The following is a 57447-nucleotide window of genomic DNA, read 5'->3' on the forward strand; positions in this document are numbered from 1 at the left end:
CTGCCGAAAACTGCGTAACTCTTTGTTTACCAAGGAGTTTTCCGTTTCGACTGCGCCGGAAGTGGGGCGAATTATAGACACCTGGAATCTGCCGTCAAGCATTGATTTAGGTTTTCTATCGACATGTGCAAAAACACTGCTTATATATAGACGCGCCTGCAAGGAATGCGCAGTATATTGCCCAACACAAATAGAAACGCCCTGATTCCTATATTTCGGACGATGCCACGTAATGAATGACCAGCCTCGCAGCCTAGCCTCTACCCTGTTCTCGGTTGGGCTGCTGCTCATAGCCATGGCATCGATCCAGTCCGGAGCCTCCCTGGCCAAAAGCATGTTCTCCGTTGTCGGTCCTCAGGGGACGACAACATTACGACTGATTTTTGCCAGTGTGATCATGATGCTGATACTGCGTCCATGGCGGGCAAAATTCACTGCAAAGTCCCTGCGCACTGTCATCGTCTACGGAATGGCGCTGGGCGGCATGAACTTCCTCTTCTATATGTCGTTGCAAACCGTCCCGCTGGGCATCGCGGTGGCGCTTGAATTCACCGGCCCACTGGCGGTGGCGATCTACGCCTCGCGTCGCGCGATCGACTTTTTGTGGATTGCCCTGGCTGCCGCAGGCTTACTGTTACTGATACCGACGGGAGAAACGACCACCGGCATCGATCTTGTAGGCGCCGGTTATGCCTTGGGCGCAGGGGTCTGCTGGGCGCTGTACATTTTGTTCGGTCAAAAAGCCGGGGCCGACAATGGCGTGCAAACCGCCGCGCTGGGGGTAATGATCGCTGCGCTCTTCGTAGCCCCCATCGGTATTGTCCATGCAGGCTCAGCTCTGCTGAGCCCGTCATTGATCCCTATAGCCCTTGGCGTCGCCATCCTGTCCACAGCCCTCCCCTACACCCTGGAGATGGTCGCGCTGACCCGCATGCCGGCCAGAACCTTCGGCACACTGATGAGTATCGAGCCAGCCTTCGGCGCGCTATCTGGCTTGCTGTTCCTTCATGAATACCTCTCGCTGTCACAATGGATGGCAATCATGTGCATCATTCTGGCATCCGTCGGTGCCACCATGACCATGAGCACTAGCACCAGACCAGCCGTAGCGGCGGATTGAAAGCAGATATGAAACGGCTCTGGTATTTGCCGCTCAATTAGGCCATGTTTAGCCCCGCACCCCAGTGTCATGACATGGACCATTTCAGATAGGGATATCGGTACGCGTCAAGCGAAAGTGAAAGCGGCCAAACCCGGGCACAAGATCCGGGGACGCTATAAGGACAGTAATGAAACGATTTTTGATGCTGATCGCCGTACTTGCAATTGCGGGCTGCGCAGCGACTTCGGAAACACAGATCAAGCACGGTAAGAAAGGGCTGCACATCAACTGTTCCGGACTGTCTTCGTCCTGGGACAAGTGCTACGCCAGCGCCGCCAATTCCTGCGCCCCCAAGGGATACAAGGTCATTGCCAAGTCGGGAGATGCAGTGGAAGAGCCCGGCGATTACCCGTTTGGCCTCAATCCTGCGGGCTATACCAGCCGCAGCATGATTGTCATCTGCAAATAGGCAGGGCCGTCGGGTCAGGTTCTCGGGCTTGCGATCTGACGGCCAATTTCCTCGTAGCTGGAGTTCAGCACTGTGCGCTGGATATCCGGACTAGCCAGCATGCGCGCTACGACCAGCGCGCCAATACATTGCGACAGAATCGCCCACGCCAGGCTGTCGCTTTGCAGAATACCCGCCCAACTTTCCTGAAGCCGACAAATCCAGTGCTCTGCCTGTTGACGGACAGTCAGGTCGGAACGGGCAATTTCCGCCCCCAATGCCGGCAATGCACAACCGGTTTCCGGATTCTCGACGTGAGACATACTCAGGTACTGCTTCAAGCAGCGTTCCAGCTTGTCACGGTCCTTTCCCTCCCCCAGTCGCGTCAGGCTTTGCCCCAACTCACGCTCGACAATGCTGGCGAACAACTCGTCTTTCGACGAGAAATGGCTATAGAAGGCGCCGCCACTCAAGCCAATCGCTTTCATCAGGCCGTCCACGCCCACCGTTGAAAATCCGGACTTCTTGGCCGATACCGCACTGCTTTCCAGCAGCCTTTGCCTGGTTTCCAGCTTGTGACTGGCCGAATAACGCATTGCCTTTCTCCCTAGCTTGCTCGCCTTGACGTCTGTCGAATCATAGCATAACGTTCGTTTAGTTAACGATCGTTTACCAAAAGGAATCTACCCATGAATAACAAGAAGGTCGTTCTTATCGTCGGTGCAGGTGATGCCACGGGTGGCGCCATTGCCAAGCGTTTTGCCCGGGAAGGTTTTGTCACCTGCGTTACCCGCCGCAGTGCGGACAAGCTCCAGCCATTGGTGGATGCCATAAAGGCCGATGGTGGCGAGGCCCACGGTTTCGCCTGCGACGCCCGCAAGGAAGACGACGTGGTCGCACTGGTCGAGCAGATAGAAAGCGAGATCGGCCCTATCGAGGCATTCGTGTTCAACATCGGCGCGAACGTGCCGTGCAGCATTCTCGAAGAAACCGCCCGCAAGTATTTCAAGATCTGGGAAATGGCCTGTTTTTCCGGCTTTCTCAATGCGCGTGAAGTGGCCAAACGCATGGCCAAGCGCCAGCGGGGCACGATCCTGTTCACCGGCGCCACTGCAGGCCTGCGTGGCGCAGCCGGCTTCGCCGCATTTGCCGGTGCCAAGCACGGCATTCGTGCGCTGGCGCAAAGCATGGCCCGAGAGCTCGGCCCCATGAACATTCACGTTGCCCATGTCGTCGTCGACGGCGCCATCGATACCGATTTCATCCGCGACAGCTTCCCCGAGAAATACGCAACCAAGGATCAGGACGGCATCCTTAACCCCGAACACATTGCCGAGAATTACTGGTACCTGCACAGCCAGCCCCGCGACGCCTGGACTTTCGAACTGGACCTGCGTCCCTGGAGCGAACGCTGGTAATTCCCCCCACACACAACAATAAGACGAGCGCCTTGAACATGAGCAAAACCGTGGAGTTCTACTTCGACCTCGGCAGCCCCGCCACCTATCTGGCCTACACCCAGCTACCGAAGATCTGCGCGCAAACCGACACCCGGTTGATCTACATTCCGCTCTTGTTGGGCGGAGTGTTCAAAGCCACCGGTAACGCCTCTCCGGCGACTGTCCCGGCCAAAGGCCGCTACATGTTTGAGGATCTGGACCGCTACGCCAAACGCTATGGCGTGCCTCTGAAATTCAATCCCCACTTCCCGATCAACACCTTGATGCTCATGCGCGCCGTAACAGGCATGCAGTTGCGCCACCCTGAACGCTTTGCAGCTTTCATCGATTGCCTGTTCAAGGCCATATGGGTCGAGGGTCGCAGCCTGGATGAACCGGCAACCGTCGCGGCAGTGCTCAGCGAAAACGCTTTCGATCCGCAAGAGGTGCTGGCCCTGACCGCCGATGAAGAAGTAAAAGCCCTGCTCAAGGACAACACCGAAAAAGCCGTACAGCGAGGCGTATTCGGAGCCCCAAGCATGTTTGTCGACAATCAGCTGTACTTCGGCCAGGATCGACTGGACTTCGTGCTCGAAGCCTTGAGCTGAATCTCGACCACCAAGCCGCCCCTTTGCCGCTTTATGGCTCAGGCGCTGGATAAAGCGCCTGAGCTGCACATAAACAAATAGCTACGCCGGAACCAATAAAAGCTCCCGATCAGATAGCCGCCGTGCGGGTATTGAGCCACTCCAGCGCGGCACCTTCGACCAACGGACTCAAGCGCTCGCGCACTTCGGCGTGGTAGGCGTTAAACCACTGCTTTTCCTCGTCCGACAGCAGCGAGGTTTCCAGGCAGCGCGTATCGATCGGGCACAGGGTCAGCGTTTCGAACTTGAGGAACTCGCCGAATTCGCTTTTGCCTGCCTCACGGTTCATCGCCAGGTTTTCGATACGCACACCCCAACGACCCGGACGATAGGTGCCCGGTTCAATGGAGGTGATCATGCCGGGTTGCATCGCGGTTTGCGGGGCAGGCGCGGCCTGATAAGCAATGACTTGCGGACCTTCGTGGACGTTCAGGAAGTAACCGACGCCATGACCGGTGCCGTGACCGTAGTCGACACTTTCCGCCCAGATGGGCGCACGGGCGATGGCATCGAGCAGCGGCGACAGAATGCCTTTCGGGAACTGCGCGCGGGACAAGGCAATCACACCCTTGAGCACGCGGGTGCAATCGCGTTTTTGCTCATCGGTCGGTGTGCCCACCGCAACCATGCGCGTGATGTCGGTGGTGCCGCCCAGGTACTGGCCGCCGGAGTCGATCAGCAGCAGGCCGTCCCCTTCGATCACCGCGTGTTCTTCTTCGGTGGCATGGTAGTGCGGCATCGCGCCATTGGCGTTGAACGCGGCAATGGTGTTGAAACTCAGAGACACATAATCCGGACGACGTTCACGGGCCGCGGTGAGTTTTTCGTCGATGGTCAGTTCGGTGATGCGCTCGCGCCCCAGCGCCGAATCCAGCCAGGCAAAGAATTCGCACAGTGCTGCGCCGTCCTGTTCCATGGCCTGACGGATGTGTTCGGCATCGGCCAGGCTTTTTTGCGATTTGGCCAGGGTGGTCGGGTTCAGGCCTTCGATCAGGTTCACCCCGCTGTCGAGGTTGTCCAGCAAGCCCGCCGTGACCCGCGCCGGATCGACTTGCAGGCTCGCGCCGCTCGGTACGGCACGCAGTGCAGTAGCGACTTCGCTGTAATCGCGCAAGGTCACTCCGTCCCGTTCGAGGATGGCGCGCAGTTCGGCGCTGACTTTGCTCAAGGCGACAAACAGCGTGGCCTGTTGTTGATTGATCAAGGCGAAAGAAACAAACACCGGGTTGAACGACACGTCGCCGCCACGCAGGTTGAACAGCCAGGCGATATCATCGAGGGTGGCGATAAAATGCCAGTCGGCACCCCGCGCCTGCAGGGTTTCACGCAGTTTGGCGAGTTTTTCGCCACGGCTGACGGTCGCCTGTGGTGGCAAGTGCTGATAGATCGGTTCGTTCGGCAGGCCGGGGCGGTCGCTCCAGACGCCGCTCAGCAGGTCGATGTCGGTGCGCAGGCGAGCGCCACGCTCTTCCAGTTTACCGCCCAGGGTCCGTGCCGAAGCCACGGCCATGACCGCGCCATCGACCGCGACAACGCCACCCTCGGGGGTTTGCTCGGCCAGCCATTCCAGTGGTCCGGGTTGACCCGGTTGCAGCTTGACCAGGTCAATGCCGCTGCCGTTGAGCTCCTTGGTCGCCTGCTCCCAATAACGGCTGTCGGCCCAGACGCCGGCAAAATCCGGGGTCACGATCAGGGTGCCGACCGAACCATGGAAACCCGACAACCACTGGCGCCCCTGCCAGTAACCCGGCAGGTATTCGGACAGGTGCGGGTCGGCCGACGGCACCAGCAAGGCGTGAATGCCCTCCCGGCTCATCAGTTCGCGGGTTTGCGCCAGGCGCTGGGGCACCGATCCATTGATCGAAAGCTGCGTATTCATCGTGTCTCCTGCTAACCACTTCATCATTATTGTTGAGTGCCGATCAATGTCGGCGCTTCGTCGCCCTATTGCCAGAATGCCGGAGCACTGGCGCAGGCTGCCTTGATCAGTTGAACCGCCTGGTCGATGTCCTGCTCGGTGGTGAAACGCCCGAGGCTCAAGCGGATGGTGCGACCGGCCGAGCGGGCATCGTGCCCCAGGGCCAGCAGTACATGGGATGGGGTATTGCTCGCGGAATTGCAGGCCGAGGTCGCGGAAAACGCGATCGAAGCCAGCAACGCCGCCGGGTTGAACTCCCCTTCGTCGAAGGTCAGGCTCAGGGTATGGGGAATGCGCCGGGTCGGGCTGCCGTTGAGACGCACGCCGGGAACGCTCTGCAATTGCTCGAGCAAGCGCTCACGCAAACGCATGATGGTGGCTTTCTCTTCATCGAACGCAGCCGCCGCCAGTGCAAAGGCCGCGCCCATGGCCGCGATCTGATGGGTCGCCAGTGTGCCGGAGCGCAAACCGCCCTCATGCCCGCCGCCATGGATCTGCGCCTGCAAACGCTGTTGTGCACGCGGACCGACGTACAACGCGCCGATGCCCTTGGGGCCGTAGAGCTTGTGCGCGGAAAACGACATCAGGTCCACCGGCCACAGTGCGAGGTCGATCGCCACTTTGCCCGCGCCCTGTGCGGCGTCGACATGGAACAACGCCCCGCGATCACGCACGATCTGACCGATGGCGGGAATGTTGTTGAGGGTGCCCAGTTCGTTGTTGACCAGCATCAGCGACACCAGGAAGGTGTCTTCGCGCATGGCTTCGCTGACTGCTTGCGCCGTGATCAGGCCCTCGGCGTCCGGCGCCAGATAAGTCACGGCTACACCGGCATCCTCCAGTTGCCTGGCGGTATCGAGAATGGCCTTGTGTTCGATCTGGCTGGTGATGATATGGCCCCCGCCAATGCGGCGGGCCTGGGCCACGCCTTTGAGCGCGAGGTTGTTGGATTCGGTGGCGCCGGAGGTCCAGACGATCTGCCCGGGTGTCGCGCCGACCAGTTCGGCGACCTGGCGTCGCGCCTGTTCGACTGATTGCCGGGCCTGCTGGCCGAAGACGTGGGAACTGGAAGCAGGGTTGCCGAAATTGCCGGTAAAGCCCAGACACTCGATCATCACCTTGATGACCCGCTCATCCACCGGCGTGGTGGCGGCGTAATCGAAATACAACGGACGTTTATTCATAAAAGACTCGCAGAGCGTGTTCCGGGATCAGGAAGCTCGTGACTGCAAACGGCAAAGCGCAGCCTTGTGAGCTGCGCGCGGTTTTCAGAACGTTACCAATACCTGATCGGATGCCGTTAAAGAAGAATTACTTCATTTAAAAGTGCGTAGGAACGCTCCTGAAAAGTCAGCTTAACAGGCATCGGGCAACCGGTTGAAGCAATGCATCAGCTAAAGCTTTCGAGTATCAGCGGATACAGCGAACCCACAAGCAGCGCGGCCATGCCCCAATTGAACAGGCGCAGCCAGCGGCGATCCTTCAGAACATTGCGCAACAGCGTGCCGCAAGCGGCCCAGACACCCACGCTCGGCAGGTTGATGATCGCAAAGACGGCCGCGATCACGATCACATTCGTGAAGTACCCCTGCATCGGCGTGTAAGTGCTGATAGCGCCGATGGCCATGATCCAGGCCTTGGGATTGACCCACTGGAACGCGGCGGCCCCCAGATAGCTGATCGGTTTCGCCTCGCCCTGCTGGCTTTCCGACATTGGCCCGGAATGGGCGATTTTCCACGCCAGATACAGCAAATACGCCGCCCCCACATAACGCAGCACGGTGTAGAGCAAAGGGTAGGTCTGGAACACCGCGCCAAGGCCAAAGCCGACCGCCACCACCAGTACGAAGAAGCCACAAGTGATGCCGAGCATGTGCGGAATCGTGCGGTTGAAGCCGAAGTTCACCCCGGAGGCCAGCAACATGGTGTTGTTCGGGCCGGGCGTGATCGAGGTGACGAGGGCAAACAGGGCGAAGCCCAGCAGCAGGTCGAGTGAGAGCGTCATGGGTGGCAGTCCGTCAGGGTCGGTCAGGTGTTGACCCTATCGCACACCTTCGGCGAAACCCATGGACAGTTACGCGAAACTTGGAGCAGTACAGTTTCGCCTCAGCTCGGACGACCGTGAAGCTGTACAGATCGCCCGACGTTCATTTCACCCTGGTTGTCGAAACCGAACGACTTTTGCGGCTGACCGAGCAGCTCGGCTTTTTTCGCGTGGTACTCGTCGAAGGACAGTCCGCGGCGGTTCAGCGCTTCCAGCGCCAGTTCCTTGCTTTCTTCCGCCGTGTAAGGCCGAAGCTCAGGGGAAACATGGCTGGCACATCCGGCGAGTACGGAGACGGCGAGCATCAGCAAAGTGGCGATCATCGGTTTCATTTCTGGCGTCCTGGCAACTGGGTTCGAGGCAATGAACACAGGCTACCCGCGCCTCCCGGGCAGCAGAAATCAACGCTTTCAATAGTGGCTATCAAGAAATGGCGATCATTGCCCTTGTCAGCGCCAGCCCACCAGGCTGCAGTGCAATGCATTGTCGTGGCTGCGCTCCAGGCTGTGCAGGACCTGGAACGAGCCGAAGGTCACGGCCTTCGCCTGATGGGCGCGGATCAACTGCCAGAAATCCTCTTCGCCGTTTTCAAAGGACCGGAACGCAGCCTCCCCAGCTTCGCGGGTTTGCCATTGCAGATAATTGAGTACCCGCCGGCCATCATCGCTGGCCTGGATGCTGGCACTGAGAAAGCCGCGGTGCTGCCGGGCCAGATGTTCGGTCTGTGCCGACAATGCCAATACCAGCGCGGGTTGTTGATGCGGTTCGATCTGGAACTCGATCAGTTGGGTAAAGCTGCGATTCTTCTCTGAGGCTTGCATGAAATGTCCCCCACTCACATGTAAGGCGAATCTTGCGATCCGAAGGTGTGCAGGGTAAAACCTCAGGTTAACTAGAGGTCAAGAGGCAATTTTTAAATGATCACCCCGGAAAACCTGCACAAGGAACTTACCGTCGGCCAAGTCGCGGCGCGCAGCGGTGTGGCGGTCACGGCGCTGCACTTCTATGAGTCCAGGGGGCTGATCAAGAGCAACCGCAATCAGGGCAACCAGCGCCGCTATCCCAGGGAAGTGCTGCGACGGGTGGCCTTGATCAAGGTTGCCCAGCGCCTGGGAATTCCTTTGGCGGAGATCGGCGAAGCCCTCAAGTCGCTGCCCGACAACCGGGCGCCGACGGCGGCGGACTGGAAAATGCTGTCGGCGCAATGGAGCCGGGAACTGGATGAGCGCATCAACCAACTGACCCTGCTGCGCGATCGCCTCAACGGCTGCATTGGTTGTGGTTGCCTGTCGATGGAGGCTTGTCCATTGCGCAACGCAGGCGATGTGCTGGGAGCGCGCGGGCCGGGAGCGCACTGGTTGGAGCCAACTTGATGGCACTTGAATGGCGCTGCTGCTCGTCGGGCACTCGGTGAGGCAAAAGAGGCTGGCCTATATTTATTCGGTCGTACAACGGCACAGGTACTTTCCATTCACAAAACAACAACAGGGAGATCCATCATGAGCGTCAAACCCATTCCAGAGGGGTATCACAGCGTCACCCCCTATCTGGGCATCAACAAAGCCGCCGAAGCCATCGCTTTCTACAAAAAAGCCTTCGGCGCCATTGAAATCATGCGCCTGGACATGCCCGATGGCGGTGTCGGCCACGCGGAACTACGCATTGGCGATTGCCCGATCATGCTGGGCACACCATGCGATCAAGGACCGCTGAGCAACCCGGACAATTCGCCGTCCGTGGGTCTGCATTTGTACGTGACGGATGTCGACAAGTCCTACAAACAGGCGATCGATGCCGGCGCAACCGTTGTATCGGAGGTTAAGGATCAGTTTTACGGCGACCGTTCAGGGACCTTGAAGGATCCCTACGGGCACCTGTGGTTCCTGGCCACGCACAAGGAAGACCTGACCCAGGAACAGATCGAACAACGGGCCAAGGAGATGTTTGCCCAGGGTTGATATCTTTGGTGCTGGAGCGGGCCTCTTCGCGAGCAGGCTCGCTCCCACAAGGGTCCCGTCTTCAGCAGCACCGCCGACATGCCAATCACTTGCGCAAGCAAGCCCGCCCGCGACCTGTCGACAATGAGAAACATTTTCTTTCATTTCCCCTTTCGGGATTTCCCCTGCTCATCCGTCCTACTTAGATGCAGTCCTTTCGCGTAGGCAAAAGCCACGACCGGACCTTCTGGGCGCTCATCCCTGCGAAGCCCGCAGCCGAGCTGCCCCTCATCCAGGCAAGACCTCCAACATGTCAAAGAAGTCCCGTTCAAAAATCTGGTTTCTGGTCCATAGCTGGCTGGCATTGCCGATCTGGTTTTTCGTGCTGATCGTCTGTGTAACCGGAACCCTGGCCGTCATCAGTCAGGAGATCGTCTGGCTGGCCAACCCGCCAATGCGCGCCAGCCAGCCCTCGGACGACGCCCCGCTACTCAGTTATCAGCAGGTCATCGAGGCCATCAACAAGGCCGAACCGCAGACCGTGGTGCAGAGCATCAGCCGCCCCGACGAGTCGCATTTCGCCCTGGATGTCGAAGTCAGCTACCCCGACGGGCGCTCGGTGGTGATTTATGTCAATCCGTACAGCGGCGTGATCCAGGGTGTCGCGCCGGAGTTCAACTTCCGCGCCTTCACCCGGGCGCTGCACGGCTGGTGGCTGGTGCCGTTCACCAACGGTTACAGCTGGGGCTGGTACCTGGTGTCGTTTCTCGGCTTGCCGCTACTGGCGTCGCTGGTCACGGGGCTGGTGGTCTACAAACGCTTCTGGAAAGGCTTTTTTCGGCCAACCCTGCGTATTCGCCACGGCGCGCGGATTTTCTGGGGCGACTTTCACCGCTTGAGCGGCATCTGGTCGATCTGGTTCATCGCGGTGATTTCCATCACCGGCACCTGGTTCCTGATCCAGGCATTGCTGTTCGATAACCAGATTTCCATTTCCACGGAAAAGATCATCCCGGCGATGTCCCGCGAAGCGGTGCCGCTGTCAGCCGATGGCTCGCCCCCGCCGCGTATCGACCTCGACCGCGCAATTGAAATCGCCACGCAGAAAATCTCCGGGCTGGAGGCCAGCTTTGTCAGCTTGCCGGGCAATGCCTACAGCCACCTGGATGTCGGCGGACGCGGTTGGTATCCGTTGATGTTCCAGACCGCCACGATCAACCCGTACAACGGCGAAATCGCCGCCTCGCGCCTGATCTCGGACCGTTCGACCCTGGAGTTCGTCACCGAGTCCATGCGCCCGCTGCACACCGGCGATTTCGGTGGCCTGTGGATCAAGCTGATCTGGGCGTTCTTCGGCCTGTTGCTGAGCATGATGGTGCTCAGCGGTCTGCTGATCTGGACCAAACGCACGGCACTGGCCACGGCCAATGCCTTCAAGCGCAGCAACAAAAAACAGCGTAGCAGCGCGGCGCAACCGGTCACGAACAACGAACCGTCGGAGGCCCACCTGTGAGCAAAGTCACTGCGGTCTCGCAACCCTCGCGCCTGCACGTGTTCTGGCACAAATGGCGCTTTCACCTGAACGTCCTGTTACTGCTGATTCCCCTGGGTTTCATGCCCAAGTACTTCGCCGACGAGGCATTGATGCGCGGCGACAGTGGCCTTGGCGAACGGGAGGTCGGCGAAGTCCGGGTCGGTCCCTGGAGCCTGCGCCTGGCGGAATTGCGCAACGCCGCGCCCATGCTCGACGGCCCGGCCGGTTACATGAAAGGTTTCAACGCCGCGTTGTGCGAGGCCTGTATCGGCCAGGTCAAGGCCACTTACCTGCGTATCGGCAAGCCCCGCAGCCTGCGCGCCGCCGGGGTGATTTTCTTCGGCACCCCGTACCGCATGGGCGCCTCGCTGCCCGTCCCGGAAAAGACCACGGCCGACGCCGAACTGTGGATCACCATGGAAGGCTGGGACGGCGCCATGCATCAGGCATCCATTCCTTTGAGCCAGGCCTCCCCCGCCACTATCGCCTGGCTGAACAAACAAGGAGGCAAACCATGATCACCCCTCTTCGCCCGCTCAACGCCGTGTTGCTGGTGCTCTGCGCCGGCTTCAGCGCCGCCGCCCTGGCCCACAATCCGATGTGCGAATGCAAGGCCATCGACGCGGAGCAGATCAAGTGCACCGGCGGTTTTTCCGACGGCAGCGGCGCTCCTGGCGTGACCCTCGATGTGATCGGCTACGACGAAACCATCCTGGTGCCGGGCAAGCTCGGGCCTGATTCGACCCTGACCTTCAAGAAGCCCGGCGCCGAGTTCTATGTGCTGTTCGATGCCGGCCCCGGTCACGTCGTGGAAATCGACCAAGCGGACATCGAGGCACCATGAGCACTCCAACGACCCAAGTCGTGCGCCCGGCCGGGGCCGGTCACGAAACCCTCTATGTTCTGCTGCTGTGCCTGACGATCCTGGCGGTGGCCGGCTCGGTGGTGCTCTGGCGCGGTGAATCCCATGAGGTGAGCAGCGTCAGCAGCCATCAACTGGATGCGCGCCGTGACCTCAGTGCATCCGAGCAAGGTATCTACGCCGATTTGCGGGTGACGCTGGACGAGATCCATTTGCTGCGCCAGGAACAGCAAGCGCTGCCGACACCCGAGTTGCTGGCCGAGGAAGGGTTTGCCCCGTTTGCCCGGGACGCCAGCTCCGTCAGCCGGGGTGGCCATGCCTGGCAAATGCTCGACGCCAAGGCCTATTTCGGCCAGAGCCAGAAGCCGACGGTCGCCGGTTCGTTTCTGCTGCGCCTGAGCGCAACCGCCGACGCTGCACCGGACATCTGGCTCAACCGCACCAGCACGCTCACGGCACCGGCCGACCTCAGCGACGTCGCGCTCGAAAGCGCCGGCTGGCAGCAGGTCATCGCGCAATTCGATGCCGGTGTGACCCGCCAGCACCGGCACTGAACCCTCACCTTTTTCCGAGAGAAGACCGCTTTCCCATGCCCAATTCATCTCAATGTTCTTTTTTGCGCCTACTGCTGGTCGGCTTGCTCGCCTGCCTGCTGCCATCCCTGGCCAGCGCCGACGAAGCCAAGCGCCTGCGCATCGGCATCACCCTGCATCCCTACTACAGCTACGTGGCGAACATCGTCGGCGACAAGGCCGAGGTGGTGCCGCTGATTCCGGCCGGTTTCAACCCACATGCCTACGAGCCCCGCGCCGAAGACATCAAGCGCATCAGCGGGCTGGACGTGATTGTGCTCAACGGTGTCGGCCATGACGACTTCGCCGACCGCATGATCGCCGCCAGCGAAACCCCGAACGTGCCGGTAATCGAAGCCAACGAGAACGTACCGCTACTGGCCGCCACCGGCGTGGCCGCACGCGGTGCCGGCAAGGTGGTGAACCCGCACACCTTCCTGTCGATCAGCGCCTCGATTGCCCAGGTCAACAACATTGCCCGGGAGCTAGGCAAGCTCGATCCCGCCAATGCCAAAACCTACACCGAGAACGCCCGCGCCTACGGCAAGCGCCTGCGCAAGATGCGCGCCGACGCCCTGGCCAAACTGACCCAGGCACCGAACGCGGAACTGCGGGTGGCCACGGTACACGCGGCCTACGACTATCTGCTGCGCGAATTCGGCCTCGAAGTGACGGCCGTGGTCGAGCCCGCCCACGGTATCGAGCCAAGCCCGAGCCAGCTGAAAAAAACCATCGATCAACTGCGTGAACTGGACGTGAAGGTGATCTTCTCGGAGATGGACTTTCCTTCCACTTACGTCGACACCATCCAGCGCGAATCCGGCGTGAAGCTGTATCCGCTGTCGCATATTTCCTACGGCGAATACACCACCGACAAGTACGAAAAGGAAATGACCGGCAACCTCGACACTGTGGTGCGGGCGATTCAGGAGTCGGGCCAATGACATCGAAAGAAACTATCCTGGCCGATGCAGAATCCCCACAGGTTTCGGGGCCGACATTGGATTTTGCAGGCGTCAGCCTGACGCTCGGGCGCACGACGATCCTCGACAACGTAACCTTTCAGGTCCGCCCCGGCAGTGTGCACGCACTGGTCGGCCCCAATGGCGGCGGCAAGAGTTCGCTGATCAAGACCCTGCTCGGGCAAATGCCTCACCAGGGCCGCTTGAGCCTGCATTGGCCAGCCGAGCCGGGGACCATCGGCTATGTGCCACAGGCACTGGAGTTCGACCGGGGCCTGCCAATGACCGTCGACGATTTCATGGCCGCCATGTGCCAGCGTCGCCCGGCGTTTCTCGGTTTGAGCAAACACTACGCGGCGGCGATTGGCGAGGCGCTGGAGCGGGTCGGCATGCAGGACAAACGCAAGCGCCGCATGGGCGCGCTGTCCGGCGGCGAACGGCAACGGGTGTTGCTGGCCCAGGGGCTGATTCCGCCTCCGCAATTGCTGGTGCTCGACGAACCGATGTCGGCCCTCGATGAGGCCGGTATCCGGGTGTTCGAACGCTTGCTCGGCGACTGGCGAGCGGCGGGCATCACCGTACTGTGGATCGAGCACGACCTGGAAGCGGTCGGGCGCCTGGCCGATCACGTCACCGGGCTCAATCGCCGGGTGCTGTTCGACGCCACGCCGCAACAGGCGCTGACACCGGAGCGTCTGTTGAACCTGTTCTCGACCCACCCACGGAGCCTTGCCTGATGAGTTACGAAGCTTTTCGCCTGATGGTCCAGGGCTGGGCATCGTCGGGTTATCTGCCCGAGGCGCTGGCCTATGGATTCGTGGTCAACGCCCTGCTCGCCGGCCTGCTGATCGGCCCGGTACTGGGAGGCCTGGGCACGTTGGTGGTGGTCAAGCGCTTCGCGTTTTTCTCCGAGGCGGTCGGTCACGCCGCCCTGACCGGCGTGGCCATCGGCATCCTGCTCGGCGAACCCTACACCGGCCCCTACGGCAGCCTGTTCGGCTACTGCCTGCTGTTCGGCATCCTGCTCAATTACCTGCGCAACCGTACCGGTCTGGCGCCAGATACCTTAATCGGCGTGTTTCTCTCGGTGTCGCTCGCCTTGGGCGCGAGCCTGCTGCTGATTCTGGCGGGCAAGATCAACGTGCACATTCTGGAAAACGTGCTGTTCGGCTCGGTGCTGACGGTCAATGGCAATGACCTGCTGGTGCTGGCCATCGTCGGTTCGCTGGTCATGGCCCTGGCCTTGCCTTTGTACAACCGCATCATGCTCGCCAGTTTCAACCCGCAGTTGGCGGCGGTGCGCGGGGTGGCGGTGAAAACCCTGGATTATCTGTTCGTGATTCTGGTGACGCTGATCACCGTCGCCGCCGTGAAGGTCATCGGCGCGATTCTGGTGGGCGCCCTGCTGGTGATTCCGGCCGCCGCGGCACGCCTGCTCAGCCAATCGCTGAAGGGCTTTTTCTGGTGTTCGGTGCTGATCGCCACGGTCAGCACACTGTGCGGGATTCTTGCACCGATTGTCTTCGACCTGCCGATCCCGTCCGGCGCCGCGATCATCCTCGTGGCCGGTATCGCCTTCGCCCTGGCCGCCATCGCGCGCGGCGTCGTCCCCAGCCTGAAAGGGAACCTTGGATAAATGATTTTTTCACTGCGCCAACTGACCCTCGCCATCGCCCTGTGCGGGCTGGCGACAACGACCATGGCCGCCGACAACGGCAAACCGCTGCGTGTGCTGGCCTCCTTGCCGATTACTTATGGTCTTGGTGAGGTCTTGCTCAAGGGCACCGATGTCAGCCTCGAACGCGCGACCCCGGCCAACCTGCCCGGCAGCCGCCAGACCGCCTACTTCACCGGCCGTGGCGCCCCGGCGCTGGCCAAACTGGCAAGCGACGCCGATGCGGTGATCGGCCTGCGCTCACTGTGGCCGGATGACCCGCTGTACCCGATCGCCCGGCGCAGCAATATCCGCATCGTCGAAGTGGACGCCGCTCGCCCCGTGGACGGCGCCCTGCCCGGCATAGCTGTACAGCCCGACAACAAGGTCGACGGGCTGAACAGTCAGCCGTGGTTCTCCAGCAATAACATGGGGCGCATGGCCGATGTGATGGCGGCGGATCTAGTGCGCCTGGCCCCCAAGGCCAAGCCGAAGATCGACGCCAACCTGGCATCGCTCAAGCAGCGTTTGCTCAAGCTCAGTGCTGACAGCGAAGCGCGGTTGGCCAATGTGGACAACCTCAGTGTGATGAGTCTCAGCGATCACTTCGGCTACCTGATCGGCGGTCTCAATCTGGAATTGATCGGCCAGGATGCACGCGCCGATGCCGAGTGGACACCGGAGGCGCTGAAGCAATTGGGCGCAACGCTCAAGGACAATGGCGTGACGGTGGTGCTGCATCACCGGCAGCCGTCGGATGCGCTGAAAGCGGTGATTGCCGGGTCGGGTAGCCGATTGGTGGTGTTGAGTACCGATGCCGAGGACCCGGTCGCGGAACTGGAGGGGAATGTGGATTTGCTGATCAAGGGGTTGAGCGGCGTTTAAGGTCTGTACGACCGCGTTATCGTTCATCGCGAGCAAGCTCGCTCCCACAGGATATGTGCCATGCCGCAGATCACTGTGGGAGCGAACTTGCTCGCGATAGCGGCCTGATAGGCGACACAAGACTCCAGACCTGAAAAAGCCCGCTGACTGTCACCAGTCCAGCGGGCTTCTTTTTGCGTGACGGATCAGTGCGCCACAGCCGCCTGCTCGTCCATCTTCTGCCGCAGGCTCAATGGACGCATGTCGGTCCAGGTTTCTTCGATGTAGGCCAGGCATTCCTTTTTCAGCCCGCTTTTACCCACGGTGCGCCAGCCTTGTGGCACAGCTTTGTAGTCGGGCCAGATCGAGTATTGCTCTTCGTGGTTGACCACGACCTGAAAGAGGATGTCCTCGCGGTCGAATACTGACGTCATGCTGTCTCTCCATCGTTTTCGGGCGGGTTGCGTTGTGCACGCAACCGTTATGTAGAAGGAACGATCCGCAGGGCGGAAAATTTAAGGATGGGCCGTGGCGGCGGCCAGGGCTCGCCCGAAAATCTCGGCCACGCGATCGATTTGCGCAGCGGTAATCACCAGTGGCGGCAGGAAGCGCACCACCGCGCCGTGGCGGCCACCGAGTTCCAGGATCAAGCCACGCTTGAGGCATTCGCGCTGCACCAGTGGTGCCAGATGGGCGAAAGCCGGTGGATGGCCTTGGGCATCCAGCGCGCCCGTCGGGTCCACCAGTTCGACGCCGAGCATCAAGCCACGTCCGCGAATGTCCCCCAGTTGCGGGAAGTCCCGCTGCAGGATGCGCAGGTGCTCGGCCAGACGCTCGCCCATCGCGGCGGCATGCTCGCAGACCTTGTGTTCGACCAGATAACGCATCACCGCGCAACCGGCGGCCATGGCCATCTGGTTGCCACGGAACGTCCCGGCATGGGCGCCCGGCAGCCAGGTGTCGAGCCAGTCGCGATAGACCACCACCGCCAGCGGCAGGCTGCCACCGATGGCCTTGGACATCACCACGACATCGGGAATGATCCCGGCATGCTCGAAAGCGAACATCTTCCCGGTGCGGGCGAAGCCACTCTGGATTTCATCGACGATCAGCGCGACACCCGCCTGTTCAGTGATCCGCCGCACACCGCGCAACCAGTCCAGATCCGCCGGAATCACCCCGCCCTCGCCCTGCACCACTTCCACGATCACCGCCGCCGGCAATTGCACACCAGCCTCGGGATCATTGAGCAGGTTTTCCAGGTAACTCAGGTTGGCTTTGACCCCTTGCGCGCCGCCGAGCCCGAACGGGCAGCGGTAATCGTAGGGGTACGGCATGAACTGCACGCCGCTGCCGAGCAAGGCGCCCAAGGGCTTTTTCGGCCCCAGACTGCCCATCAGGCTCAACGCGCCCTGACTCATGCCGTGATAGCCACCCTGGAACGAGATCACGGTGCTGCGACCAGTGGCGGTACGCACCAGTTTCAGTGCCGCTTCCACGGCGTCGGTGCCGGTCGGGCCGCAAAACTGGATCTTCGCTTCAGCGGCCAGGGCAGGCGGCAGCAGCCCGAACAGATCCTGGACGAACCGGTCCTTGACCGGTGTGGTCAGGTCCAGGGTGTGCAGCGGCAGCTCATCGGCCAGCACTTGCTGGATGGCTTCGATCACCACCGGGTGGTTGTGCCCCAGGGCCAGGGTTCCGGCTCCGGCCAGGCAATCGATGAAGGTGCGGCCTTCGACATCTTCGACGTAGATGCCCTTGGCGCGCTTGAGTGCCAGGGGAATGCGTCGCGGATAGCTGCGGGCGTTGGATTCCTGCCGGCTCTGACGGGCGAGCAATGGCGATTCGTTGAATTGATAAAGCGTCTCGGCGGACGTCGCCGGCTGCTCTTCGATAAGGTTGGTAGCGACTGACATCTCTCGACCCCTCAATAAGGTTTTCCTGTTCTGGAAACGCATCAGCGCTTGAGGGATTTAGGCGGTAACACGGAAACCTTTGCAGGAGCGAGCTCTGCTCGCGATGGACTCAAGAACAGCGCGTGCATTCAGAAAGCACGCGTTATCGTTATCGACCATCGCGAGCAAGCTCGCTGCTACAGGGGAGGTGGTGTTTTTCAGACCGGTTGCAGCGGCATCGTCAGCTCAACCCGCAAGCCGTCCGGCCGGCTATCGAAATGCAGCGTGCAACCGCAACGCTGAACGATGGCCTGCACAATCGCCAGCCCCAGACCACATCCGGTGCTCTGACCGTTGCGCCAGAAGCGCTGGGTCAGGTGTTGCAGATCTTCTTCGGCAATCCCCGGCCCATGGTCGCGCACCACAAACTGCACACGATTGCCGGTGGTTTCCAGGCTCAACTCCACCGCTTTGTCGGCGGGAGTATGGCGCAGTGCGTTGTCGAGCAAGTTGCGCAGCGCGGCAATCGACAGCACGGCGGGCATTTGTACCGGCGCCGCGGAGACCTTGCCCGGCACCTGAAACCTGATGCGCTGGCGATCGCCGCTTGCCGCGTCCTGGATCGCCAGTTTCGCCACTTGTTCGGCGTTGCACTGCACACCGTCGTCGAATGACAGGCTGCCCTCGACGCGCGCCAACAACAGTAATTGTTCGAGGGTCCGGTGCATGCGGTCGGCGCCCTCTTCGGCCCGGGCCAGGGACTGGTCCCGGGCGCTGCCTTGCGTCATCCGCGCCACTTGCAGGTGGGTCTTGATCGCGGTCAGCGGGCTGCGCAGCTCGTGGGCCGCGTCTCCGGTCAGGCGACGTTCGCGCTCGATGGTCTTGCCGATGCGCTGGAGCAACTGGTTCTGGGTTTCCAGCAAGGGTTGCAGCTCGCTGGGCAGTGGCTGGATCTGCAAGGGTTCGAGGGAGTCGGCGCTGCGGCGCATCAAGGCATCGCGCATGCGGTTGAGCGGCGCCAGCCCCTGGCCGATGCCCAGCCAGAGCAAACACAGGCAACCGAGCAGCGCCACGCCCACCGGCACCGAAGCGGCCAGCAGGATCGACATGTTCAACGCCTCACGCTCGATCTGCCGGTCGGCGGTGGTGATGCGCAGATCGCCCCGGGCCAATGTGAAACTGCGCCACGGCGCGCCGTCGATCATCTGATCGTGAAACCCGAGTTTCTCGGCCTCCAGGGTCTGCTGCGGATCGGAGTGACTGCGGGCAAGGATTTCGCCGCGCAACGAGCTGACCTGGCACGCCATGCCACCCGGAATGTTCAGCTGTTCGGCACTGAAGTGGGTGCCCTCGCCCTTGCTCGGCACGGGCGGCAGTTGCTCCATCAGGCCGGCGACCATGCGTGCCGAGGCCACCAGGCGCTGGTCGAGGGAAAACATCATTTGATTGCGCAGATCGCTGAGCATCCAGGCCGCGGCCAGGGCCCAGATCAAGGCAAATGCGGCGCCGAGCGTCAGACTCAGGCGCAAACGCAAACTCATCACTTCGATTTTTCTCCGCCATCAGCCGGCCCCAGGCGATAGCCCAGGCCGCGCACGGTCTCGACAATGCCGTTGCCGAGCTTGCGCCGCAGGTGATGGATATGGACGTTAAGGGCGTTGCTTTCCAGTTCGTCGTTGAAACCGTAGACGCTGTCCTTGAGTTGCTCGGTGGACAACACACGGCCACGGTTATGCAGCAAGGCTTGCAGCAATGACTGCTCACGGCGCGACAGGTCCACCGGCTGCCCCGCGAGCGTGGTTTCGCGGCTGCTCGGGTCGTAGGTCAGGGCACCATGCTCGATCAGGTTGACGCTGCGCCCCGCCACCCGCCGCAACAGCGTGTGCAAGCGTGCAGCGAGTTCGCGCAAGTCGAACGGTTTGAGCAGATAGTCGTCGGCACCGGCTTGCAGGCCATCGACTCGATCAGTGACCGAGTCCCGGGCGGTGAGGATCAAAACCGGCAACTCCAGCCCTTGATGGCGCAACTGCTGCAGCAGCTTGAGGCCATCCTCGTCCGGCAACCCAAGGTCGAGCACCATCACGTCGAACTCCGCCACCTTGAGCATCGCCCGGGCGGCGGACGCCGTGGCGACGTGTTCCACGGTCAGGCCCTGGGCGGTCAGGCCGGCGACGATACCGCTGGCGATCAGCTCATCGTCTTCGCAAACCAGTACGTGCATGGGCGCTCCAAAAGTAAAAACCAGAGTCAAACACCTGTGGATTAAGGCGCAATTATGACAAGGGGACTGACTGACGAACAGCACGGAAAAGCTCCAGCCCATCCGTCGCGCCCGACACGCGCGTTTACAGGAACACGCAAGATTAATCACCTCAACTAGCCTGGAAACATAAAGCCGATAAAAACACCTTAAACTCATTCAAGTAAAAACGATAATCTCGCACCAACTTCGAAAACCGAAAACAGCACATCTCGAAGTACTTCAGCACTTAAACAATCTGAAAGGAATCAGATCATGCCAGAACTTAAAAATTTTGTAGCTGTCGACCACCGTAACGGACCCGATCGCATTTACTTTTTTTTCAAGGACACAAACACCTACTCTCGTTTCAACTTGGGGGACAACAAGGCCGCGGATAACCACCCCCCCTCTGTAGTCTCTCACTGGGACGACTTCGACCAACATGTGAAAGACCTGCGTTTCGGATTTAATACTTCGGGCCGCAATTGGAACCTCGAATTCGAAAGTGATATAACTTGGTTTTTCTATTACAATGGCAATACACCGATGGTATGCAAGTACGATCAACAAAACGACAAAGTAATATTCAAAAAAAACATTTCAGAAACTGACTGGTCGCCACTACAACCTTACTTTGACAGAATTATTGGTGTCATGTGGGATGAAAAAGCGGAAATCAAGCACACTTTCCACATATTGCTGAATGACGGAAACTATCTCACCTACAGTCCGTGGTTGAAAAAAGCACCGAAATTAAAACCCCTCAAAGACTCTATATGGGGCAAATTGGAGCAATATAGAGGTCGCATGATAACGGCAGCACTTAACGACTACCCACTACTCGACACATTTTTTTATATTTTCCTGACCAATAATGAATATCTGAGATTTGACGTGAATAAACGGAGTATATCGGATCCGATCGCGATCGATGAAGAGTCGTGGCCAGGACTAATTGCAAACTAAGCATCAGCACCCACATGATTCGGGCACCCTTCATCGATCAACTGCCCGAAAAGCTGGAATCAAACGACGCATTTTTAATGCCACAACGGACGGGGTTAATCATCGGTTAATCGCCACCCGCCACTGTGCACCTCATTAGCACAGGACAAAGGCTTATCCATGCGTCGTCTGTTTTTACTTTTTACTCTCTTGATCGTGGGCCTGGCCCAGGCGGGAACCAATCCGTTCGACACCAAACCTGAATTCCTCCCGGTTGATAAAGCCTTCGCGTTTACCTCTGAACGCCTGGAATCCGGTGAAACCCAGCTCTATTGGCAGATCACCGACGGCTATTACCTGTATCAGAAACGCTTGAAGTTCGATGGCTTGCCTGCCGACCAGCATCCTGTGCTACCGGAAGGCGAAGCCCACAGCGACGAGTTTTTCGGTGAACAGCAAGTCTACCGTCAGGGCCTGGAACTGAAAATTCCGGCGGGTGCCAGCGGTCAAGTCAAGGTCAGTTACCAGGGCTGCGCCGATGCCGGTTTGTGTTATCCGCCACAAACCAGAGTCGTGGACCTGGGCAATACCAATGCACTGAATGCGGCCACTGAAGCGCCGGACCAGGCGCTGGCCAGCAGCCTGCAACAACGGGCGCTGGGCTGGAGCCTTGTGCTGTTCTTCGGCCTGGGCCTGTTGCTGGCCTTCACGCCTTGTTCACTGCCAATGCTGCCGATTCTGGCTGGGTTGATCGTCGGCAGTGGCGCCACGCCCAGACGCGGATTCGCCCTGGCCAGCAGTTATGTGGTCAGCATGGCGCTGGTGTATGCGGCGATGGGTGTCCTGGCCGCCTCCCTCGGGGCGAACCTGCAAGCCTGGTTGCAGAACCCCTGGCTGCTGGGCAGTTTCGCGGCGATTTTCGTGTTGCTGGCGCTGCCGATGTTCGGTTTCTTCGAACTGCAACTGCCGGTGGCCGTGCGTGATCGCCTGGAAAACGTCTCGCGCAATCAACGCGGCGGCAGTCTGATCGGCGCCGGGGTGCTGGGGGCGCTGTCCGGTCTGCTGGTTGGTCCCTGCATGACCGCGCCACTGGCCGGCGCCCTGCTCTACATCGCGCAAAGCGGTAACGCGCTGCATGGCGGATTGATTCTGTTTGCCATGGGCATCGGCATCGGTGTGCCGCTGTTGCTGCTGGTGACCGTCGGCAATCGTTTCATGCCCAAGCCAGGCGCCTGGATGAATCTGGTCAAAGGCATTTTCGGTTTCCTGTTCCTCGCCACCGCATTGTTGATGCTGCGGCCGGTGCTCGACGAATCCCTGTGGGTCGGCTTGTGCGGTGCGCTGCTGTTGATCGCGGCCTACAGCGCCTGGAAGCAGTCGGAAGGTTTTGGCCGTATCGCTCACCTGTTTGGCGCCAGTTCGTTACTGCTCGGTTTATGGGGTGGCCTGTTGGTGATCGGTGCAGCCGGTGGCGGCGATGATCCGTTCAAGCCATTGCAGGTCTACCGCGCCTCGAACCAGGCTGTGGCCGCCGCGCCGGTTGGCCACGATGCCTTCATCACCATCAAGGATCCACAGGCACTGCAACGGGAACTCGACGCCGCACAGGCTCAGGGCCAGTGGGTGCTGCTGGACTACTACGCCGACTGGTGCGTGTCGTGCAAGGTCATGGAAAAACAGGTCTTCGGCAAAACCCGTGTCCTCGAAGCCTTAAGCGATGTGCGCTTGCTGCGACTGGACGTCACCGCCGACAATGCCGCCAGCCGTGAACTGCTCGGCCGTTACCAAGTGCCAGGGCCACCGAGCCTGCTGTGGATTGGCGTGGACGGTGAAGAGCGGCGCAGCCAGCGCATCACCGGCGAGGTCGATGCCGATACATTCCTGCAACGCTGGACCACCACCCGAGACGCCCGTTAATGCTGACTTTCACCCTCGGCACCTTTGCCATCGCGCTCAATCACCTGCTGTTGATCAGTGCGCTGGCGCTGGCCACTTTTGTCGGCTGGCGGGTCGCCAAGCGTGGTGGTGAAAACCCTGAGTCGGTGCTGTTCAGCCTGTTTCTGATGGGCATGCTGGCAGCCCGAATCAGTTTCGTGGCGGCCTATTGGGTGCACTATCGCAACGATCCGTGGCAGGTCATCGACCTGCGCGATGGCGGATTCCTCGCCTGGCCGGGGGTCGTGGTCGTTTTACTCACCACGCTGTATCGCGGCTGGCGTCGCCCGGGTCTGCGCCGTCCATTGGGCTTTGGCGTGGCCAGTGGCCTGGCGTTCTGGCTGTTGGCGACGTTCTCCCTGTCGATTTATGAACAAGGCACACGCCTGCCGGAAATCACCCTGCGCAACGCCGCCGGCGAAACCGTGCAACTGGCCGACTACAAGGGAGGCCCGTTGGTGATCAATCTCTGGGCCACCTGGTGCCCGCCGTGCCGCCGGGAAATGCCGGTGCTGGAAAACGCCCAGCAACAACGGCCGGACCTGACGTTCCTGTTCGTCAATCAGTCAGAAAGCATGCAAAGCGTCGCGATCTTTCTGGAAACCCAGGGCCTGAGCCTGTCCAACGTGCTGTTCGACGGCAGTGGGCGTCTGAGCCAGGCCGTCGGTTCCATGGCATTGCCGACTACGCTGTTCTACAACCCCGAGGGTCGCCTGCTGGGCAGCCATCTGGGCGAGTTGTCGGAAGCCAGCCTGGCCCGCGCGCTGGAAAACTTCGACACCGTACCCGCCACCTCTTCAAGGAAACTGCCATGCCCCGCCTCCGCCACCTGCTGACCCTGAGCCTTGGTGCTGCCCTGTTGCACCTGCCATCGGTGCAGGCCGAAGAGTTGCCCGATGCCATCAAGAAAATCGAGGCCAAAGGCGCGAAAATCGTCGGCCAGTTCGACGCCCCCGACGGCTTGCGTGGTTATGCCGCGCAATACCAGAACCGCGGCATGGCGCTGTACCTGACCCCGGATGGCAAACACGTGTTGCTGGGCAACCTGTATGACGCCGAGGGCAATGACCTGAGCAGCGCACCTTTGCAGAAACTGGTGTACGCACCGATGGCCAAGGAAGTCTGGGCCAAGTTCGAAACCAGCAACTGGATCGGCGACGGCAAGAAGGATGCGCCGCGCGTGGTGTACCTGTTCAGTGACCCGAACTGCCCGTACTGCAACATGTTCTGGGAGCAGGCCCGGCCATGGGTCAAGGCCGGCAAAGTGCAGTTGCGCCACATCATGGTGGGCATCATCCGCGAAGACAGCCCCGGAAAATCCGCCGCGCTGCTCGCCGCCAAAGACCCGGAAAAAGCCCTGCAGGATCACGAAGCCGGTGGCAAGGAGAGTTCGCTCAAGGCCTTGAAGGAAGTGCCGCCGGCGATTCAGGCAAAGTTCGCGGCCAACATGCAATTGATGGAAGAGCTGGAGTTGCAGGCGACGCCGGCGATTTTCTACATGGATGACAAGGGCAATCTGCAACAGCAGCAAGGCGCTCCGTCGCCGGATAAGTTGGCGAAGATTCTCGGGCCGAAGTGAGTTCAGCGCCCCCATCGCGAGCAAGCTCGCTCCCACAGGGAAGGTGATCACCTGTGGGAGCGAGCTTGCTTGCGATGGCGTCGGTAGATTCGACTAATTTCTGTCGGCCAAAAATGCCAACAAGGTTTCAGTCACAAACCCAGGGTTCTCCAGATTGGAAATATGCCCCGCCTCCGGCACCAGCACCCACGGGCAGCCAATCAGCTCAGCCATTTCACGGGCTTCACCCGGTGGCCGAGGCTTGTCCTGATCGCCGCACATCACCAGTGTGGTCGCTGCGTCCAGTTCGCCCAGACGCGATAACTGGTCATCGCGCCCAAATGTAATCCGCCCCATCGGCGCGATGCTTTCACGCAGGCGATCCGCGGGTAGAGCCGCGAGGGAAGCACGAAAATCCCGGTAGAGCGCCGATTGCGGATCAATGCCCGGCCGGAAGAAAATCGGCACCACGATATCCAGCAGCGCTGGCGTGATGACACCCGCCTCTTCGATCTGCTTCAACAGTGAAAAGTAATACTGGCGAGTCGGCTCCGGTTCGGCGCCGACGTAGGTGTCCATCAACACCAAGCCATTGAGCCGGTGCGCTGCCGACAACGCCAGGCGCGCGCCCCACATGCCGCCGACCGACAGGCCGACCAGCGTGACCCGCTCGATGTCCAGATGGTCGAGCAGGACCAATGCCTGACGCGCCAGGTCATCCAGCGACCTCGTACCGACAGGCAACGGCCCGGATTGGCCGTGCCCCCACAGCTCCAGGGCTATCACACGATACTGTTGCGAGAGCGCGGCAATCTGCGGCGCCCACATGGCCTGGTCCCACAGGTAACTACCGGCCAGCAGTACCGCCGGGCCGGTACCTTGATCGATGTAGTGGAGGGCTTGTCCGTCTATCGTTACGAAGGGCATCGACTGTCTCCGCGAGCACAAAGGGAGCCCGAAGACTGAGCGGCTGACGGATCGCAGTCAATCGCGAGAATGTATGCGTTTGTACAACCGCCATCGCGGGCAAGTCGGATCGCCGCACCGCCGCTCCCACAGGGATTCATGCTGATCACAAATGATGTGTTCACCACCACCCACTGGGGGAGCGAGCTTGCTTGCGATGGGGCCAGTACTGACGCCAGGGAATCAAAGCCCCTCCAGCTCCGCCATCAGGTCATTCAAGCGATCCACTTTCTCCTCGGTGAGCTCGCTGGCCGCCAACCCGTCGATGTACCGGGCCAACTCTTCCACCGTGCTGCATTCGAACATCGCCCGCAGCGGCACATCCCGTTGCAGGGATTTCTGCACCCGCGAGGCGATTTGCGTGGCCAGCAGCGAATGCCCGCCCAACTCGAAGAAATTGTCGCGAACGCCCACTCTCTCGACCTTCAGTACCTCGGCCCAAATGTCTGCCAGGGTCTGCTCCAGCTCATTGCGCGGCGCCTGGTAATCCTGGCTTTGCAATTGACCGATCTCCAGCGTCGGCAGGGCCTTGCGGTCCAGTTTACCGTTGGCGTTGAGCGGCAGCTTGTCCAGCCATAACCAGTGCAGCGGCACCATGTATTCCGGCAGTTCGGCGTGCAGGCGTTGCTTGATGCGCTCCAGGCGTTCCGCCGGATCGAGCGCAACATCCGCCGCGACCAGATAGCCCACCAGGTGCTTGCCGTTCGCCCCTTCCTGCACACCCACCGCCGCATCGCGGACTTGCGGTTGTTCGTGCAGGCGAGCTTCGATTTCACCGAGCTCGATGCGGTAACCGCGGATCTTCACCTGATGGTCGACCCGGCCGACATATTCCAGAACGCCGTCACTGCGACGGCGGGCCAGGTCGCCGGTGCGATACAGGCGCTCACCCGGTGCGCCAAACGGGTTCGGCACAAACACCGGTGCCGTGCGCAGCGGATCGCTGACATAGCCGCGACCGACCCCGGTCCCCGCCACGCACAGTTCACCCACCGCGCCCAGCGGCACCAGTTCCAGCGCTCCGTCGAGCAGGTACAATTTGTTATTGTCAGTCGGCGTACCAATCGGCAGGTAGCTGCCGCGAGTCGACGCCATATCGACGCGGAAGAACGCCACGTCATCCGAGCACTCCGCCGGGCCATAGGCGTTGACCAGACCGATCTGCGGATAGCGCAGCAACCATTGATGCGCCAGTTCCGGCGGCATCGCCTCCCCCGTCGGCAACATCCAGCGCAGGTCATCGAGGCTCATGCGTTCCTGGGCGAGCATGCCCTGGATCAGCGAAGGCACGCTTTCCAGCACGGTGATGCCCTGGCTCTGCACGTGGGCCAGCAAGCCCTGGGGATCGTGGGCAATTGCGTTTGGCACGATGTCCACCCGTGCGCCGAACAACGGCGCGGCGAGGAACTGCCACACGGAAATGTCGAAGCTTTGTGACGCCGTCTGGGCGATCACATCGGCATCACTCAGGTTCAGGTACGGCACCTTGCTCAACTGGTTGTTGAGCATGCCGCGCTGTTCGACCATCACGCCTTTTGGCAAACCGGTGGAGCCAGAGGTGTAGATCACATAGGCGAGGTTGTCCGGACTACTGTAGACACCAGGATTGTCCGCCGACAGCGCAAGGGCCTGGACTTCCTCCCAGACCAGCAGCCGTGGCCGGCTGGAGCAGCCGAACTCCTCGAGCAAGGCTTGCGCCTGCTCACGACAGGCTTGCGTGCACACCAGCAATGGCGTGCGGCTCAGATCGATGATCCGGCTCAGACGCTGACTCGGCAAACCCGGATCCAGCGGCAGGTAACCCGCCCCTGCCTTGAAGCTGCCGATGATCATGCCCAGCAAGTCGAGGCTGCGTTCGGCCAGCAAGGCCACCGGTTGATCGCGCCCGACACCGGCGGCGATCAATGCATGAGCGAGGCGATTACTGCGCTGATTCAGCTCCAGATAACTGTATTGCCGGTCCAGACAACTGGCGGCAATCCGCTGCGGGTGCCGGGCCACTTGCGTTTCAAACAATGCAACGTAGCTCTGCTCCAGCGGGTAATCGTGTTCGCTCTGGTTGCAGCCATGGATGAGGAAGTCCTGCTCCTCGGCCCCCAGCAACGGCAGGTCGGCCATGTCGCCATGGAAACCTTCCACCAATGCCAGCAGCAAACGCTTGAACTCAGCGAGCATGCGCTCGACCGTGGCCTCATCGAAGTAGCGTTGGTCGTAGGACAGGTGCAAGCCCAGGTCATCCCCCGGATAGCACACGGCCGTGAGCGGGAAGTTGGTATGGGTTCGGCCCGAATCCGAGGTCGCGTTGAGGCTCTGCGCACGGTTGAGCACCGAGACTTCCACCGGGGCGTTTTCGAACACGAACAGGCTGTCGAACAGCGGCTGGCCTTTGGGCAATTCGCTCTGTTCCTGAATGTTCACCAGCGGCAGGTATTCGTATTCACGCAGTTGCATGTTGTGGTCGAGCAGACCGCTGAGCCACTGGCGCACGCTGCATCGCTGGCCGTCCTCAGGCATTTTCACCCGCAGCGCGATGCTGTTGATGAACAGGCCGACGGTGCGCTGCATCTGCGGCATGTCCACCGGACGCCCGGCCACGGTGACGCCGAACAGCACGTCGCGATCACCGCTCAAGCGCCGCAGCACCAGCGCCCACGCCGCCTGGGCAAAGGTGTTGATGGTCAACTGATGGGCCTGGGCCAGTTCGCGCAATTGCGCACCGTCACGGGCATCGAGCCTTGCATAGCGGTCGCCGACGATCATGCCGCCGCTGTCGCCGGCATGTTCACGCAGCAATGGCCGGTCGCTCGGGATCGGCGTGGTCCGTTCGAACCCCTGCAGGTTGGTTTTCCACCACTGCCGTGCTTCGGCCAGGCTCTGATGCTGCAGCCAACCGATGTAGTCGCGATAACGTGGTGGTACCTCCAGCTGTGCTTCCCGGCCTTCGCCGAGGGCGCTGTAGATCTCGAAGAAATCATTCATCAGCAGCGAACGGCACCAGGCATCGATGAGGATGTGGTGGTTGCTCATCATGAACCAGTAACGCGCCGCGCCCACACGGATCAAACGCAAGTGGAACGGCGCCTGGTTGAGCAGATCAAACCCCGCCTCGCGTTCGGTCTTGAGCAAGGTTTGCAGCTTCGGCTCTTGCTCGGCTTCGGCGAGATTGCTCCAGTCGAGGTATTCGATCGGCGTGCTGCCCGGTTTGTGGATCACTTGCAGCATGTCTTCGCCGACGTTCCAGCAGAACGACGCGCGCAATGCTTCGTGGCGGGCGATCACTGCTTGCCAGGCCTGGGCGAAACGCTGCGGGTCCAGTTCGCTGTTGATGCGGTAGCGGTCCTGCATGTAGTACAGGCCGGTGCCCGGCTCCAGCAAGGTGTGCAACAGCATGCCTTCCTGCATCGGGGTCAACGGGTAGACGTCTTCGATGACGGCGGCCGGGACCGGCAGCGCATCCAGTTGAGCCTGGCTGAGATTCGCCAGCGGGAAGTCCGACGGTGTCAGGCCACCCGCGTCGTCACGCAGGCAATGCTCGATCAGGCTGTTCAACTCACCGAGGTAGGCATCGGCCAACTCGTCGATGGTTTGCCCATCGAAGCGTTCGGCGCTGAAAGTCCAGCGCAGTACCAGTTCACCGCCATACACCTGACCGTCGACGCTCAGCTCGTTGGGCAACGGGGCATTGGCATCGTGGGCCGCGCCAATGGCTTCATCCAGTGGATGGAACAGCGCGTCCGCCCCGAAGCTCTGGTCGAACTGGCCGAGGTAGTTGAAGGTGATCGGCGCCACCGGCAACTGCGCCATGCTGTGGCGGCTCAGGTCATCGGCCAGGTAACGCAGCACGCCATAGCCCAGGCCTTTGTGCGGCACGGCACGCAATTGCTCCTTGATCGCCTTGATCGACACGCCCTGCCCGGCGGCTTCTTCGATGTTCAGCGGCGTCAGGCGCAGTGGGTAGGCGCTGGTGAACCAGCCGACGGTGCGGGTCAGGTCGATCTCGTCGAACAGCGCTTCGCGGCCGTGGCCTTCCAGTTGAATCAGCGCCGATGGCTGACCGCTCCAGCGGCACAGCACGCGGGCCAATGCGGTCAGCAGCAAGTCGTTGACCTGGGTGCGATAGGCACTCGGTGCCTGTTGCAGCAACTGCCGGGTACGCTCGCTGTCGAGGCGCACGCTGACGGTTTGCGCATGACGATTCTGCCGCCCGCCAGCGGGGTGATCACAGGGCAAATCGGCAGTGGGCCCGGCCAGGTGCGCCTGCCACCAGCCCAGTTCTTCGCGCAGGGACTCACTGCCGGCGTAGGCATGCAGCCGTGCGGCCCAGTCCTTGAAGGCGCTGGTTTTCGCCGGCAGTTTCACCGACTGCTGCGCGTCCAGTTGGCGGTACACGGTTTGCAGGTCGTCCAGCAATACGCGCCATGAAACACCGTCGACGACCAAGTGGTGAATCGCGATGAACAGCCGTTGCTGGCCCTCGGGACCATCGACCAGCAATACGCGTATTAGCGGTCCCTCTTCGAGGTCGAGGCTGCGCTGGGCATCGGCGAACAGGGCGTGGCATTTATCCATCGACGAAACGCGTACCTGCCACAGCACCGGCGCCTCGGAAATCGGCTGATGCTGTGCTTGCCACTGACCGGCGACCTTGCTGAAGCGCAGACGCAAGGCGTCGTGCTGTTCGATTACCGCCAGCAGTGCTTGCTCCAGTCGATGAGGCTCCAGAGGTGCGGTCGGTTGCAGCAACAACGCCTGGTTCCAGTGCTGGCGCTGCGGGATATCGGTGTCGAAGAACCAGTGCTGGATCGGCGTCAGACGCGACTCACCCATGATCAAGCCCTGCTCGGCGCTGACCTGCTCGCTGCGGCTGGCCACGGCGGCGAGGGTCTGCACGGTCTGGTGCTGGAACAGGTCGCGAGGGCTGAAGTGAATGCCCTGCTGCCGTGCCCGGCTGACCACCTGGATCGACAGGATCGAGTCACCGCCCAACTCGAAGAAGTTGTCGTTGAGGCCGACCTGTCCGACGTTCAGCACTTCGCACCAGATCTGCGCGAGGCTGACTTCAAGCTCGTTGCTCGGCGCTACGTAGTGATGGCGATTCAGCTCCGGGTCCGGCGCCGGCAGCGCGCGGCGGTCGAGCTTGCCGTTGGCGGTCAGCGGCATGCTGCCCAGCAGGATCAGGTGCGTGGGCACCATGTAGTCTGGCAGTTGCGATTTCAGATGCGCCTTGAGGGCCTCGCGCAAGACCGATTGCTGTGCTTCGTTCTGTTCGGCGACGTCAGTCACCAGATAGCCGACCAGTTGCTTGCCACTCGGTGCATCGAGCGCCAGCACAACGGCTTCACGAATCGATTCGTGCTCCAGCAGACGGGTTTCGATCTCGCCCAGTTCGATGCGGAAACCACGAATCTTCACTTGATGGTCGATGCGTCCGAGGTATTCCACCAGGCCGTCGGCGCGCTGGCGCACCAGGTCGCCGGTGCGGTAGATACGTTCGCCGTTGGCGGCAAACGGATCGGCCACAAAGCGCTCCGCGGTCATGCCCGGACGCTGGTGATAGCCCTGGGCCAGACCCGCGCCACCGACGTACAACTCGCCCGTCGCACCTTGCGGCACCAACGCCAGGTCGGCGTCGAGAATGTAGGCCACGCGGTCGCCGATGATGCTGCCGATCGGCACGCTGCCAGCGCCCTCTTCCAGCACTTCAGGGGCGAGACTGGCCAGCGGCATGACCACGGTTTCGGTCGGGCCGTAGGCGTTGAAGAACAGACTCGGCTTGAAGGCTGCGCGAATGCGCGCCAGGTGTTCACCGGTCAGTGCTTCGCCGCCGGTAATGATCATGCGCACCGCCAGGGTTTCATTTTGCGTTGCCAGCCATTGCGCCAACTGGCTGCCATAGCTCGGCGTGAATCCGAGGACGTTGATCTGATGACGACGGATCAGGTCACAGATTTCTTCCGCGTCCCACTGCCCTTGAGCCCGCAGCACCACTTGCGCACCGCTGAGCAGCGGCACCAGCAAACGCTCGGTGGCGGCGTCGAAGTTGATCGAATAGAAGTGCAGTTCGCAATCGTCAGGGCGCATGGTGAAACGCTCGATCACCGCGCGGCAGTGCATGGCGATTTCGCCGTGGGATACCACCACGCCTTTCGGTTTGCCGGTCGAACCCGAGGTGTAGATCAGGTAGGCCTGATGCTGCGGCAGGCTGATCAACGGCAACTCGGTGGCCGGGTAATTGGCCAGTGCAGCGGCGTCTTCTTCAAGACACCAGCGGCCAACGGTCGCCGGCAACTCGCCCAGGGCCTTGAACATCGCCGCGTCGCTAAGCAGCAAACCGATGCCGCTGTCATTAATCATGTAATGCAAGCGGTCCAGCGGGTATTCCGGATCCAGCGGCACATAGGCGCCGCCAGCCTTGAGGATCGCCAGCAGGCCGACGACCATCTCCAGCGAGCGCTCCAGTGCCAGCCCCACACGAACCTGCGGTCCGACGCCACGCTCGCGCAGCATCCAGGCCAGGCGATTGGCCCGGCCGTCGAGTTCGGCATAGCTCAGGGTTTGCCCGGCGAAGGTCAGGGCCGGAGCGTCCTGGCGCATCAAGGCTTGCTCGGCGAACAGGTGATGGATGCACTGGTCCAGCCGATGCTCGCCCGGCTCGACGCCGAGGCTGTCGAGCAGATGTTGTTGTTCGCCACACGCCAGCAGCGGCAGGTCGCTCAAGCGCTGCTGCGGATCGGCAATCAGCGCCTCCAGCAGGTTGCGCCAATGCCCGGCCATGCGCGCAATGCGCGGCTCGTCGAACAGATCGGTGCTGTAGGTCAGGCAGCAACCCAGGCGATGGTCCAGGTCGGTGACTTCCAGGTTGAGGTCGAACTTGGTCGCGCGGGCATCGTTGGCCAGGTACTCGACCGTCATGCCGGCTAGGGTGCGGCTTTGCTGGAACTCCCAGCGCTGCACGTTGCACATCACCTGGAACAATGGGTTGTAGGCCGCGCTGCGGGGTGGTTGCAAGGCTTCCACCAGATGATCGAACGGCAGGTCCTGATGGGACTGGCCTTCGATCACCGTGTGGCGCACCTGCTCGAACAATTCGCCCACGGACATCTGCCCGTCGAGCTGGCAGCGCAGCACCTGTGTGTTGAGGAACGCGCCGATCAGCCCTTCGCTTTCCGGGCGAATGCGGTTGGCCACCGGCGCGCCGATGCGCAGATCGGTCTGGCCGCTGTAGCGGTACAGCAGCGTAGCCAGGGCGGCGGTCATGGTCATGAACAGGGTCAGGCCGTGTCGCGCATTGAACGCGCGGACCCGTGCCGCGAGGTCGTCGCTCAGGTCAAAGCGATACAACTCACCCTGATGGCTTTGCACCGGCGGACGCGGACGGTCGGCCGGCAACTCCAGCAACGGGTGTTCGCGGCCCAGTTGCGTGGTCCAGTAATCGAGCTGGCGCTGACGCTCGCCGGACTCCAGCCACTGACGCTGCCACACGCTGTAATCCAGGTACTGCACCGGCAACGGCGCCAGCGGTGATTCACGGTCATCGACGAACGCTTCGTACAGCGCGCTGAGCTCCCGGGCAAAAATGTCCATCGCCCAGCCTTCGGTGACGATGTGGTGCAGGGTCAGAACGAAGTAGTGTTCCTGTTCGGCGGTCTTGACCAGGCAGGCGCGCAGCAAGGGTCCGGTCTCCAGATCGAACGGCTGGTGCGCTTCGTCGTCGGCCAGTTGCTGGACCTGCCACTCGCGGACCTCGGCATCCAGCGCGGTGAAATCCTTCCACGCCATGCGCACGCCGGTTTGCGCGTGTACTTGCTGGCGGGCGACGCCGTCGATGCTCGGGAACGTGGTGCGCAGGGTTTCGTGACGCAGGATCAGGGCTTGCAGCGCGGCCTCGAAGCGCGCCACGTCAAGCACGCCACGCAGCCGCGCCATGCCGCCGACGTTGTAGGCCGGGCTGTCGGGCTCCATCTGCCAGAGGAACCACATGCGCTGCTGGGAATAGGACAGCGGCACCGGCTGCCCGCGGTCGACTTTTTCAATCGGCGGCTGTTTGTTGGTGCTGCCACTGGCCTGGATCAGGCGAACCTGTTCGGCAAACGCACCGAGTTCGCTGTGCTCGAACAGCGCCCGCAGCGGCAACTCGACGTCGCAGGCCTGGCGGGTGCGGGAGATGATTTGCGTGGCCAGCAGCGAGTGACCGCCGAGGGCAAAAAAATCATCGCGCAAACCGACTTGCGTCAAACCCAGCACTTCGCGCCAGATGCCGGCGATGCGTTGTTCCAGTTCTGTCACAGGCTCGACGTGCTCGCGAACCTGCCACTGCGGTTCCGGCAACGCGCGGCGGTCGAGCTTGCCGCTCGGGCCGAGGGGCATTTGGTCCAGGCGCATCAGTTGCGCCGGCACCATGTATTCCGGCAGTTCGGCGGCCAATGCGCTTTTCAGGCGCGCGGTTTGCTCGACCTCGTCCCCGGCATTGTCCGCAGCGGTGTAGTAACCGATCAACTGCGCCCCGGCCATGGTGTCGCGCACCAGCACCACGGCTTGCGCAACGCCGTCCTGGGCCAGCAGCCGTGCCTGGATTTCCTCCGGCTCGACCCGGAACCCGCGCAACTTGACCTGTTGATCGAGACGGCCGAGGTATTCGATCACGCCATCCGCCGTCCAGCGTGCCCGGTCACCGGTGCGATACAGGCGTGCGCCCGGCTCGCCCAACGGATCGACCACGAATCGTTCGGCGGTCAACGCCGGGCGACCGAGGTAACCACGGGCCAAGCCAACGCCGCCGATGCACAACTCACCCGGCACACCGACCGGAATGGGATGCAGGTCGCTGTCGAGCACGCGGCAGATCACATTGCCCAGCGGTCGGCCAATCGGCGAGCGTTCGCCATCGGCGCTGGAGCATTGCCAGTGGGTGACGTTGATCGCGGTTTCGGTCGGTCCGTAGCGATTGTGCAGTTGCACCGCCGGCAGCTGCGCCAGCACCCGGTTGCGCAGCTCCGCGGGCAAGGCCTCGCCCCCGGAGAACAGCCGGTGCAGGCTGGTGCATTCAGCACTGAGCGGTTCGTCGATGAACAGCGAAAGCAGCGGCGGCACGAAGTGCAACGTGGTCACGCCGTACGCTTGCACCAGCTGCGCGATGCGATGTGGATCGCGATGTTCGCCGGGACCGGCGATCAACAGACGTGCGCCTGTGATCAGCGGCCAGAAGCACTCCCACACCGACACGTCGAAACTGATCGGCGCCTTTTGCATCAGCACGTCGGTTTCGTTCAGGCGATAAGTGTCCTGCATCCATTGCAGGCGCTCGGCCAGCGCCGCGTGGGTGTTGCCGACGCCTTTGGGCTGGCCGGTGGAACCGGAGGTATAAATCACATAGGCAAGATTGTCGCCGTGCAGATGCAGCCCCGGCGCATGGCTTGGCCAACTGTCCAGGTGCAGGGTGTCCATGGCGATCGAACTGACACCCTCGCTGGCCGGCAAGCGCTCGAGCAGTCGGGTATGCGTCAGCAGCAATTGAACACCGCTGTCGCTGAGCATGTAGGCCAGGCGTTCGGCGGGGTAATCCGGGTCCAGCGGCACGTAGGCGCCACCGGCCTTGATGATCGCCAGCAGGCCGATCAGCAGTTGCGGCGAACGCTCGCAGGCGATGGCCACGCAGACGTCCGGGCCGACGCCTTTGTCGCGCAGGTAATGGGCCAGACGGTTGGCCTGGGTGTGGAGTTCGGCGAAGTCCATCTGGCCGCCCTCCCAGATCAACGCCGGGCGCCCAGGTGTCAGCCGGGCTTGTTGGTTGAGCGATTCGGGCAGCCATTGACTGGCCGCTGCGCAGGGTGCGCTGGCCCAGTCCGATTGCTGATGCTGCTCGGCGGCCGTCAACAGCGGCAGGTCACCGATGGCGATGTCCGTTTGCTCGCAGACAGCCCGCAGCAGGTTGCTGAAATGGTCGGCCAGGCGCTCGATGGTCGCGGCGTCGAACAGTTCGTTGGCGTAGTCGAAGGACAAGGTCAGGCGACCGTTGCGGTCTTCTTCGCTGTGCAGCTGCACATCGAACTTGGCTTCGCGGCTATGCCAAGGCAACTCTTCGGCCAACAGCCCCGGCAGGCGCTTCAAGGCGCCAAGGTCGCGTTGCTGATGGTTGAACATGACCTGGAACAGGCCCTGTTCACGGGCCTGCGGGAAGGCTTCGAGCAGTTGCTCGAACGGCAGGTCCTGATGCGCTTGCGCACCCAACGCCGCCTGACGGGTCTGCGCCAGCAGCTCAACGAATGGCAGGCGCGAGTCCACCTCGGAACGCAGCACCTGGGTATTGATGAAGAAGCCGATCAGACCCTGGGTTTCCAAGCGTGGACGGTTGGCATTGGGCACGCCGATGCGGATATCTCGTTGGTCGCTGTAGCGGTGCAACAAGGTCTGGAACGCAGCCAGCAACAACATGAAGACGGTCGACTCATGGGCCTGGGCGGTCTGACGAATCGCATCGCTCAGGGGAGCGCCCAGACACACGGTGTGGCGAGCGGCACTGTGCAGTTGTTGTGCTGAGCGTGGATGGTCGGTGGTCAGGCTCAGGGTTGGATGTTCATCACCCAAGCGGTCTTTCCAATAAGCCAGTTGCCGCTCGCCTTCCCCTTGCGCCAGCCATTGCCGTTGCCAACTGCCGTAGTCGGCGTACTGCGTCGGCAATGGCGCCAGCACCGCTTGCAGGCCCTGGGAGGCGGACGCATACAGGCGCGAGAACTCGTCGATCAACACATTCAGCGACCAGCCGTCAGCGATGATGTGGTGCAGGGTCACCAACAACTGATGGTCTTCGTCGTCGAGGCGCACCAGCGTCACCCACAGCAGCGGGCCTTTCTCCAGATCGAACAAGGTCCGTGCTTCGTCCTCGCGGATCTGCTGCGCCCGGGCCTCACGCTCGGCGGCCGGCAGGTCGCTGATGTCGATCAGTTGCAGGTTGAACTCACCGGCCGGATCGACCTGTTGCAGCGCCACGCCATCACGCTCGAAGAATCGCGTGCGCAGGGATTCGTGGCGCTCGATCAACTGCTGGAAACTGGCGCGCAAGGCGTGCTCATCCAGCTCGCCGCGCAGGCGCAAGCCGCCAGGAATGTTGTAGGCACTGCTATGTGGGTCGAGTTGCCAGGTGATCCACAGACGGTTTTGTGCCAGGGATTGCGGCATCGGTTGCTGGCGCGACAGTGCCGTGATCGCGCCCTGGGCCAGACCACCGTCCTGTTGCAGACGGGTCACGACATCGGCGAATGCGCCGAGGGTCGGCGCTTCGAACAGCAGGCGCAGGCTCAACTCCAGACCCAACTCTTCCCGCAGACGCGCCACCACTTGCGTCGCTGCAATGGAGTTGCCGCCAAGCAGGAAGAAATGATCGTCGGCGCCCACCTGCGCCACTTGCAACTGCTCACACCAGATACGTGCGATCAAGCTTTGCAGCGTCGATCCCGACTCGCTATTGCCCGTGCTTTCGTTGCTGGCCGACGGGAACACCGCGTAGCTGTCAAGGCTGCCGTCCGCCAGGCGATTGCGACACGCCGAACGCTGCAATTTACCGCTGGACGTTTTGGGCAGCGCGCCCGGATTGAGCAGCACCACCACGCTCGGTGCCTCCTGATACGCCTCGGCGACGGTCTGGCGAATGGCTTTGATCAAGGATTCAGGCGGCAGGATTTTCTGCACGCTGCGGCTGATTTCAGCGGCGATGCCGATGCCTTCCTGACCGTCAACCGTGACGGCGAAGGCGGCGACGCGTCCTTTGCGCACCACTTCCACTTCGCGCTCGACAGTCTGCTCGATGTCCTGCGGGTACAGGTTGTGCCCGCGCACGATCAGCATGTCCTTCAGGCGCCCGGTGATAAACAGTTCGCCGTTGCGCAGAAAACCCAGGTCACCGGTGCGCAGCCAGGTCTGCCCGGCGTGCTGGACGAAGGTCTTGGCGGACGCCTCGGGGTTGCGCCAGTAGCCTGAGGCGATGCTCGGCCCGCTGGCCCAGACTTCGCCGACGACGTTGTCGGCCTGTTCGCTGAGCGAGACAGGATCGAAGATCAACACCGCGTGCGCCGGCTGGCTGATACCGCAACTCATGATCGGGCTACCCTCGCCCGCTTCGACGCGGTTCTGCGCCAGGGCCTGATCGTCAACCCGCAGGTTGCCGATGCCCTGGCCGCGCGCTGTGCCGGCCACGAACAAGGTGGCTTCGGCCAGACCGTAGGAGGCCATGAAACTGTCCGCGGTGAAGCCGCAGGTCGCGAACTTCCCGGCGAAGCGCTCCAGGGTGTCGAGGCGAATCGGTTCGGAACCGGAATACGCCACGCGCCAGCCACTCAGGTCGAGCCGTTCCAGGGCCGACTCGCTGACCCGCTCACTGCACAAGCGATAGGCAAAATCCGGCCCGCCGCTGATGGTGCCGCCGTATTCGCTGATCGCCTCCAGCCAGCGTAACGGCCGACCGAGAAAATACGCCGGGGACATCAACACGCAAGGCACGCCGCTGAAAATCGGCTGCAGCAAGCCGCCGATCAGGCCCATATCGTGATACAGCGGCAGCCAGCTGACGATGACGTCGTCGGGGTTCAGGTCAATGCCGAAACCGTGGCGAATCAGCAATTCGTTGGCCACCAGATTGCCGTGGCTGACTTGCACGCCTTTGGGCAGCGCGGTGGAGCCAGAGGTGTATTGCAGGAAGGCGATGTGATCGTCCTGCAAGTCCACCGCGACCCAGCGCTCGGCCAGTGCACCGTCGAGGGTATCGACACACAACAGCGGCGGCGCGCCGTCGATCTGCTGCAACCCATCGCGCAGCCCGGCGCTGGTCAACAGCAAGCGAGGCTGGGCGTCGCTGATGATCGACAACAGGCGCTCCTGGTGATGACGGCGTGTCGACTCCGGCGGGTAGGCTGGTACCGCGATCACCCCGGCGTACAGGCAACCGAAGAACGCCGCAACGTAATCCGGGCCACTGGGGAACAGCAACACCGCGCGGTCGCCAACATCCGTCCGGGCCTGCAACGCGCCGGCAATCGTCCGTGCCCGCAGATCCAGTTCGCGATAGCTGAGCACCACAGCCTGGTCCGGGGTCTCGGCGAGAAAGCGCAGGGCCACCCGATCCGGCGTCAGCGCCGCGCGGCGCTGAAGGGCTTGGACCATTGTGCTGGGGAGTTCGAACGCGTCGGTCATGAGGTTTCCTGCCTGAATTCGGCTTGGTAGGAGCGAGCCTGCTCGCGAAAATCCGAAGAACGCCGCGGGGTGTCAGGCGCCCATCGTTGACGACCATCGCGAGCGAGCTCGCTCCTACAGGGTGATGAGGGTTGCGCTGTGCAATTCACCAATGAGAACGGATGACGTCTGGAAATAATTAGTCGCCAGGCTGGAACGCAAAGCGGACTGAAGTGAGTCAGCGTGTCGCAGTTCTCACTCTTTACCTTTGTAACGCATTAGTTCTTTTTCTCATTTGACAATCATTATCATTAAGCCTAATTTGTCGCTCGATGTGTAGGACGGCCCCCCCGGCTCATTCGCCGTCCCACTAACCTTTTGGCAGCAAGGTGATTTCCATGATGGAACCAGTATCCACAAGCAGGTGCGATACACCGCTACTTCAGGCATTCGTCGACAATCGATTGATTCTGGTGAAGATCGCAGCCCGAATTACCGGTTGCCGCTCCCGTGCCGAAGATGTTGTGCAGGATGCATTCTTCCGGCTGCAATCGGCCCCGCCCATCACCAGTTCGATCAAGGCTCAGCTCAGCTACCTGTTCCAGATCGTGCGCAACCTGGCGATCGACCACTACCGCAAACAGGCGCTGGAGCAGAAGTATTCCGGCCCTGAAGAGGAAGGGCTGAATGTGGTGATCCAGGGTGCGTCACCGGAAACGTCGCACATCAATTTCTCGACGCTGGAGCACATCGCCGATGCGTTGACCGAGTTGCCGAGCCGCACCCGCTACGCCTTCGAGATGTACCGCCTGCACGGCGTACCGCAAAAAGATATTGCCAAGGAACTTGGCGTCTCGCCGACCCTGGTGAACTTCATGATCCGTGATGCGCTGGTGCACTGCCGCAAGGTGTCGGGCCAGCGTGGCGATATGGCTGCTCGCCACTAAGTTCTGAAATCTGCATCGCGCCCATCGCGAGCAAGCTCGCTCCCACAGGTTCAGCGCACACAGGAAAATGTAGGAGCGAGCCTGCTCGCGATGGGGCACTCAAGAGCGCCGAAGATATTTAGCCTCAAGCCTCAGGCCAGTGCGCACCGATCAAAAAACCGCTCCCGCCCCAACACCATCAGGGCCGCGCGCTTGTGCGGAAAGTCGAACTCTTTCTCGCAGTGAAAGCGCTGCTCTTGCATGTATCCGATCATCTTCGCGTTATCGGCACGCGGCTCGGCAACCACGCGCTGCGTGCGCGGGTCATCGAGAAACAGATAATGCACCAGCGCCGATAACCAACTCGCCACCTTGTGCGGACCGCGGTGATTTTCTTCGCCCACCAGCATGTGGATGCCACGGTCGTAATCGCCGGCCTCGTAGAACGGCGCGATGCGATCTTCCCTGGCCCAGTAGGCCTCGAAATAAGCGAAGGGCTGATCGTCGAAACAACCGATCAGCGTCAGCGTGTGCGGGTCGGCTTCGAGTTTGCTCAGGTATTGGCGATGCTGTTCGAGGCTGCCCTCCTCCTGCCAGAAACTCGCGACACGCGGGCTGTTCTGCCAACGATTGAAGCGCACCAGGTCTTGCTCGATGTCCAGCGTGCGCAGGGAAACCCGAGCACCCAGCCGTGCATCGAAGCGTTGATACACTTCACCACGGGGTTTGACCGGCCGCCGTGGATGACGCTTGCCGTCGGTGATGAGCATTTGCTGCGGGTAGCTGCCGGTCAGGGAATGCCCCAGCCAAGGCTGCGGCAACTGCCAGAACAAGGTTCGCTCGCAGTGATACTGGCCGTTGACGGGAGTCGGAATCAGCAGACCGCTGAACACGGCTTCGTCCGGCACCTCCTGCAGTTGCCAGACCAGGCGCTGACAGTCGGGGTTGCGAGCGAACAGCCAGTAACAGGCCGCCCACAATGCCTGTCCTTCAGGGCGACTGAAACGCTCCTCCAGTTGCACGTGCAACTCGGGGCCACGATTCAGCCGCAGGGCAAGCAACGGTTGCCCTTCCAGACTGAGGCTCAGGCGGCAATCGGTTTCATCAGCGGCAAGACGACTGCCTGTCGGCAGACACAGGGCAGTCAGGTCATTGAGATTGGGCATGGGTCGGGCTCACGATAGTCGTCGACAGTTCAACGAAGTGACGTGAGCCAGGGCGGGAAATTTAGCCAAAGACCGTCAATTGGCAACTTGTGGCGCCGCTGCGTTGCGCCGGACCGGCACCAGGGCAATCTTGTACGGATCGAAAATCCTCAGCATCTGGCCATTGTCCCGCAAACCTTGCAGCACCTTGGCGAATGCCTCGCCGCTGATGGGAGCCGTCGGACGCAGGATGGCGTAATGGTGATAGACCTGATCGATGCGTTGGGACGCCAGCAACTCGCCGGCGACTTTTTCATTGCGCAGGAAGTAGTCGCTCAGGTACGAACGCGTGACCAGGGCGATGTCGGCCCGGCCGCGCAATACCATCAGCAGATTGCTGTCATGGGAATAGGTCAGCGTGGCGTTGTAGTTTTTCGCGAGGTACAGGGGGTCGGCATTGAAATTGGCGAACTCGTAGTGATAGCCGCTGAACAGCGCCAGGCGCTTGCCGTTCAGGTCGGCGAAATAGCTTTGCTGTCGATCGGGCAGGCGTTGCGCGACAAAAATTTCGGCGTCCTCCAGCCCCATGTCGACGGCTGTGTGGGGGATCTCTTCCCAACCCCAGGCGGGATTTTCGAAGATGGCCATGTCGACCCGGCCCTGCTTGAAATCACCGAAGCGCCGGGGAATGGAAGTGGGCACCAGGACAAACTGGTAGTCAGTTTGCGATGCGTTCAGGGCCTCGACCAGTTGCGGCAGCAACCCGGTATCGGCCCCGGATTCCGGGCGCACGGTGTAGGGCGGAAAGTGCGCGGCACCGATGCGCACCAGTTGCGCAGCCTGGGACGGCATCATCGTTGACGCCGCAAGCATCGTCAGCAAAAGCCGCGAGGCTGACCGAATTGGCGAACCCATCAAAACGTCCCCACTCCCCTAATAAAACGGTACCAATGCATTCAAGCTAGGCGGTTTTGTCCAGTTAGCCAGTTTAATGCTGGCCAACACAAGCTTATTGCCGGTCTTCCAGCACCAGAATCAACGCCTCATCGGCCAACTGATCGAGACTCATGCTGCCATCGGCGCGAAACCAGGTGGTGGTCCAGGACAATGCGCCAGTCAGGAAGCGTCGGGTGATGAACACATCGCCGCGGATAAACCCGGCGGTCTTGGCTTCGCCCAGTACTTGCAGCCAGATGTCTTCGTAGATGTCCCGCAGCGCCAGGACCTTGGCCTGGCCCTCTTCGGACAGCGAGCGCCATTCGTAGACCAGCACGGCCATGGCCTCGCCGCTACCGCCCATGATCGACTGCAATTCACACCGGATCAGCGCCAGCACCTGCTCACGCACATTGCCGGCCTCGGCGATGGCCGCACGCATCAACGCGGTGTTGTAGCGAATGGTTTCTTCCATCACGGCGCGCAGGATTTCGTCCTTGCTCTTGAAGTGATGGAAAATGCTCCCGGACTGAATGCCCACGGCGCCGGCCAGGTCGCGCACGGTCGTGCGCTCATAGCCTTTATTGCGGAACAGGTGGGCCGCCACTTGCAGCAATTTGCCACGGGCGCTGTCCGGGTCGGTCAATTGGCCGTCGTCCACCAATTGGCGCATCACCCTCAGGGCTTTTTGCTCGTCCACCCGTTCTCTCCTACAGTCGTTCAATCAATAACGCCGATCCCCCCGAAAACAACGGGGTTGCGCGGGCAATTTAAGCGCATGGATGCAACCAAGCAAGCGCTTGGGCAGAAGATAATCAAGTCATTTACAAACCAAGCGCTTGCTTGGTAATGTCGACACACTTCGGTTGGAGGTGGCTATGGAATGGACTGCGCCTGAAACAATTCGCATCGGTTGTGCCAGCGCCTTCTGGGGCGATACCTCGACCGCTGCCGCGCAACTGGTGGAACACGGGCATCTGGACTATCTGGTCTTCGATTACCTGGCCGAAATCACCCTGTCGATCATGGCCGGCGCGCGGATGAAAGATCCCCAGGCCGGCTATGCGGGAAACTTCATCGAAGTGCTCGCGCCCTTGCTGGGGCAACTCGCGCAGCAAAACATCCGGGTCATCAGTAATGCCGGCGGGGTCAACCCCCAAGCCTGCGCCGCCGCCCTGCAAGCGGCCTGCGACAAGGCCGGGGTGGCGCTGAAGATCGCCGTGTTGCTGGGTGATGACCTGCAGCCGCAATTCAAAAAGCCGGGCAACCTGGGCATTCATGAAATGTTCAGCGGCGCGCCCCTGCCATCGAGGTGCGTCTCGACCAACGCCTACCTCGGCGCACCCGGCATTGTCGAAGCCCTGCGCCTGGGGGCGGACATCGTGATCACCGGGCGGGTGGTCGACAGTGCGGTGGTCAGCGCCGCGCTGGTGCATGAATTCGGCTGGTCGTGGCACGACTATGACAAGCTCGCCCAGGCGGCATTGGCCGGGCACATCATCGAATGCGGCGCCCAGTGCACGGGCGGCAACTTCACCGACTGGCGCGACGTGCCCGACTACGAACACATCGGTTTTCCCATCGTCGAAGTCAGCGCCGACAGCCAGTTCATCGTCAGCAAACCCGAAGGTACGGGCGGGCTGGTCACGCCGCTGACAGTGGGCGAACAGATGCTGTACGAAATCGGTGACCCGCGCGCGTATCTGCTGCCCGACGTGGTGTGCGATTTCACTCAGGTCAAACTGCTGCAACAAGGCAAGAACGCGGTGCAGGTGCACGGCGCCAAAGGCCTGCCGCCGACCGCTCAATACAAAGTCAGCGCCACGTACCCCGATGGTTTTCGCTGCACCGCCAGTTGCCTGATCGCCGGCATCGATGCCGTCGCCAAGGCACGGCGTGTCGGCGATGCGATCATCAACAAGACCTCGGAAATGTTCCGCCAGCGCGGCTGGGCACCGTACAGCGACGTGAGTATCGAGTTGCTGGGCAGCGAGGCCACCTACGGCCCCCACGGCCAGCGTCAGGACAGCCGCGAAGTGGTGATCAAACTCGCGGTGCGCCATCCGGACAAGCAGGCTTTGATCGTGTTCTCCCGGGAAATCGCCCAGGCCGCCACCGGCATGGCGCCGGGGCTGACTGGCATTGTCGGTGGCCGGCCGACGGTGTATCCGCTGATCCGGCTGTTCTCGTTCCTGATCGACAAAACCGCCTGCACGCTGGACATTGATTTCATGGGCCAGCGCCACCCGTGTGCCCTGCCCGCCCTCGATGTGCTCGACCCGCTGGACCTGCCAGCCCTGCTCGCGCCACCGAAACCGGATGGCCTGGCCGACGCCAGTGTGGCCCTGGTCAAACTGGCGGTCGCCCGCTCTGGCGACAAGGGCAACCACAGCAATATCGGCGTCATGGCCCGCGAGCCCGAATTCCTGCCATGGATCGCCGAAGCCCTGACCCCGGAAGTGATCGTCGACTGGATGGGCCACGTCCTCGATCCAATCCACGGACGGGTCGAGCGCTGGTACTTGCCTGCCAGCCACAGCCTGAATTTCCTGCTGGAAAACGCCCTCGGCGGCGGCGGTGTCGCCAGCCTGCGAATCGATCCGCAAGGCAAGGCCTTCGCCCAGCAGCTGCTGGAAATCCAGATCCCGGTGCCGCAGCGCATCGCCGACCAGTTCAACTAGAGGATTGCCGCCATGGCCTACGATTCGATTTTCAAAGCCGATTTGTTTGCCGGCCAAAACATCATCGTCACCGGTGGCGGCAGTGGCATCGGCCGCTGTACTGCCCACGAACTGGCGGCCCTCGGCGCCCATGTGCTGCTGGTCGGGCGCAATGCCGACAAGCTGAAAACCGTTGCGGCGGAGATCGCCGACGACGGCGGCAAGGCCGACTGGAGCACCTGTGATATCCGCGAGGAAGAAGCGGTGACGCATCTGGTCAGCGAGCTTATCCGCAAGCACGGTCCGATCCACGGCCTGGTCAACAATGCTGGCGGGCAATACCCCTCGCCCCTGGCCTCGATCAATCAGAAGGGTTTCGAAACCGTGATGCGTACCAATCTGGTGGGCGGCTTCCTGATGGCCCGGGAAGTGTTCAACCAGTCCATGAGCAAGCACGGCGGGGCCATCGTCAACATGCTCGCCGACATGTGGGGCGGCATGCCCGGTATGGGCCACTCCGGCGCGGCACGTTCGGGCATGGACAACCTGACCAAGACCGCCGCGTACGAATGGGGTCATGCCGGGGTGCGGGTCAATGCCGTGGCGCCGGGCTGGATTGCCTCCAGCGGCATGGACACCTACGAAGGCGCCTTCAAGGCGGTGATCCCGACCCTGCGCGAACACGTGCCGCTCAAGCGCATCGGCACCGAATCGGAAGTCAGCGCGGCGATAGTTTTCCTGCTCAGCCCGGCAGCGGCGTTTGTCAGCGGCAGCACCTTGCGCATCGACGGCGCCGCCAGCCTCGGCGGACGCGCCTGGCCGATCCATAAAGCGACCAACAGTGAGTCGTACAACGGTTTCCACCGCGCCTACATACCAGACGTATTGAAGGACAAGGAATAACCCATGCCGGTGATTCAGTCGCAACTCGACCCCCACAGCGAGTCGTTCGCCCAGAACCGTGCGGCGATGCTGAGCGCCATCGAACAAGTTCGCGTGCTCGAACAGAACCTGCTGAACAAGGCTGCCGAAGCCAGGCCGAAGTTCGAAAAACGCGGCCAGTTGCTGCCTCGCGAGCGCCTCAACCTGCTGCTGGACCCCGGCGCTCCGTTTCTCGAACTGGCCAGCCTGGCCGGCTACAAGCTGCACGACGACAAGGATGGCAGCTCCGCCGGTGGCGGCTTGATCGCCGGTATCGGCTACGTGTCCGGCGTGCGCGTGCTGGTGGTGGCGAACAACAGCGCGATCAGGGGCGGGACCATCTCCCCCAGCGGCTTGAAGAAATCCCTGCGCCTGCAACAGATCGCCATGGAAAACAAACTGCCAGTGATCACCCTCGCCGAAAGCGGCGGCGCCAACCTCAATTACGCGGCGGAAATTTTCGTCGAAGGCGCGCGCAGCTTTGCCAATCAGGCGCGGATGTCGGCCATGGGGTTGCCGCAGGTCACCGTGGTGCACGGCTCCGCCACGGCGGGTGGTGCCTATCAGCCGGGGCTGTCGGATTACGTGGTAGTGGTGCGTGGCAAGGCCAAGCTGTTTCTCGCCGGCCCGCCACTGCTCAAAGCCGCCACCGGCGAAGTCGCCACCGATGAAGAATTGGGCGGTGCCGAGATGCACGCACAAACCGCCGGCACCGCCGAATACCTGGCTGAAAACGACGCCGACGGCGTGCGACAGGTACGCGAGATTATCAGCCTGTTGCCGTGGAACGAACAGTTGCCTCCACTCCCCGAACGTCGCTGGGAGGAGCCGCTCTACCCCATCGACGAACTGCTGGGCCTGATCCCGGATGATCCGAAAAAACCCTACGACGCGCGCGAAATCATCGCCCGCCTCGCCGACGCTTCGAACTTTCTTGAATTCAAGGGCGAGTTCGATCAGCAGACCCTGTGCGGTCATCTGAAAATTCAGGGCCGCGCCTGTGGCTTCATCGGCAACAACGGCCCGATCACGCCAAAAGGCGCGAGCAAGGCCGCCCAGTTCATCCAGCTGTGCGACCAGAGCCAGACGCCGCTACTGTTTTTCCACAACACCACCGGGTTCATGGTCGGCACCGAATCGGAACAGCAAGGCGTGATCAAGCACGGCGCGAAGATGATTCAGGCGGTGGCCAACGCCCGGGTGCCGAAGCTGACCATCGTGGTTGGCGGCTCATACGGCGCGGGCAACTATGCGATGTGCGGTCGCGGTCTCGACCCGCGTTTCATCTTCGCCTGGCCCAACAGCCGTACCGCCGTGATGGGCGGCGCGCAAGCGGGCAAGGTGCTGCGCATCGTCACCGAGGCCAAACAGGCCAAGGACGGCCTGGTGCCCGATCCGAAAATGCTCGACATGCTCGAACAGGTCACCGCGCAGAAACTCGACAGCCAGTCCACGGCGCTCTATGGCAGCGCCAACCTCTGGGACGATGGTTTGATCGACCCGCGCGATACCCGGACCTTGCTGGGTTACTTGCTGGATATCTGTCACGAGGCCGAGGTGCGGCCATTGCAAGCCAACAGTTTCGGTGTGGCGCGGTTCTAAGCCGACTATCAGGAGAACAATAAAAATGATCTTCACCCAGGAACACGAAGCACTGCGCCGCACCGTTCACCAGTTCGTCGAGCACGAGATCAACCCGCATGTCGAGGAATGGGAAAAGGCCGGGCGCTTCCCCATCCACGATATCTTCCGCAAGGCCGGCGACCTCGGATTGCTGGGTATTTCGAAACCGGAAAAATTCGGCGGCATGGGGCTCGACTACAGCTATTCGATCGTCGCCGCCGAAGAGTTCGGCACCATCCATTGCGGTGGCATTCCGATGTCCATCGGCGTGCAGACCGACATGTGCACGCCTGCGCTGGCCCGGTTCGGTTCCGATGAACTGCGCGAGGAATTCCTGCGCCCGGCCATCAGCGGTGAGCAAGTCGGCTGCATCGGCGTCTCCGAAGTCGGCGCCGGCTCTGACGTTGCCGGGCTTAAAACCACGGCGCGCAAGGACGGCGACGACTACGTGATCAACGGCAGCAAGATGTGGATCACCAACTCGCCGAGCGCCGACTTCATCTGTCTGCTAGCCAACACCTCGGACGACAAACCGCACATCAACAAGTCGCTGATCATGGTGCCGATGAACACACCGGGCATCAGCTTGAGCTCGCACCTGGACAAGCTCGGCATGCGCAGCTCGGAAACCGCCCAGGTGTTTTTCGACAACGTGCGCGTACCGCAGCGCAACCGCATTGGTCATGAAGGTGCGGGGTTCATGATGCAGATGCTGCAGTTCCAGGAGGAACGCCTGTTCGGTGCGGCCAACATGATCAAGGGCCTGGAGTACTGCGTCGACAGCACCATTGAATACTGCAAGGAGCGCAAAACCTTCGGCAACGCGCTGATCGACAATCAGGTGATCCACTTCCGTCTGGCGGAACTGCAAACCGAGATCGAATGCCTGCGGGCGCTGGTCTATCAGGCCACCGAGCAATACATCAAAGGCCAGGACGTCACGCGCCTGGCCTCCATGGCCAAGCTCAAGGCCGGGCGGCTGGGCCGCGAAGTCAGTGACAGTTGCCTGCAATACTGGGGCGGCATGGGCTTCATGTGGGACAACCCGGTGGCCCGGGCTTACCGCGATGTACGGCTGGTGTCGATCGGCGGTGGCGCCGACGAAATCATGCTGGGAATCATCTGCAAACTCATGGGCATTCTACCGGGGAAAAAGAAATGAACAGCCTGCCGGTTTGCCAGACTTTGCTGCTGGAGCTGCACAACGGCGTGTTACACATCACCCTCAACCGCCCCGAAAGCCGCAATGCGATGAGCTTGCAAATGGTCGCCGAGTTGCGCTCGGTGCTGGCCGCGGTACGCGATAAACCAGGGGTTCGCGCACTGGTGATCGGCGGCGTCGGCGGGCACTTCTGTGCCGGCGGTGACATCAAGGACATGGCCAACGCCCGCGCTCAAGGCCCAACTGCGCACCGGGATCTGAACCGGGTGTTCGGCACGCTATTGCAAGAAGTGCAACACGCTCCGCAAGTGGTGATTACCGTGCTGCAGGGCGCGGTGCTCGGCGGCGGTCTCGGCCTGGCCTGTGTCAGCGATATCGCCCTGGCCGATCACCAGGCGCAATTCGGCCTGCCGGAAACCAGTCTCGGCCTGTTGCCGGCCCAGATCGTACCGTTCGTGGTGCAACGCATCGGCTTGACCCAGACCCGACGCCTGGCCCTGACGGCGGCGCGTTTTGATGGCCACCAGGCACGTCGCATGGGCCTGGTGCATTTTGTCGAACATGATCCGCAGGCCCTGGCCGAACGTCTCGATGAGGTGTTGGCCCATGTGTTGTGTTGCGCGCCGGGGGCGAATGCGGCGACCAAGAAACTCTTGCTCGCAAGTGCGGGTCAGCCCTCCGATGCCCTACTGGATCAGGCTGCCGAATGGTTCAGCGAAGCGGTGACCGGAGCCGAAGGCATCGAGGGAACGATGGCCTTCGTGCAAAAACGCAAACCGGGGTGGGCCTCCTGAAAAGCATCGCGAGCAAGCTCGCTCCCACCTTGGATTTATGTCGTTTATAAACCCTGTGGGAGCGAGCTTGCTCGCGATGAGGCCCGACCAGACACCGCTAAAAATCAGAGAGCCTACCCATGCCCGGACTCAAAAAAATCCTCATCGCCAACCGCGGTGAAATCGCCTGCCGCATCCAGCGCACGGCCCAGGCGCTGGGCTATCGCACGGTCGCCGTGTTCAGCGACGCGGACGCCGATGCACTGCATGTGCGGATAGCCGACGAGGCGGTCAACATCGGTCCGGCCCCGGTGCAACAGTCTTACCTGAACATCCAGGCCATCCTCGACGCAGCCCGGCGCACGGGCGCGGATGCGATCCATCCGGGCTACGGTTTCCTCTCGGAAAACGCCGGGTTTGCCCTCGCGTGCAGGGACGCTGGCATCACCTTCATCGGCCCCAGCCCCGAGGCCATTGAACTGATGGGCAGCAAGCGCCTGTCGAAAATCGCCATGATCGAAGCCGGTGTGCCGTGCATCAACGGCTATCAAGGCGCCGGGCAGGACGATGCCACCCTGGGCCGTGAAGCCGAGCGCATCGGCTATCCGTTGATGATCAAGGCCAGCGCCGGCGGCGGGGGACGCGGTATGCGCCTGGTGCACGACGCCAGCGACTTGCTGGAACAGATTCGCACCGCGCGCTCCGAAGCCCTGAACGGTTTTGGCAGCAGTGAACTGATCCTCGAACAGGCACTGGTCGAACCCCGTCACGTCGAGGTCCAGCTGTTCGGTGACCGGCATGGCAACCTGATTTACCTCGGCGAGCGCGATTGTTCAGTGCAGCGCCGGCATCAGAAAGTCATCGAGGAAGCGCCCTGCCCGGTGATGACCGCCGAGCTGCGCCAGGCCATGGGCGAAGCGGCGCTCAAGGCCGGGCGAGCGGTAAAGTACGTCGGCGCGGGCACCGTGGAGTTTCTGCTGGATGCGCGCGGGCAGTTCTACTTCCTTGAGATGAACACCCGACTGCAAGTGGAGCACCCGGTGACCGAACTGATCACCGGGCTGGATCTGGTGGCCTGGCAGTTGAGCATCGCCGAAGGGCAACCGCTGCCTTTGCGTCAGGAACAGGTGCAACTCACGGGCCACGCCATGGAAGTGCGCCTGTATGCCGAAGACCCGGCCCAGGGTTTCCTGCCGCAAACCGGGCGCGTCGTGGCCTGGGAACCGGCATTGCAGGACGGCGTGCGGATCGACCACGGCCTGATCGAAGGCCAGGTCATCAGCCCTTTCTACGACCCGATGCTCGGCAAGCTCATCGCTCACGGTGCCACCCGCGAAGAAGCCCGTCGCAAATTGTTGCGGGCGGTCCAAGACAGCGTGCTGCTGGGGCTGCAAAGCAATCAACGCCTACTTGCCAGCCTGCTGGAACATCCGCAGTTCGCCAGCGGTGATTTCAGTACCGGGTTCATCGCGCAGCACTTCACCGATCACGCCTGCCTGCATCCCGAAACCCCTGGCGCACACCACTTGGCCATCGCCGCCGCCCTGTTCTATCAGGCTGCCACGCAGGCTCACCTGGCCCCGCTTGGCGGTTGGCGCAACAACGCCAGCGTGCCGCTGCACTATCGCATCGGCCTTGAGGATCAGGACTGGCCGGTAGCGTTGCAGGCGATCCCGGACGAGCCGTTGCGCATTCAGGTTGCCGAGCGCAGCCTCGAACTGAAGATCATCCACAGCGACGGACGCTGGGCCACCCTGGAAATCGAAGGCGTTCGCCAACGCCACGCTTATCGCCTGGAGGCCGGGCGTCTCTGGCTGTTTACCCGACCGGGCAGTCTGCAGTTCGTGGATCGCACCCAGGCGCAGGTTACCGGCCAGGCCAGTGTCAGCTCCGGCACCCTCAAGGCACCGATGGACGGGGCGATTGTCGACGTCCTGGTCAACGAAGGCAGCCAGGTGACTAAAGGCCAACTGCTGGTGGTACTGGAGGCGATGAAAATGGAGCACCCATTGAAATCGGGCATCGACGGTGTTCTCAAGCGCTTGCAAGTGAAAGTCGGGGATCAGGTGAAAAACCGGCAGGTTCTATTGGAGGTCGAATAAGGCGCTAGGCGGAACCGCCGGGTTTGGCTACGCTCAAAGCTATCAGGACGCGGATACCAGGAACCCTGCAATGCCTCATTGGCTGGTCATTGATCTGGAGGCCACCACCGATGAGGGTGGATGGCCCGTAACAGATATGGAAATCATTGAAATCGGCGCCACTCTGGTGGACCGCAAGGGGCGTGAACTGGACCAGTTCCAGCGCTTCGTCCGCCCTGTTCGGCGGCCGTTGCTGACGCCGTTTTGCCGCGAGCTGACGCACATCACCCAAGCCAACATCGATGCCGCGCAACCGCTGGGCGAAGTCTGGCCGGCGTTCGAACGTTGGCTCGGCCAACACCACACGCGACTTGAGGGCTGGGCCAGTTGGGGCGATTACGATCGCAAACAACTGCTTCAGGATTGGCAGCAACTGGGACTCGCCAGCATGCTGGCCAACGTACCGCACATGAACCTCAAACAGCGTTTTGCCAAGGCCAGGCGCCTGGAACGTCCGTTGGGATTAAACGGCGCGTTGCAACTGGCCGGCTTGCAGTTCAACGGCCAACAACACCGGGCGCTGGAAGATGCGCGCAATACCGCACGCCTGCTGCCGCTGGTTCTGCCGCTTTAGACAGGTGACGACGCCAAGGGCCTTGTGCATACTGGCCGGCCCTTTTTAGCCCTTTTCGAGGAATCGCCCATGTTTAAAGTCAACGAGTACTTCGACGGCACCGTCAAGTCGATCGCCTTTGGCACCGCAGAAGGTCCAGCGACCATCGGCGTCATGGCTCCGGGCGAGTACGAATTCGGCACCAGCCAGCGTGAAATCATGCACGTGGTCAGCGGCGCATTGACCGTCAAACTGCCCGACAGCAGCGACTGGGAAACCTTCGCCGCCGGCAGCCAGTTCAACGTGCCGGCCAACAGCAAGTTCCAGCTGAAAGTCGCCGTCGACACCGCTTACCTGTGCGAATACCGCGGCTAAAACCCGCAGGCTTCACTGCAATAAAAAATGCCCGTGTTTTTCGACACGGGCATTTTTTATTCTGCGCAAAATTACTCGAGGATCTCCACCGGCATGCCGACTTCGAGTCGTCCGTTGCCGTCGTTGACCAGGTTCTGGCCGAACATTGCACCGTCTGCCTGCGAGCGATACTTCTGCAAGGTGGCCAAGGGTTCGCGATCATCGCTGCGCTCCCCGGTTTGCGGGTCAATGGTGGTCAGGATGCAGCGTGAACAGGACTTGACCACGCGGAACTCGACCTCGCCGATACGGATACGCTTCCAGCCGTCCTCGGCGAAGGCTGCACTGCCTTCGATCACCAGGTTCGGCCGGAAACGCAGCATCTCCAACGGACGCCCGACCCGTTGCGACAAGTCCTCGAGGGAGGCCTGACCAATCAGCAACAGCGGATAGCCGTCGGCGAACGCCACCTGGTCGTCATCCTTGCCGTAGCCAGCTTCCGTCATCCGCGCCCGATCCAGTGGCACTTGCACCAGGCGTGTCGGTTTGCCGATGAACTGGCTGACCCAGGCCCCTGCTTCATCGCCTGCATCGGGGACGCGCAAGGTATCGCGCCAGATCGTCACGCCACGCAGTTCTGCATCGTTACCGGGCACAGCAATGTCGATCGGCGATTGGCCGGGCGCGCTGAGGGTCAAGCCACCTTCGGCATTCCACAGCGCCGACAACTGGCTCATCTGCGCCACCGCACGCTGGGTCAGGAAACGCCCGCTGGCCTCATCCACCAGCATCCAGCGTCGATCGCCGTCCAGCCCCAGCTTGTCGAGGCCGACTTGCTGCAAGACCTCGCCTTTGCCGGATTTCAACGGATAACGATACAGCGCGCTCAGACGCAACATGGCCAGCTCCCTGGTAGGTAAAAACGCCACCCTATACGAGCTTGGTCAGCGAATCAAAGTGCAAAAACCCTGCAGGAGCGAGCTCGCTCGCGAAAAACCCAAGGACGCCGCTGGGCTCCGGTTTACGCGTTATCGTTCAAGACCATCGCGAGCGAGCTCGCTCCTACATCCTACAGGTTGACCATGGCCTGATCAGGCCGGTACTTCGTCGAGCATCAAACGCTGGCGCACCACGTCGACGAGTTTGTCCGGCTGGAATTTGGAGAGGAAATTGTCGCAGCCGACCTTCTTCACCATCGAGTCGTTGAAGCTGCCGGACAGCGAGGTGTGCAGCACCACGTACAAGCCGCGCAGGCGCGGGTCGTTACGGATCTCGGTGGTCAGGCGATAGCCATCCATTTCCGGCATTTCCGCATCGGTGAAGACCATCAGCAGTTTTTCGGTCATGTCCACGCCGGTATCAGCCCAGGCCTTGAGCATGTTCAAGGCCTTCAACCCGTCGCTGGCAATATGCATCTTCACGCCCAGCTGTCCCAGGGTATCGCGCAATTGCGCCAGGGCCACGTTCGAGTCATCCACCAGCAGCACCTCACGGCCACGGGCGCGTTCCAGCACCGGATCTTCGAGCTTGTCGCGGGAGACTTTGGCGTTGTACGGGACGATTTCGGCCAGAACCTTTTCGACGTCGATGATTTCCACCAGTTGATCATCGACCTTGCTGATGGCCGTCAGGTAGTGCTGGCGGCCGGCGCTGCTCGGGGGCGGCAGGATGGCTTCCCAGTTCATGTTGACGATCCGGTCCACGCCACCGACCAGGAAGGCCTGAACCGAACGGTTGTATTCGGTGACGATAATCGTGCTGCCAGGCCCCGGCACCAGCGGGCGCATGCCAATGGCCTGGGAAAGGTCGATCACCGGCAGGGTCTGGCCACGCAGGTTGACCACGCCGCACACAAAAGGATGCCGCTGCGGCATCAGCGTCAACTTTGGCAGCTGCAGGACTTCCTGTACTTTAAAGACGTTGATCGCGAACAATTGCCGTCCGGCGAGCCGGAACATGAGAATTTCCAGGCGATTCTCACCCACCAGTTGCGTGCGTTGGTCTACCGTGTCGAGAATGCCGGCCATCAATGACTCCAGGTCTTGTTCGGATGAATTCACTCAAGGAAGGTTATCGGCTGTTTTTGCCGAAGCTTGACCCTCTCTAAAATGCCACGCCCGGCCATTGATGTCACATTAACATCATGCTTTACTGGCGCGGTGATTACATCTGCTGCACTTCTGCAGCCCCGCGACCATTGTTCGAGCGAAAAGTTCCACTGCGTAAGGGATTCCCCTATCAATAATCAGGCGCAACCTGATATTCGCAATATCCGATAGCCATTAATGTGACGCCATTCTCATTGCATGAACGGAGTCAGGCTTTTGTGTGCGATCGCAAGTCAGTGGCCAACCACCCTCTCGTGTTCCCCAGCCTGCTTCCGGGCCAGCCGCTACTCGTTCATCCGACGACTCGGTAATGCCGGAGTTCCGACCGCCCTCGTCGACACACACGATATCCCCTCATTTGACATGACGTTGTGGAGATAAGTATGCCGAACGACCGTAAAGAGTGGGCCCAGCGTCTAACGGGGTTTCTTGTCGAGGCTGAAACACTCCTGGCTAAAACCGAGGAATGCCTGAGTCATCTGCAGTTGATCAGCAATGACAAGGACGCCATCGACTGTTTGCTCAGCACACTGCTCAAGCTGGCCAACAAGGCTGATGCCCTGGCGTTGGCGGCCGTGTCTGAATTTTCTAGGCATATTCATGGCCTGCTGAACCACGCACAGAACACCATGTGTCTGCACGACGAGGCGCTGAGTGCCCTGAAAGACTGCCTGACCCTGGTTGCCTGGCAACTCGAGCTCATCGACCAGACCACCGGACAGCTCAGTCTCGACGACAGCGAGCAGGTCACCCTGATCGAAGCCTTTGCCTTTCAGGTCGGGCAAAGCCGGTTTCAACCACCTGTCAACTCCAGGCCCTTCACCCTCGTATCCTATTCAGAGCGACAGGCCTGAACTTTCCACACCATGCCGCATGGCGTGTTTTGGTTATCAATACCGCGCTGTAACTTGAGTGCGCACACGTCGCAAATGAATATTTCGTAGCTATAAGCGACACTTTTAAACAACTGGCATTTTGCGACGGCAACAACCCACTTGTTCCATTATGGAAGCATCGTCAAAACGACTGGATTCCTGACTTTTCGGACATACATACGGACGCGACCAACGGTATCTTAGGTGCTACTATGCCGCCTGTTAGTTGACGCCAATTAATGGCAGTGTGATCGCAGCCGAATACAGGTCGCTGCAGTTCGCAGCTGAACTCGTCGGCGCTCCACATAAAAAAACAGGGGCCTGTCAGCCAGCATGACCGGTCAGCCCGCAGCGAACATCCATTGGCTCCATCCGCTATGCACGCCAGCCTCAAGTCAATCGCCACGTGGCCACCCTCCCGAGCAAATGCACGCCTATTCACGCTGTTGCTATGTGCCTGCTCGACCCTCGGCAGCTTGCTGGTCCATGGCTTGTCCATTCCGTTGCCCCTGTCATTGCTGGTGCTCAACGTTGCGGCGCTGACCAGTGTTGCCGTGCAGTACTGCCTCTCGCGCAAATCGATCAAATTCCAGCCTCAGGAACTGGCGGACCGGCTGTTGCAGGTCCAGGAAAACGAGCGTCACCGGCTGAGCCGCGAACTGCATGACGACATCGGTCAATTGCTGACCGCTGCCAAACTGCAAAGCGACTGGCTCAAACGCCGGATGCCCGAAGAGCTCCAGGGACAATGCGCGGTCCTCTGCGACACGCTGGAAGAAACCCTGGCCAAAGTTCGTGACGTATCCGCCATTCTCAATCCCCGGCAGTTGACCAGCCTTGGACTGGAAGCCAGTCTGCGGGCACACCTGCTCAAGACCCTGGCCAACACCCCGGTGCACTGGAGCCTGGAATGCCAGCAGCGCCTGACCGGCATACCGGAGGAAATGGCCGTGGCAGCTTTCCGTATTACCCAGGAAGCGGTCACCAACATCCTGCGACATGCCCAGGCCAAGAACCTGCTGGTATGCCTGCAGCGCCTGCCTCAAGGCCTGAAGTTGCAGATCAGCGATGATGGTCAGGGTTTCGCGCCCGCAACAGACCCTGGTCGTGAAGGGCAGCGCGGTATGGCCGGGATGTCGGAACGGATCGATCAACTGGGCGGCACACTGACTGTTACCAGCGAGCCGGGCAAAGGCACTCAAATCGAAGCTCTTTTTCCCTGGGCGCCCCGTGCGCTCGAACGGGCCAGTTCGAATAAGGTTATGCATTGACTTGTAACTTACTACTGGTGGATGACCACTCGCTGATCAGGGCTGGCGTGCGCGCCCTGGTAATGGATCTGCCCGGCTATGCCGTCATCGGTGAGGCCAGTGACGGCTCGCAGCTGCTCGAAATGGTTGGGCGTCTGTCCCCGGATATTATCCTGCTGGATATTTCGATGCGCCAGACCGGCGGCCTCGAAGCCTTGCAGCAACTCAAGCGGGTGCGCCCGCAGAGCAAGGTCCTGATCCTCTCGATGCACACCGACCCTGCCCTGATCATGCAGGCGCTGGAGTCCGGAGCCCATGGCTACCTGCTCAAGGACACCACGGCTACCGAACTCGAGCACGCGCTGGAAGCCTTGCGCAACAACGAGCGCTATCTGAGCCCGGCCATTGCCCACACGGTGATCACTCAGGCACTGACCCGAAACCAGAAGCACCGACCCGAACCTGCCGACTCGCACAACCTGACGGCACGTCAGCTGGAAATCCTGCGGTTGATCGTTCGCGGAAAATCCACCCGAGAGATCGCCAACGGCCTGGGGTTGAGCGTCAAGACCGTCGAAACCCACCGCTCGCAGATCATGAAGCGCTTGCAGATCTACGATGTGGCCGGCCTGGTGCTGTTTGCCGTACGTGAACAAATCATCAGCCTCGATGACTAGGCACTTCACTGTCGCGTAACAACGGCGAATTCTCAGGCAGATGCACGAGTAACGCCGCCGGGCGAACCGAGAAACGCAGGCTGTCCCCTTCCAGCGGTTCACCGTCAAGGTTGATGTACAACCCTTCCGAAACCTTGATCTCGACCCAGGGCAGGCGCGCCCGAACAAACATGCTGTCGATGCCAAAGCCTTCGGTCAGCAGGTTTTTCAAAGTACTGACCACTTCCTGCGGTGCCGGCAGGATGCTGATATCCAGCAAACCGTCATCAACCAGTGCCTGCGGGCACAATTCCCGCCCGCCTCCGGCCTGCCGACCATTGCCGATGCCCAGGGCCAGCAGATCGCCGCGCCAATGAAAGTCCGGCCCCTGCAATTCACCGTACGCGGTATGCAGCTCATTGAAGCGTGACAAGCCGGTGAACAGATACGCCGCACCGCCGAGGATTTTCTTCAGATCCTCCGGGGTGTTCGCTGTGACATGACTGCCGAACCCACCGGTCGCCATGTTCAGGAATATCTGCCCATCAACCTCCCCCAGATCAATGGCAGTCGGCACGCTATCAAGCAACTCCAGCGCCTGATCGGGTTCCAGGGACACACCCGCCGCACGCGCAAAATCATTGGCGGTACCTAGCGGCATCAATACCAGGCTGGCTTT

Annotated in this window: 49 protein-coding genes (1 of these 49 only partly in view); 31 read left to right on the forward strand and 18 right to left on the reverse strand. The window is 61.3% G+C overall.

Annotated features, from left to right (window positions below; translation table 11 throughout):
- The 3 genes from AC1RDQ_RS24510 to AC1RDQ_RS24520 all read left to right on the forward strand — a co-directional run.
- Positions 1-205, forward strand: a 205-nt coding sequence (locus AC1RDQ_RS24510) for a hypothetical protein (protein WP_492588356.1), incomplete at its 5' end; no start/stop codon positions are given.
- A 27-nt stretch (positions 206-232) separates the two neighbouring features.
- Entirely contained in the window at positions 233-1120 is an 888-nt protein-coding gene (rhtA, locus tag AC1RDQ_RS24515; RefSeq protein WP_057713888.1) for a threonine/homoserine exporter RhtA, read from the forward strand.
- Positions 1121-1289: 169 nt separating this feature from the next.
- On the forward strand, positions 1290-1571 hold the full coding sequence (locus AC1RDQ_RS24520; RefSeq protein ID WP_057713887.1) for a hypothetical protein: 282 nt from the start codon (positions 1290-1292) through the stop codon (positions 1569-1571).
- A 14-nt stretch (positions 1572-1585) separates the two neighbouring features.
- Here the strand turns inward: AC1RDQ_RS24520 and AC1RDQ_RS24525 are convergent, their stop codons facing one another.
- Positions 1586-2146 carry a TetR/AcrR family transcriptional regulator gene (locus tag AC1RDQ_RS24525; RefSeq protein ID WP_090456989.1) on the reverse strand — a complete coding sequence of 187 codons (561 nt, stop codon included), beginning with the start codon at positions 2144-2146 and terminating at the stop codon, positions 1586-1588.
- 93 nt (positions 2147-2239) lie between these two features.
- Between AC1RDQ_RS24525 and AC1RDQ_RS24530 the strand changes: the two genes are divergently transcribed.
- Positions 2240-2968 (forward strand): SDR family oxidoreductase, encoded by a 729-nt coding sequence (locus tag AC1RDQ_RS24530; RefSeq protein ID WP_057713885.1) that lies wholly within the window; start codon positions 2240-2242, stop codon positions 2966-2968.
- Between the two features lie 38 nt (positions 2969-3006).
- Positions 3007-3597: a 2-hydroxychromene-2-carboxylate isomerase gene (locus AC1RDQ_RS24535; RefSeq protein ID WP_057713884.1), complete on the forward strand. Its 591-nt coding sequence runs from the start codon at positions 3007-3009 to the stop codon at positions 3595-3597.
- 109 nt (positions 3598-3706) lie between these two features.
- On the opposite strand, the gene AC1RDQ_RS24540 is transcribed toward AC1RDQ_RS24535, so the two are convergent.
- The 5 genes from AC1RDQ_RS24540 to AC1RDQ_RS24560 form a co-directional block, all read right to left on the reverse strand.
- A complete protein-coding gene (locus AC1RDQ_RS24540) occupies positions 3707-5515 on the reverse strand; it encodes an aminopeptidase P family protein (RefSeq protein ID WP_150812334.1) in 1809 nt (602 codons plus the stop codon).
- A 65-nt stretch (positions 5516-5580) separates the two neighbouring features.
- A complete protein-coding gene (locus AC1RDQ_RS24545) occupies positions 5581-6738 on the reverse strand; it encodes a cysteine desulfurase family protein (RefSeq protein ID WP_492588358.1) in 1158 nt (385 codons plus the stop codon).
- A 206-nt stretch (positions 6739-6944) separates the two neighbouring features.
- A complete protein-coding gene (locus tag AC1RDQ_RS24550; RefSeq protein WP_057713881.1) occupies positions 6945-7559 on the reverse strand; it encodes a LysE family translocator in 615 nt (204 codons plus the stop codon).
- Between the two features lie 101 nt (positions 7560-7660).
- Entirely contained in the window at positions 7661-7930 is a 270-nt protein-coding gene (locus tag AC1RDQ_RS24555; RefSeq protein ID WP_057713880.1) for a hypothetical protein, read from the reverse strand.
- A 117-nt stretch (positions 7931-8047) separates the two neighbouring features.
- Positions 8048-8419, reverse strand: a complete 372-nt coding sequence (locus tag AC1RDQ_RS24560; protein ID WP_223532720.1) for an antibiotic biosynthesis monooxygenase — start codon at positions 8417-8419, stop codon at positions 8048-8050.
- A 96-nt stretch (positions 8420-8515) separates the two neighbouring features.
- Here AC1RDQ_RS24560 and soxR point away from each other — a divergent pair, with 96 nt between their 5' ends.
- From soxR to AC1RDQ_RS24610, 10 genes are all read left to right on the forward strand, one after another.
- Positions 8516-8971 (forward strand): redox-sensitive transcriptional activator SoxR, encoded by a 456-nt coding sequence (soxR, locus tag AC1RDQ_RS24565; protein ID WP_492588359.1) that lies wholly within the window; start codon positions 8516-8518, stop codon positions 8969-8971.
- A 126-nt stretch (positions 8972-9097) separates the two neighbouring features.
- Complete coding sequence (locus AC1RDQ_RS24570; protein ID WP_057713877.1) at positions 9098-9556, forward strand: VOC family protein; 459 nt, start codon at positions 9098-9100, stop codon at positions 9554-9556.
- A gap of 289 nt (positions 9557-9845) precedes the next feature.
- Positions 9846-11048, forward strand: coding sequence for a PepSY-associated TM helix domain-containing protein (locus tag AC1RDQ_RS24575; protein WP_492588360.1), 1203 nt, complete (start codon positions 9846-9848; stop codon positions 11046-11048).
- The gene (locus tag AC1RDQ_RS24580; protein WP_090457000.1) at positions 11045-11587 is read left to right on the forward strand and encodes a PA2404 family protein; all 543 of its coding nucleotides are present in this window, start codon (positions 11045-11047) and stop codon (positions 11585-11587) included. Before AC1RDQ_RS24575 ends, AC1RDQ_RS24580 begins: the two co-directional genes overlap by 4 nt.
- Positions 11584-11913 carry a hypothetical protein gene (locus tag AC1RDQ_RS24585; protein WP_057713874.1) on the forward strand — a complete coding sequence of 110 codons (330 nt, stop codon included), beginning with the start codon at positions 11584-11586 and terminating at the stop codon, positions 11911-11913. Before AC1RDQ_RS24580 ends, AC1RDQ_RS24585 begins: the two co-directional genes overlap by 4 nt.
- Positions 11910-12485: a DUF6162 family protein gene (locus tag AC1RDQ_RS24590; protein WP_154860212.1), complete on the forward strand. Its 576-nt coding sequence runs from the start codon at positions 11910-11912 to the stop codon at positions 12483-12485. The genes AC1RDQ_RS24585 and AC1RDQ_RS24590 overlap by 4 nt, the downstream gene beginning before the upstream one ends.
- Positions 12486-12520: 35 nt before the next feature.
- Complete coding sequence (locus tag AC1RDQ_RS24595; protein WP_090457004.1) at positions 12521-13447, forward strand: metal ABC transporter substrate-binding protein; 927 nt, start codon at positions 12521-12523, stop codon at positions 13445-13447.
- The gene (locus AC1RDQ_RS24600; protein WP_492588361.1) at positions 13444-14202 is read left to right on the forward strand and encodes a metal ABC transporter ATP-binding protein; all 759 of its coding nucleotides are present in this window, start codon (positions 13444-13446) and stop codon (positions 14200-14202) included. The genes AC1RDQ_RS24595 and AC1RDQ_RS24600 overlap by 4 nt, the downstream gene beginning before the upstream one ends.
- Complete coding sequence (locus tag AC1RDQ_RS24605) at positions 14202-15101, forward strand: metal ABC transporter permease (protein WP_003226663.1); 900 nt, start codon at positions 14202-14204, stop codon at positions 15099-15101. Before AC1RDQ_RS24600 ends, AC1RDQ_RS24605 begins: the two co-directional genes overlap by 1 nt.
- Positions 15102-16004 carry a metal ABC transporter substrate-binding protein gene (locus tag AC1RDQ_RS24610; protein ID WP_492588362.1) on the forward strand — a complete coding sequence of 301 codons (903 nt, stop codon included), beginning with the start codon at positions 15102-15104 and terminating at the stop codon, positions 16002-16004.
- 185 nt (positions 16005-16189) lie between these two features.
- On the opposite strand, the gene AC1RDQ_RS24615 is transcribed toward AC1RDQ_RS24610, so the two are convergent.
- The 4 genes from AC1RDQ_RS24615 to AC1RDQ_RS24630 all read right to left on the reverse strand — a co-directional run bounded on the left by AC1RDQ_RS24615 (position 16190) and on the right by AC1RDQ_RS24630 (position 20099).
- Positions 16190-16417, reverse strand: a complete 228-nt coding sequence (locus AC1RDQ_RS24615) for an MbtH family protein (RefSeq protein ID WP_057713869.1) — start codon at positions 16415-16417, stop codon at positions 16190-16192.
- 81 nt (positions 16418-16498) lie between these two features.
- Positions 16499-17899: an aspartate aminotransferase family protein gene (locus tag AC1RDQ_RS24620; RefSeq protein ID WP_492588364.1), complete on the reverse strand. Its 1401-nt coding sequence runs from the start codon at positions 17897-17899 to the stop codon at positions 16499-16501.
- A gap of 197 nt (positions 17900-18096) precedes the next feature.
- Positions 18097-19422: an ATP-binding protein gene (locus AC1RDQ_RS24625; RefSeq protein WP_340313412.1), complete on the reverse strand. Its 1326-nt coding sequence runs from the start codon at positions 19420-19422 to the stop codon at positions 18097-18099.
- Entirely contained in the window at positions 19419-20099 is a 681-nt protein-coding gene (locus AC1RDQ_RS24630; protein ID WP_057713866.1) for a response regulator, read from the reverse strand. Before AC1RDQ_RS24630 ends, AC1RDQ_RS24625 begins: the two co-directional genes overlap by 4 nt.
- A 294-nt stretch (positions 20100-20393) precedes the next feature.
- On the opposite strand from AC1RDQ_RS24630, the gene AC1RDQ_RS24635 reads away from it, so the two are divergent.
- The 4 genes from AC1RDQ_RS24635 (at position 20394) to dsbG (ending at position 24579) form a co-directional block, all read left to right on the forward strand.
- Positions 20394-21086 carry a hypothetical protein gene (locus AC1RDQ_RS24635; RefSeq protein WP_057713865.1) on the forward strand — a complete coding sequence of 231 codons (693 nt, stop codon included), beginning with the start codon at positions 20394-20396 and terminating at the stop codon, positions 21084-21086.
- Positions 21087-21245: 159 nt separating this feature from the next.
- A complete protein-coding gene (gene dsbD / locus AC1RDQ_RS24640) occupies positions 21246-22982 on the forward strand; it encodes a protein-disulfide reductase DsbD (protein WP_492588365.1) in 1737 nt (578 codons plus the stop codon).
- Positions 22982-23836, forward strand: coding sequence for a TlpA family protein disulfide reductase (locus tag AC1RDQ_RS24645; RefSeq protein WP_492588367.1), 855 nt, complete (start codon positions 22982-22984; stop codon positions 23834-23836). The genes dsbD and AC1RDQ_RS24645 overlap by 1 nt, the downstream gene beginning before the upstream one ends.
- Complete coding sequence (gene dsbG, locus AC1RDQ_RS24650; RefSeq protein ID WP_492588368.1) at positions 23812-24579, forward strand: thiol:disulfide interchange protein DsbG; 768 nt, start codon at positions 23812-23814, stop codon at positions 24577-24579. Before AC1RDQ_RS24645 ends, dsbG begins: the two co-directional genes overlap by 25 nt.
- Before the next feature lie 93 nt (positions 24580-24672).
- Here dsbG and AC1RDQ_RS24655 read toward each other — a convergent pair whose 3' ends face one another.
- Both AC1RDQ_RS24655 and AC1RDQ_RS24660 read right to left on the reverse strand, forming a co-directional pair.
- A complete protein-coding gene (locus AC1RDQ_RS24655) occupies positions 24673-25485 on the reverse strand; it encodes an alpha/beta fold hydrolase (protein ID WP_492588369.1) in 813 nt (270 codons plus the stop codon).
- Between the two features lie 222 nt (positions 25486-25707).
- Positions 25708-38706: a non-ribosomal peptide synthetase gene (locus tag AC1RDQ_RS24660; RefSeq protein WP_492588371.1), complete on the reverse strand. Its 12999-nt coding sequence runs from the start codon at positions 38704-38706 to the stop codon at positions 25708-25710.
- A 377-nt stretch (positions 38707-39083) separates the two neighbouring features.
- On the opposite strand from AC1RDQ_RS24660, the gene AC1RDQ_RS24665 reads away from it, so the two are divergent.
- Complete coding sequence (locus AC1RDQ_RS24665; RefSeq protein WP_057713859.1) at positions 39084-39632, forward strand: RNA polymerase factor sigma-70; 549 nt, start codon at positions 39084-39086, stop codon at positions 39630-39632.
- 131 nt (positions 39633-39763) lie between these two features.
- On the opposite strand, the gene AC1RDQ_RS24670 is transcribed toward AC1RDQ_RS24665, so the two are convergent.
- The 3 genes from AC1RDQ_RS24670 to AC1RDQ_RS24680 all read right to left on the reverse strand — a co-directional run bounded on the left by AC1RDQ_RS24670 (position 39764) and on the right by AC1RDQ_RS24680 (position 42392).
- Positions 39764-40777 carry a GNAT family N-acetyltransferase gene (locus AC1RDQ_RS24670; protein WP_407514927.1) on the reverse strand — a complete coding sequence of 338 codons (1014 nt, stop codon included), beginning with the start codon at positions 40775-40777 and terminating at the stop codon, positions 39764-39766.
- Between the two features lie 75 nt (positions 40778-40852).
- Positions 40853-41671, reverse strand: a complete 819-nt coding sequence (locus tag AC1RDQ_RS24675) for a substrate-binding periplasmic protein (RefSeq protein ID WP_218494479.1) — start codon at positions 41669-41671, stop codon at positions 40853-40855.
- A gap of 94 nt (positions 41672-41765) precedes the next feature.
- Positions 41766-42392, reverse strand: a complete 627-nt coding sequence (locus AC1RDQ_RS24680) for a TetR/AcrR family transcriptional regulator (protein ID WP_218494478.1) — start codon at positions 42390-42392, stop codon at positions 41766-41768.
- Between the two features lie 178 nt (positions 42393-42570).
- On the opposite strand from AC1RDQ_RS24680, the gene AC1RDQ_RS24685 reads away from it, so the two are divergent.
- The 8 genes from AC1RDQ_RS24685 to ppnP all read left to right on the forward strand — a co-directional run bounded on the left by AC1RDQ_RS24685 (position 42571) and on the right by ppnP (position 51900).
- Positions 42571-44373, forward strand: coding sequence for an acyclic terpene utilization AtuA family protein (locus AC1RDQ_RS24685; RefSeq protein WP_492588372.1), 1803 nt, complete (start codon positions 42571-42573; stop codon positions 44371-44373).
- A 12-nt stretch (positions 44374-44385) separates the two neighbouring features.
- Complete coding sequence (locus AC1RDQ_RS24690; protein ID WP_057713854.1) at positions 44386-45255, forward strand: SDR family oxidoreductase; 870 nt, start codon at positions 44386-44388, stop codon at positions 45253-45255.
- Between the two features lie 3 nt (positions 45256-45258).
- On the forward strand, positions 45259-46875 hold the full coding sequence (gene atuC, locus AC1RDQ_RS24695) for a geranyl-CoA carboxylase subunit beta (protein ID WP_057713853.1): 1617 nt from the start codon (positions 45259-45261) through the stop codon (positions 46873-46875).
- Between the two features lie 25 nt (positions 46876-46900).
- Positions 46901-48058 (forward strand): citronellyl-CoA dehydrogenase, encoded by a 1158-nt coding sequence (atuD, locus tag AC1RDQ_RS24700; RefSeq protein WP_108219601.1) that lies wholly within the window; start codon positions 46901-46903, stop codon positions 48056-48058.
- Positions 48055-48852 carry an enoyl-CoA hydratase/isomerase family protein gene (locus tag AC1RDQ_RS24705; protein ID WP_090457028.1) on the forward strand — a complete coding sequence of 266 codons (798 nt, stop codon included), beginning with the start codon at positions 48055-48057 and terminating at the stop codon, positions 48850-48852. The genes atuD and AC1RDQ_RS24705 overlap by 4 nt, the downstream gene beginning before the upstream one ends.
- Before the next feature lie 119 nt (positions 48853-48971).
- Positions 48972-50933, forward strand: a complete 1962-nt coding sequence (locus AC1RDQ_RS24710) for an acetyl/propionyl/methylcrotonyl-CoA carboxylase subunit alpha (protein WP_492588374.1) — start codon at positions 48972-48974, stop codon at positions 50931-50933.
- Positions 50934-51003: 70 nt separating this feature from the next.
- Positions 51004-51546, forward strand: a complete 543-nt coding sequence (locus AC1RDQ_RS24715) for a 3'-5' exonuclease (RefSeq protein ID WP_057713849.1) — start codon at positions 51004-51006, stop codon at positions 51544-51546.
- Positions 51547-51615: 69 nt separating this feature from the next.
- Positions 51616-51900 carry a pyrimidine/purine nucleoside phosphorylase gene (ppnP, locus tag AC1RDQ_RS24720; RefSeq protein WP_007940055.1) on the forward strand — a complete coding sequence of 95 codons (285 nt, stop codon included), beginning with the start codon at positions 51616-51618 and terminating at the stop codon, positions 51898-51900.
- A gap of 71 nt (positions 51901-51971) precedes the next feature.
- Here ppnP and AC1RDQ_RS24725 read toward each other — a convergent pair whose 3' ends face one another.
- On the reverse strand, positions 51972-52778 hold the full coding sequence (locus AC1RDQ_RS24725; protein WP_090457032.1) for an MOSC domain-containing protein: 807 nt from the start codon (positions 52776-52778) through the stop codon (positions 51972-51974).
- A gap of 192 nt (positions 52779-52970) precedes the next feature.
- Positions 52971-53906 carry a chemotaxis protein CheV gene (locus AC1RDQ_RS24730; protein WP_007973464.1) on the reverse strand — a complete coding sequence of 312 codons (936 nt, stop codon included), beginning with the start codon at positions 53904-53906 and terminating at the stop codon, positions 52971-52973.
- 464 nt (positions 53907-54370) lie between these two features.
- On the opposite strand from AC1RDQ_RS24730, the gene AC1RDQ_RS24735 reads away from it, so the two are divergent.
- From AC1RDQ_RS24735 to AC1RDQ_RS24745, 3 genes are all read left to right on the forward strand, one after another.
- Entirely contained in the window at positions 54371-54841 is a 471-nt protein-coding gene (locus tag AC1RDQ_RS24735) for a hypothetical protein (RefSeq protein ID WP_492588375.1), read from the forward strand.
- A gap of 398 nt (positions 54842-55239) precedes the next feature.
- A complete protein-coding gene (locus tag AC1RDQ_RS24740; RefSeq protein ID WP_057713846.1) occupies positions 55240-56133 on the forward strand; it encodes a sensor histidine kinase in 894 nt (297 codons plus the stop codon).
- Entirely contained in the window at positions 56130-56789 is a 660-nt protein-coding gene (locus AC1RDQ_RS24745) for a response regulator transcription factor (protein ID WP_057713845.1), read from the forward strand. Before AC1RDQ_RS24740 ends, AC1RDQ_RS24745 begins: the two co-directional genes overlap by 4 nt.
- On the opposite strand, the gene yegS is transcribed toward AC1RDQ_RS24745, so the two are convergent.
- Positions 56773-57447, reverse strand: partial view of a lipid kinase YegS gene (gene yegS / locus AC1RDQ_RS24750; RefSeq protein WP_090457034.1) — the 3' portion only. The gene runs 243 nt beyond the window's last position; only the last 675 of its 918 coding nucleotides appear in the window; its start codon lies beyond the right edge, outside the window; it ends in the stop codon at positions 56773-56775. The genes AC1RDQ_RS24745 and yegS overlap by 17 nt on opposite strands.

The sequence above is a fragment of the Pseudomonas sp. GW823-FHT02E01 genome (assembly GCF_058797535.1).

What these genes read in the sequence shown, in the direction of transcription:
- rhtA (WP_057713888.1), top strand. Translation starts at nt 233, where the DNA reads ATGAATGACCAGCCTCGCAGCCTAGCCTCTACCCTGTTCTCGGTTGGG.
- AC1RDQ_RS24520 (WP_057713887.1), top strand. Translation starts at nt 1,290, where the DNA reads ATGAAACGATTTTTGATGCTGATCGCCGTACTTGCAATTGCGGGCTGC.
- AC1RDQ_RS24525 (WP_090456989.1), bottom strand. Translation starts at nt 2,146, where the DNA reads ATGCGTTATTCGGCCAGTCACAAGCTGGAAACCAGGCAAAGGCTGCTG.
- AC1RDQ_RS24530 (WP_057713885.1), top strand. Translation starts at nt 2,240, where the DNA reads ATGAATAACAAGAAGGTCGTTCTTATCGTCGGTGCAGGTGATGCCACG.
- AC1RDQ_RS24535 (WP_057713884.1), top strand. Translation starts at nt 3,007, where the DNA reads ATGAGCAAAACCGTGGAGTTCTACTTCGACCTCGGCAGCCCCGCCACC.
- AC1RDQ_RS24540 (WP_150812334.1), bottom strand. Translation starts at nt 5,515, where the DNA reads ATGAATACGCAGCTTTCGATCAATGGATCGGTGCCCCAGCGCCTGGCG.
- AC1RDQ_RS24545 (WP_492588358.1), bottom strand. Translation starts at nt 6,738, where the DNA reads ATGAATAAACGTCCGTTGTATTTCGATTACGCCGCCACCACGCCGGTG.
- AC1RDQ_RS24550 (WP_057713881.1), bottom strand. Translation starts at nt 7,559, where the DNA reads ATGACGCTCTCACTCGACCTGCTGCTGGGCTTCGCCCTGTTTGCCCTC.
- AC1RDQ_RS24555 (WP_057713880.1), bottom strand. Translation starts at nt 7,930, where the DNA reads ATGAAACCGATGATCGCCACTTTGCTGATGCTCGCCGTCTCCGTACTC.
- AC1RDQ_RS24560 (WP_223532720.1), bottom strand. Translation starts at nt 8,419, where the DNA reads ATGCAAGCCTCAGAGAAGAATCGCAGCTTTACCCAACTGATCGAGTTC.
- soxR (WP_492588359.1), top strand. Translation starts at nt 8,516, where the DNA reads ATGATCACCCCGGAAAACCTGCACAAGGAACTTACCGTCGGCCAAGTC.
- AC1RDQ_RS24570 (WP_057713877.1), top strand. Translation starts at nt 9,098, where the DNA reads ATGAGCGTCAAACCCATTCCAGAGGGGTATCACAGCGTCACCCCCTAT.
- AC1RDQ_RS24575 (WP_492588360.1), top strand. Translation starts at nt 9,846, where the DNA reads ATGTCAAAGAAGTCCCGTTCAAAAATCTGGTTTCTGGTCCATAGCTGG.
- AC1RDQ_RS24585 (WP_057713874.1), top strand. Translation starts at nt 11,584, where the DNA reads ATGATCACCCCTCTTCGCCCGCTCAACGCCGTGTTGCTGGTGCTCTGC.
- AC1RDQ_RS24590 (WP_154860212.1), top strand. Translation starts at nt 11,910, where the DNA reads ATGAGCACTCCAACGACCCAAGTCGTGCGCCCGGCCGGGGCCGGTCAC.
- AC1RDQ_RS24595 (WP_090457004.1), top strand. Translation starts at nt 12,521, where the DNA reads ATGCCCAATTCATCTCAATGTTCTTTTTTGCGCCTACTGCTGGTCGGC.
- AC1RDQ_RS24600 (WP_492588361.1), top strand. Translation starts at nt 13,444, where the DNA reads ATGACATCGAAAGAAACTATCCTGGCCGATGCAGAATCCCCACAGGTT.
- AC1RDQ_RS24605 (WP_003226663.1), top strand. Translation starts at nt 14,202, where the DNA reads ATGAGTTACGAAGCTTTTCGCCTGATGGTCCAGGGCTGGGCATCGTCG.
- AC1RDQ_RS24610 (WP_492588362.1), top strand. Translation starts at nt 15,102, where the DNA reads ATGATTTTTTCACTGCGCCAACTGACCCTCGCCATCGCCCTGTGCGGG.
- AC1RDQ_RS24615 (WP_057713869.1), bottom strand. Translation starts at nt 16,417, where the DNA reads ATGACGTCAGTATTCGACCGCGAGGACATCCTCTTTCAGGTCGTGGTC.
- AC1RDQ_RS24620 (WP_492588364.1), bottom strand. Translation starts at nt 17,899, where the DNA reads ATGTCAGTCGCTACCAACCTTATCGAAGAGCAGCCGGCGACGTCCGCC.
- AC1RDQ_RS24630 (WP_057713866.1), bottom strand. Translation starts at nt 20,099, where the DNA reads ATGCACGTACTGGTTTGCGAAGACGATGAGCTGATCGCCAGCGGTATC.
- AC1RDQ_RS24635 (WP_057713865.1), top strand. Translation starts at nt 20,394, where the DNA reads ATGCCAGAACTTAAAAATTTTGTAGCTGTCGACCACCGTAACGGACCC.
- dsbD (WP_492588365.1), top strand. Translation starts at nt 21,246, where the DNA reads ATGCGTCGTCTGTTTTTACTTTTTACTCTCTTGATCGTGGGCCTGGCC.
- AC1RDQ_RS24645 (WP_492588367.1), top strand. Translation starts at nt 22,982, where the DNA reads ATGCTGACTTTCACCCTCGGCACCTTTGCCATCGCGCTCAATCACCTG.
- dsbG (WP_492588368.1), top strand. Translation starts at nt 23,812, where the DNA reads ATGCCCCGCCTCCGCCACCTGCTGACCCTGAGCCTTGGTGCTGCCCTG.
- AC1RDQ_RS24655 (WP_492588369.1), bottom strand. Translation starts at nt 25,485, where the DNA reads ATGCCCTTCGTAACGATAGACGGACAAGCCCTCCACTACATCGATCAA.
- AC1RDQ_RS24660 (WP_492588371.1), bottom strand. Translation starts at nt 38,706, where the DNA reads ATGACCGACGCGTTCGAACTCCCCAGCACAATGGTCCAAGCCCTTCAG.
- AC1RDQ_RS24665 (WP_057713859.1), top strand. Translation starts at nt 39,084, where the DNA reads ATGATGGAACCAGTATCCACAAGCAGGTGCGATACACCGCTACTTCAG.
- AC1RDQ_RS24670 (WP_407514927.1), bottom strand. Translation starts at nt 40,777, where the DNA reads ATGCCCAATCTCAATGACCTGACTGCCCTGTGTCTGCCGACAGGCAGT.
- AC1RDQ_RS24675 (WP_218494479.1), bottom strand. Translation starts at nt 41,671, where the DNA reads ATGGGTTCGCCAATTCGGTCAGCCTCGCGGCTTTTGCTGACGATGCTT.
- AC1RDQ_RS24685 (WP_492588372.1), top strand. Translation starts at nt 42,571, where the DNA reads ATGGAATGGACTGCGCCTGAAACAATTCGCATCGGTTGTGCCAGCGCC.
- AC1RDQ_RS24690 (WP_057713854.1), top strand. Translation starts at nt 44,386, where the DNA reads ATGGCCTACGATTCGATTTTCAAAGCCGATTTGTTTGCCGGCCAAAAC.
- atuC (WP_057713853.1), top strand. Translation starts at nt 45,259, where the DNA reads ATGCCGGTGATTCAGTCGCAACTCGACCCCCACAGCGAGTCGTTCGCC.
- atuD (WP_108219601.1), top strand. Translation starts at nt 46,901, where the DNA reads ATGATCTTCACCCAGGAACACGAAGCACTGCGCCGCACCGTTCACCAG.
- AC1RDQ_RS24705 (WP_090457028.1), top strand. Translation starts at nt 48,055, where the DNA reads ATGAACAGCCTGCCGGTTTGCCAGACTTTGCTGCTGGAGCTGCACAAC.
- AC1RDQ_RS24710 (WP_492588374.1), top strand. Translation starts at nt 48,972, where the DNA reads ATGCCCGGACTCAAAAAAATCCTCATCGCCAACCGCGGTGAAATCGCC.
- AC1RDQ_RS24715 (WP_057713849.1), top strand. Translation starts at nt 51,004, where the DNA reads ATGCCTCATTGGCTGGTCATTGATCTGGAGGCCACCACCGATGAGGGT.
- ppnP (WP_007940055.1), top strand. Translation starts at nt 51,616, where the DNA reads ATGTTTAAAGTCAACGAGTACTTCGACGGCACCGTCAAGTCGATCGCC.
- AC1RDQ_RS24725 (WP_090457032.1), bottom strand. Translation starts at nt 52,778, where the DNA reads ATGTTGCGTCTGAGCGCGCTGTATCGTTATCCGTTGAAATCCGGCAAA.
- AC1RDQ_RS24730 (WP_007973464.1), bottom strand. Translation starts at nt 53,906, where the DNA reads ATGGCCGGCATTCTCGACACGGTAGACCAACGCACGCAACTGGTGGGT.
- AC1RDQ_RS24735 (WP_492588375.1), top strand. Translation starts at nt 54,371, where the DNA reads ATGCCGAACGACCGTAAAGAGTGGGCCCAGCGTCTAACGGGGTTTCTT.
- AC1RDQ_RS24740 (WP_057713846.1), top strand. Translation starts at nt 55,240, where the DNA reads ATGCACGCCAGCCTCAAGTCAATCGCCACGTGGCCACCCTCCCGAGCA.